The 57,671-nt window shown below is 74.4% G+C and carries 48 protein-coding genes and 1 tRNA gene (2 of these 49 only partly in view); 18 read left to right on the plus strand and 31 right to left on the minus strand.

Features of this window, described 5'->3' with window-relative positions; translation table 11 throughout:
- Both AB0637_RS02285 and AB0637_RS02290 read left to right on the plus strand, forming a co-directional pair.
- Positions 1–376: the 3' end of an endonuclease/exonuclease/phosphatase family protein gene (locus tag AB0637_RS02285; protein WP_366169546.1), read on the plus strand. Its footprint begins 647 nt before the window's first position; the window shows 376 of its 1,023 coding nt (coding positions 648–1,023); its start codon lies off the left edge, out of view; its stop codon occupies positions 374–376.
- A gap of 103 nt (positions 377–479) precedes the next feature.
- Positions 480–1,160, plus strand: coding sequence for a class I SAM-dependent methyltransferase (locus AB0637_RS02290; RefSeq protein WP_366169745.1), 681 nt, complete (start codon positions 480–482; stop codon positions 1,158–1,160).
- Here AB0637_RS02290 and AB0637_RS02295 read toward each other — a convergent pair.
- From AB0637_RS02295 to AB0637_RS02330, 8 genes are all read right to left on the minus strand, one after another.
- On the minus strand, positions 1,111–2,421 hold the full coding sequence (locus tag AB0637_RS02295) for an aminotransferase class I/II-fold pyridoxal phosphate-dependent enzyme (RefSeq protein WP_366169548.1): 1,311 nt from the start codon (positions 2,419–2,421) through the stop codon (positions 1,111–1,113). The genes AB0637_RS02290 and AB0637_RS02295 overlap by 50 nt on opposite strands.
- On the minus strand, positions 2,418–2,903 hold the full coding sequence (locus tag AB0637_RS02300; protein WP_366169549.1) for a DUF3180 domain-containing protein: 486 nt from the start codon (positions 2,901–2,903) through the stop codon (positions 2,418–2,420). The genes AB0637_RS02295 and AB0637_RS02300 overlap by 4 nt, the downstream gene beginning before the upstream one ends.
- Positions 2,900–3,391, minus strand: coding sequence for a 2-amino-4-hydroxy-6-hydroxymethyldihydropteridine diphosphokinase (gene folK, locus AB0637_RS02305; RefSeq protein ID WP_366169550.1), 492 nt, complete (start codon positions 3,389–3,391; stop codon positions 2,900–2,902). The genes AB0637_RS02300 and folK overlap by 4 nt, the downstream gene beginning before the upstream one ends.
- On the minus strand, positions 3,388–3,801 hold the full coding sequence (gene folB / locus AB0637_RS02310; RefSeq protein WP_366169551.1) for a dihydroneopterin aldolase: 414 nt from the start codon (positions 3,799–3,801) through the stop codon (positions 3,388–3,390). Before folB ends, folK begins: the two co-directional genes overlap by 4 nt.
- Complete coding sequence (gene folP, locus AB0637_RS02315) at positions 3,798–4,640, minus strand: dihydropteroate synthase (RefSeq protein ID WP_366169552.1); 843 nt, start codon at positions 4,638–4,640, stop codon at positions 3,798–3,800. Before folP ends, folB begins: the two co-directional genes overlap by 4 nt.
- On the minus strand, positions 4,637–5,242 hold the full coding sequence (folE, locus tag AB0637_RS02320) for a GTP cyclohydrolase I FolE (protein WP_366169553.1): 606 nt from the start codon (positions 5,240–5,242) through the stop codon (positions 4,637–4,639). The genes folP and folE overlap by 4 nt, the downstream gene beginning before the upstream one ends.
- Positions 5,239–7,218 (minus strand): ATP-dependent zinc metalloprotease FtsH, encoded by a 1,980-nt coding sequence (ftsH, locus tag AB0637_RS02325; protein WP_366169554.1) that lies wholly within the window; start codon positions 7,216–7,218, stop codon positions 5,239–5,241. Before ftsH ends, folE begins: the two co-directional genes overlap by 4 nt.
- Before the next feature lie 388 nt (positions 7,219–7,606).
- Complete coding sequence (locus tag AB0637_RS02330) at positions 7,607–8,329, minus strand: GntR family transcriptional regulator (RefSeq protein ID WP_366169555.1); 723 nt, start codon at positions 8,327–8,329, stop codon at positions 7,607–7,609.
- A 292-nt stretch (positions 8,330–8,621) separates the two neighbouring features.
- On the opposite strand from AB0637_RS02330, the gene AB0637_RS02335 reads away from it, so the two are divergent.
- From AB0637_RS02335 to AB0637_RS02355, 5 genes are all read left to right on the plus strand, one after another.
- A complete protein-coding gene (locus AB0637_RS02335) occupies positions 8,622–9,791 on the plus strand; it encodes an NRAMP family divalent metal transporter (RefSeq protein ID WP_366169746.1) in 1,170 nt (389 codons plus the stop codon).
- A gap of 48 nt (positions 9,792–9,839) precedes the next feature.
- Entirely contained in the window at positions 9,840–10,610 is a 771-nt protein-coding gene (locus tag AB0637_RS02340; protein ID WP_366169556.1) for a 5-oxoprolinase subunit PxpA, read from the plus strand.
- Positions 10,610–11,416: a putative hydro-lyase gene (locus AB0637_RS02345; RefSeq protein WP_366169557.1), complete on the plus strand. Its 807-nt coding sequence runs from the start codon at positions 10,610–10,612 to the stop codon at positions 11,414–11,416. The genes AB0637_RS02340 and AB0637_RS02345 overlap by 1 nt, the downstream gene beginning before the upstream one ends.
- Positions 11,413–12,972, plus strand: coding sequence for an urea amidolyase family protein (locus AB0637_RS02350; RefSeq protein ID WP_366169558.1), 1,560 nt, complete (start codon positions 11,413–11,415; stop codon positions 12,970–12,972). Before AB0637_RS02345 ends, AB0637_RS02350 begins: the two co-directional genes overlap by 4 nt.
- Positions 12,973–13,110: 138 nt before the next feature.
- Positions 13,111–14,826 carry a biotin carboxylase N-terminal domain-containing protein gene (locus tag AB0637_RS02355; protein WP_366169559.1) on the plus strand — a complete coding sequence of 572 codons (1,716 nt, stop codon included), beginning with the start codon at positions 13,111–13,113 and terminating at the stop codon, positions 14,824–14,826.
- A gap of 578 nt (positions 14,827–15,404) precedes the next feature.
- Here AB0637_RS02355 and hpt read toward each other — a convergent pair.
- The 4 genes from hpt to dacB form a co-directional block, all read right to left on the minus strand.
- Positions 15,405–15,956 carry a hypoxanthine phosphoribosyltransferase gene (hpt, locus tag AB0637_RS02360; protein ID WP_366169560.1) on the minus strand — a complete coding sequence of 184 codons (552 nt, stop codon included), beginning with the start codon at positions 15,954–15,956 and terminating at the stop codon, positions 15,405–15,407.
- Between the two features lie 18 nt (positions 15,957–15,974).
- Positions 15,975–16,943: a tRNA lysidine(34) synthetase TilS gene (gene tilS, locus AB0637_RS02365; RefSeq protein ID WP_366169561.1), complete on the minus strand. Its 969-nt coding sequence runs from the start codon at positions 16,941–16,943 to the stop codon at positions 15,975–15,977.
- 15 nt (positions 16,944–16,958) lie between these two features.
- The gene (locus AB0637_RS02370) at positions 16,959–18,137 is read right to left on the minus strand and encodes a zinc-dependent metalloprotease (RefSeq protein ID WP_366169562.1); all 1,179 of its coding nucleotides are present in this window, start codon (positions 18,135–18,137) and stop codon (positions 16,959–16,961) included.
- Positions 18,138–18,234: 97 nt separating this feature from the next.
- Positions 18,235–19,668, minus strand: a complete 1,434-nt coding sequence (dacB, locus tag AB0637_RS02375; protein WP_366169563.1) for a D-alanyl-D-alanine carboxypeptidase/D-alanyl-D-alanine-endopeptidase — start codon at positions 19,666–19,668, stop codon at positions 18,235–18,237.
- Positions 19,669–19,860: 192 nt separating this feature from the next.
- Here dacB and AB0637_RS02380 point away from each other — a divergent pair, with 192 nt between their 5' ends.
- A complete protein-coding gene (locus AB0637_RS02380) occupies positions 19,861–20,382 on the plus strand; it encodes an inorganic diphosphatase (protein ID WP_366169564.1) in 522 nt (173 codons plus the stop codon).
- A gap of 246 nt (positions 20,383–20,628) precedes the next feature.
- Here AB0637_RS02380 and AB0637_RS02385 read toward each other — a convergent pair whose 3' ends face one another.
- Complete coding sequence (locus AB0637_RS02385) at positions 20,629–21,858, minus strand: C40 family peptidase (RefSeq protein WP_366169565.1); 1,230 nt, start codon at positions 21,856–21,858, stop codon at positions 20,629–20,631.
- Between the two features lie 196 nt (positions 21,859–22,054).
- Here AB0637_RS02385 and AB0637_RS02390 point away from each other — a divergent pair, with 196 nt between their 5' ends.
- Together AB0637_RS02390 and AB0637_RS02395 are read left to right on the plus strand one after the other, a co-directional pair.
- Positions 22,055–22,501, plus strand: coding sequence for a MerR family transcriptional regulator (locus AB0637_RS02390; protein WP_366169747.1), 447 nt, complete (start codon positions 22,055–22,057; stop codon positions 22,499–22,501).
- A 49-nt stretch (positions 22,502–22,550) separates the two neighbouring features.
- The gene (locus AB0637_RS02395) at positions 22,551–22,820 is read left to right on the plus strand and encodes a hypothetical protein (RefSeq protein ID WP_366169566.1); all 270 of its coding nucleotides are present in this window, start codon (positions 22,551–22,553) and stop codon (positions 22,818–22,820) included.
- A 40-nt stretch (positions 22,821–22,860) separates the two neighbouring features.
- Here the strand turns inward: AB0637_RS02395 and AB0637_RS02400 are convergent, their stop codons facing one another.
- The 3 genes from AB0637_RS02400 to AB0637_RS02410 form a co-directional block, all read right to left on the minus strand.
- Positions 22,861–23,733 carry an SMP-30/gluconolactonase/LRE family protein gene (locus tag AB0637_RS02400; protein WP_366169567.1) on the minus strand — a complete coding sequence of 291 codons (873 nt, stop codon included), beginning with the start codon at positions 23,731–23,733 and terminating at the stop codon, positions 22,861–22,863.
- 141 nt (positions 23,734–23,874) lie between these two features.
- The gene (locus AB0637_RS02405) at positions 23,875–24,573 is read right to left on the minus strand and encodes a response regulator (RefSeq protein ID WP_366169568.1); all 699 of its coding nucleotides are present in this window, start codon (positions 24,571–24,573) and stop codon (positions 23,875–23,877) included.
- Positions 24,570–26,249: an ATP-binding protein gene (locus AB0637_RS02410; RefSeq protein ID WP_366169569.1), complete on the minus strand. Its 1,680-nt coding sequence runs from the start codon at positions 26,247–26,249 to the stop codon at positions 24,570–24,572. The genes AB0637_RS02405 and AB0637_RS02410 overlap by 4 nt, the downstream gene beginning before the upstream one ends.
- 55 nt (positions 26,250–26,304) lie before the next feature.
- On the opposite strand from AB0637_RS02410, the gene AB0637_RS02415 reads away from it, so the two are divergent.
- Positions 26,305–27,690: a cation:dicarboxylase symporter family transporter gene (locus AB0637_RS02415; RefSeq protein WP_366169570.1), complete on the plus strand. Its 1,386-nt coding sequence runs from the start codon at positions 26,305–26,307 to the stop codon at positions 27,688–27,690.
- An 87-nt stretch (positions 27,691–27,777) separates the two neighbouring features.
- Here the strand turns inward: AB0637_RS02415 and AB0637_RS02420 are convergent, their stop codons facing one another.
- Positions 27,778–29,349: a methyl-accepting chemotaxis protein gene (locus AB0637_RS02420; protein ID WP_366169571.1), complete on the minus strand. Its 1,572-nt coding sequence runs from the start codon at positions 29,347–29,349 to the stop codon at positions 27,778–27,780.
- A gap of 58 nt (positions 29,350–29,407) precedes the next feature.
- On the opposite strand from AB0637_RS02420, the gene AB0637_RS02425 reads away from it, so the two are divergent.
- Entirely contained in the window at positions 29,408–29,707 is a 300-nt protein-coding gene (locus AB0637_RS02425; protein WP_366169572.1) for a hypothetical protein, read from the plus strand.
- On the opposite strand, the gene AB0637_RS02430 is transcribed toward AB0637_RS02425, so the two are convergent.
- Both AB0637_RS02430 and AB0637_RS02435 read right to left on the minus strand, forming a co-directional pair.
- Entirely contained in the window at positions 29,655–30,866 is a 1,212-nt protein-coding gene (locus tag AB0637_RS02430) for a homoserine O-acetyltransferase (RefSeq protein WP_366169748.1), read from the minus strand. The two genes, AB0637_RS02425 and AB0637_RS02430, sit on opposite strands and share 53 nt — an antisense overlap.
- Before the next feature lie 89 nt (positions 30,867–30,955).
- Positions 30,956–32,302: a bifunctional o-acetylhomoserine/o-acetylserine sulfhydrylase gene (locus AB0637_RS02435; protein WP_366169573.1), complete on the minus strand. Its 1,347-nt coding sequence runs from the start codon at positions 32,300–32,302 to the stop codon at positions 30,956–30,958.
- Positions 32,303–32,622: 320 nt separating this feature from the next.
- On the opposite strand from AB0637_RS02435, the gene AB0637_RS02440 reads away from it, so the two are divergent.
- The 4 genes from AB0637_RS02440 to AB0637_RS02455 all read left to right on the plus strand — a co-directional run bounded on the left by AB0637_RS02440 (position 32,623) and on the right by AB0637_RS02455 (position 39,770).
- Complete coding sequence (locus AB0637_RS02440) at positions 32,623–32,982, plus strand: hypothetical protein (RefSeq protein ID WP_366169574.1); 360 nt, start codon at positions 32,623–32,625, stop codon at positions 32,980–32,982.
- A gap of 270 nt (positions 32,983–33,252) precedes the next feature.
- Entirely contained in the window at positions 33,253–34,263 is a 1,011-nt protein-coding gene (locus AB0637_RS02445) for a zinc-binding dehydrogenase (protein WP_366169575.1), read from the plus strand.
- Between the two features lie 103 nt (positions 34,264–34,366).
- Positions 34,367–37,024 carry an EAL domain-containing protein gene (locus AB0637_RS02450; protein ID WP_366169576.1) on the plus strand — a complete coding sequence of 886 codons (2,658 nt, stop codon included), beginning with the start codon at positions 34,367–34,369 and terminating at the stop codon, positions 37,022–37,024.
- 64 nt (positions 37,025–37,088) lie between these two features.
- Positions 37,089–39,770, plus strand: a complete 2,682-nt coding sequence (locus AB0637_RS02455; protein WP_366169749.1) for an EAL domain-containing protein — start codon at positions 37,089–37,091, stop codon at positions 39,768–39,770.
- Here the strand turns inward: AB0637_RS02455 and AB0637_RS02460 are convergent.
- The 3 genes from AB0637_RS02460 to AB0637_RS02470 all read right to left on the minus strand — a co-directional run bounded on the left by AB0637_RS02460 (position 39,739) and on the right by AB0637_RS02470 (position 41,737).
- Positions 39,739–40,392 (minus strand): VTT domain-containing protein, encoded by a 654-nt coding sequence (locus AB0637_RS02460; RefSeq protein WP_366169577.1) that lies wholly within the window; start codon positions 40,390–40,392, stop codon positions 39,739–39,741. The genes AB0637_RS02455 and AB0637_RS02460 overlap by 32 nt on opposite strands.
- A 398-nt stretch (positions 40,393–40,790) precedes the next feature.
- A tRNA-Thr gene (locus AB0637_RS02465) sits at positions 40,791–40,867 on the minus strand.
- A 105-nt stretch (positions 40,868–40,972) separates the two neighbouring features.
- Positions 40,973–41,737, minus strand: a complete 765-nt coding sequence (locus AB0637_RS02470; RefSeq protein WP_366169578.1) for a methyltransferase — start codon at positions 41,735–41,737, stop codon at positions 40,973–40,975.
- A gap of 49 nt (positions 41,738–41,786) precedes the next feature.
- Here AB0637_RS02470 and AB0637_RS02475 point away from each other — a divergent pair, with 49 nt between their 5' ends.
- Complete coding sequence (locus AB0637_RS02475) at positions 41,787–42,353, plus strand: XRE family transcriptional regulator (protein WP_366169579.1); 567 nt, start codon at positions 41,787–41,789, stop codon at positions 42,351–42,353.
- Positions 42,354–42,355: 2 nt separating this feature from the next.
- Here AB0637_RS02475 and AB0637_RS02480 read toward each other — a convergent pair whose 3' ends face one another.
- From AB0637_RS02480 to AB0637_RS02520, 9 genes are all read right to left on the minus strand, one after another.
- Positions 42,356–43,552 (minus strand): histidine kinase, encoded by a 1,197-nt coding sequence (locus AB0637_RS02480; RefSeq protein ID WP_366169580.1) that lies wholly within the window; start codon positions 43,550–43,552, stop codon positions 42,356–42,358.
- Positions 43,553–43,600: 48 nt separating this feature from the next.
- Complete coding sequence (locus AB0637_RS02485) at positions 43,601–45,160, minus strand: alpha/beta hydrolase (RefSeq protein ID WP_366169581.1); 1,560 nt, start codon at positions 45,158–45,160, stop codon at positions 43,601–43,603.
- A gap of 44 nt (positions 45,161–45,204) precedes the next feature.
- On the minus strand, positions 45,205–46,371 hold the full coding sequence (locus AB0637_RS02490) for a DNA polymerase III subunit delta' (protein ID WP_366169582.1): 1,167 nt from the start codon (positions 46,369–46,371) through the stop codon (positions 45,205–45,207).
- Complete coding sequence (gene tmk, locus AB0637_RS02495; RefSeq protein WP_366169583.1) at positions 46,368–48,446, minus strand: dTMP kinase; 2,079 nt, start codon at positions 48,444–48,446, stop codon at positions 46,368–46,370. The genes AB0637_RS02490 and tmk overlap by 4 nt, the downstream gene beginning before the upstream one ends.
- A gap of 64 nt (positions 48,447–48,510) precedes the next feature.
- A complete protein-coding gene (gene topA, locus AB0637_RS02500) occupies positions 48,511–51,360 on the minus strand; it encodes a type I DNA topoisomerase (protein ID WP_366169584.1) in 2,850 nt (949 codons plus the stop codon).
- A gap of 326 nt (positions 51,361–51,686) precedes the next feature.
- Complete coding sequence (locus tag AB0637_RS02505) at positions 51,687–53,246, minus strand: methyltransferase (RefSeq protein WP_366169585.1); 1,560 nt, start codon at positions 53,244–53,246, stop codon at positions 51,687–51,689.
- A gap of 21 nt (positions 53,247–53,267) precedes the next feature.
- On the minus strand, positions 53,268–55,610 hold the full coding sequence (locus AB0637_RS02510) for a sodium-translocating pyrophosphatase (RefSeq protein WP_366169586.1): 2,343 nt from the start codon (positions 55,608–55,610) through the stop codon (positions 53,268–53,270).
- Positions 55,611–55,718: 108 nt separating this feature from the next.
- Positions 55,719–56,147: an ATP-binding protein gene (locus AB0637_RS02515; RefSeq protein WP_366169587.1), complete on the minus strand. Its 429-nt coding sequence runs from the start codon at positions 56,145–56,147 to the stop codon at positions 55,719–55,721.
- Between the two features lie 54 nt (positions 56,148–56,201).
- Positions 56,202–56,570 carry an STAS domain-containing protein gene (locus AB0637_RS02520; protein WP_366169588.1) on the minus strand — a complete coding sequence of 123 codons (369 nt, stop codon included), beginning with the start codon at positions 56,568–56,570 and terminating at the stop codon, positions 56,202–56,204.
- Between the two features lie 270 nt (positions 56,571–56,840).
- Between AB0637_RS02520 and AB0637_RS02525 the strand changes: the two genes are divergently transcribed.
- Positions 56,841–57,671, plus strand: partial view of a DEAD/DEAH box helicase gene (locus tag AB0637_RS02525; protein ID WP_366169750.1) — the beginning only. It continues 1,515 nt past the right edge of the window; only the first 831 of its 2,346 coding nucleotides appear in the window; the start codon lies at positions 56,841–56,843; the stop codon falls past the right edge of the window.

Below are 57,671 nucleotides of genomic sequence, written 5' to 3' on the forward strand. Positions count from 1 at the left end.
GTTCTGCACCGACCGCGCCGTCGCCCGCAGCCCCGCGGGCACGACGGGCAACGCCGCCCGGGTGCGCGTCGGGGAGGCCCGCCGGTTCGCCGACGTGGCCACGCAGCTGCGCTCGCGCGGGGACGCCGTCGTCGTCGCCGGTGACCTGAACTCCGCCGAGCTGAACGAACCGTTGCGCGAACTGCGCTCGCACGGTCTCGTCGACGCCCACCGGGCCGTCGGCACGCAGCCCGGGCTGACGCGCGGCGCGTCGCCGGGCTTCGCGCGGGTCGACGTCGTGCTCGTGGCGGGTCTCGACCCCGTCGACACGTTCGAGGGGGCGCCGGGCGGGAGCACCCACTCCCCCGTCGTCGCCGACCTCGCGTGGCCCCGCTGAAACTCCCTGGAACTCTCCGTCCCCCAGTCCTACCGTCGCTCGCGTGAGCGGTGACCTGTGGGGCCCGGACGTGGCCCGGACCTACGACGAGGACTCGGCCGGGATGTTCGCTCGGGAGGTCCTCGGGCCGACGGTCGACGTCCTGGCCGACCTCGCGGGAACGGGCCGGGCCCTGGAGTTCGCCATCGGCACGGGCCGGGTGGGTCTCGCGCTGGCCGCCCGCGGGGTCCCCGTCACGGGGATCGAACTCTCACCGCACATGATCGCGGAACTGCGCGCGAAGACGGCGGTCGGTGGCCCCGCCGTCGAGGTGGTCCAGGGGGACATGGCGACGACCCAGGTCGACGGCGAGTTCTCCCTCGTCTACCTCGTGTTCAACACCATCACGAACCTGCTGGAGCAGGACGAGCAGGTGGAGTGCTTCGTCAACGCGGCCCGGCACCTCGCCCCGGGCGGCGCGTTCCTCGTCGAGACCTTCGTCCCGGACCTGCAGCGACTGCCGCCCGGGGACTGCGCCCGCCCCTTCGACGTCTCGCCCGAGCACCTCGGGTTCGACACCTACGACCTCGTCGCGTGCCGGCTGACGTCGCACCACGTCCGGTTCCTGCCCGGCGGGACGGCCTCGCGGTTCCTCTCGCACCACCGCTACGCGTGGCCGGCGGAGCTCGACCTCATGGCGCGGATCGCGGGGTTGCGGCTGGAGAGCCGCTGGAGCGGGTGGGACCGCTCGGAGTTCACGGCTGGGGCGCGCTCGCACGTGTCGACCTGGCGCGGGACGCGCTGATCGACGTGGCGCGGGACGCGCTGATCGACGTGGCGCGGGACGCGCTGATCGACGTGGCGCGGGACGCGCTGATCGACGTGGCGGGGAGAGCCGTGAGGAACGCACCGATCCGGCGCAGGCCTTCGGTGAGGTCGGCGCGGGAGGCTGCGTAGGACAACCGGACGTGCGTCCCGGCGGTGCCGTGCTCGCTCGCGAAGTCGCGTCCCGGGGTCAGCGCCACGTGGTGCTCGGCGAGGGCCCGCGCGCAGAAGTCCCACGCGTCCAGACCGGTGGAGCTGACGTCGAAGTAGACGTAGAACGCCCCGTCCGGGACGACCGGGACGGGCAGGCCCAGCCTCTCCAGACCCGCCAGGACGAGAGCACGGCGGGCCGCGAACTCCAGGCGCCGCTCCTCGCAGACGGCGAGGGAACCCGGGGTGAAGCAGGCCAGCGCGGCCTGCTGCAACGGCGTGGAGGCGGCGATGAAGTAGTTCTGCGCCAGCCGTTCCACGGGTTCGACGAGCGCGGGCGGCAGGACGGCCCAGCCGAGCCGCCACCCCGTCATGCCGAAGAACTTCGAGAAGCTGCTGACGACGACGGCGCCCGGGTCGGCGGCCAGGACGGTCCGCGCGGGCGTCCCGTCGGGGGCCGGGTCGGACAGGTCGAGGTAGATCTCGTCGACGACACGCCAGGCGTCCCGCGCGGCCACCTCCGCGCACAGCGCCGCGAGTTCGCCCGGCGGCACGGACGTCCCCGTCGGGTTCGAGGGCGAGGCGACCATGACGACCGAGGTCGCGGGGGTCCACGCGCGGCGGACCGCGTCGGCGGACAACTGGTAGCGCTGCTCCGGCGTCGTCGGCAGCGTCACCGCACGCCCGCCGAAGGTGGAGACCAGCTGCCGGTTGCACGGGTAGGACGGGTCGGCGAGCAGGACGTCGTCGCCGGGGTCGACCGTCGCGGCGAGCACGAGCAGCAGCGCGGCCGACGCCCCCGACGTGACGCAGATCCGCGCGGGGTCGACGTCGACACCGTGCCGGTCGAGGTAGGACCGCGCGATGGCGGCGCGCAGCTCCGGCAGACCGAGCGCCGGGGTGTAGGGCAGCGGCCGGCCGTCGGCGACGTCGCGCAGGGCGGCGAGCACCTCCGGCGGCGCCCCGAAGTCGGGTTCACCGATGGACAACCGGACGACGTGGTTCCCCTGCGCGGCCAGCTCGGCCGCGCGCTGACCGATGGCGAGCGCGTGGAACGGCTCGGTCGTCTCCGCGCGCTGCGACAGCTTCACGACCGGCCCGCCCCACCGGCGCGCACACCGGTCTGGTCGTCGTCCTCGGGGGGCACCCGGCACCAGCGTTCGACGACGAGCCCCGCGACGACCAGCAACGCCGAGACGACGACGTCGCCGACGGCGACCCACGCCTCGGAGCGTCGGGCCGCGATGTGCAGGGTCGGCAGGTAGTGCACGCCCCAGCCGAGGAACACCCCGACGAGCAGGGCCCCGGCGACGGAGGCCGCCTTGGCCAGCGCGGCCGTCCGGGCGGCGCGCAACGCGTCGATGCGGCGCGACTTGTCCCCCTCGACCCACTGCTTGACGGGCCAGCCCACACCCAGGACGGCCAGCACGAGCAGGCCGATGGTGACGGTGGTGCGCCACATGAGGTCCGGTTCGGAGTTCCCGCTGGACACCCAGACCTGCAGCGCGGACCACGCGCCGACCGCGGCGAGGAACCCGAGGGCGAGGAGCAGCCCGGGGCGGGTGGGTTTCACGCCGTCCCCTCCCGCAGGGCCCGCAGCAGGTCGGCGACGCGGCCGCCGTGCGGTCCGGGCAGGACGGCCTCGGGGTCGAGCTCGAGCCACGGTCCGAGGACGAAGTCGCGCTCGTGGGCCCGCGGGTGGGGCAGGACCAGCCCGTCCTCGTCCACGACCGTCTCCCCGCTCGTGACGACGTCGACGTCGACGGGACGCGGACCGTCGGGCACCTTGGTGCTGCGGTCCAGGCCGAGGCCGGCCTCGACGGCGTGCGCCGCGGCGAGCAGCGCGTGCGGGTCGAGGTCGGTGCGGGCGAGGACGACGGCGTTGAGGAAGTCGGGCTGGTCCGGGACCGCGCCGACGGGTGCCGTCTCGACGAACGTCGACACGGCCTCGACCGTGATGCCGTCGGTCCCGGCGAGGGCCTCGACGGCTGCGTGCAGCGTCGCCGCGCGGTGCCCGACGTTGGCCCCCAGCGCCAGCACGGCCCGCACCGAGGGGCTCACGCGCGGGTCCTGCGGACGCACAGCTCGACGTCGCCGAACGGGACGGGCACGGGCGCCTGCGGTTTGTGGACGACGACGTCGACGGCCTGCACGCGCGGCGAGGCGGCCAGGGCGACGTCGGCCAGGCGCTGGGCGAGCGTCTCCAGCAGGGCGACGGGTTCGCCCACGAGGACGGCCTCGAGGTCCTGGGCGAGCAGCCCGTAGTGGACGGTGGCCTCCAGGTCGTCGCCGGCCGCGGCCTCGCGGGTGTCGAGGTGGAGGGCGAGGTCGAGCCCGAAGACCTGACCGAGCTCGCGTTCGGCGGGGAGCACGCCGTGCCGGCCGCGCCCGGACAGACCGCGCAGGACGATGCGGTCCAGCGGACGGCCGTGGGCGTCGAGGACGGGGCCGGCGGCGTCGAGGGAGCTCACGGGACGCTCACCCGCGCCGCGTCCTGCCAGGTGCGCACGACGCGGACCGCGGCGACCGAGGACGGCACGTCGTGCACGCGCACGCCCCACACGCCGCGTTCGGCGGCGAGCCCGGTGATCACGGCCGTGGCCACGTCGCGCTCCTGCGGCGGTGGCACGGTGCCGTCGGGCCCGGCGAGCAGCGCCCCGAGGAAGCGCTTGCGGGACGCTCCCACGAGCAGCGGCAGTCCGAAGCGGTCGAGCTCGGCGAGGCGGGCGAGCAGGGCCCAGTCGTGGTCGGCGCGCTTGGCGAAGCCCAGACCGGGGTCGAGGACGATGCGGTCCCGGTCGACCCCGGCGGCGACGACCGCGTCGAGGCGCTCCGCGAGCTCGGCGCCGACCTCGGCCACCGTGTCCTCGTACCGCGCCAGGGAGTTCATGACGTCCGAGAACCCCCGCCAGTGCGACAACACGTAGACGCAGTCCAGGCCCGCGACGGTGGCGGCCATGTCCGGGTCCGCGAGCCCGCCGGAGACGTCGTTGACGACGGCGGCCCCGGCTTCCACGACGGCGCGGGCCGTCGCGGCGCGCATGGTGTCGACGCTGACGGGCACCCCCGCGGCGACGAGCCCTTCGACGACGGGCAGGACGCGCCGCAGTTCCTCGGCGACGTCGACGCGCGTCGCCCCGGGGCGGGTGGACTCCCCGCCGACGTCGACGAGGTCGGCGCCCGCGGTGTACAGGGCGGTCCCGCGGGCGACGGGGTCGTCGGTGTGCCGACCGCCGTCGGAGAAGGAGTCGGGCGTGACGTTGAGGACGCCGAGGACGCGCGTGGGTCCCGGGACCAGGAGCGGGTTCACCGGTGGCCCGCGACGATGAGGCTCATCGCCTCGGCGCGGGTGGCCGCGTTGCGCAACGACCCGCGAACGGCTGAGGTGACGGTCTTGGCACCGGGTTTGCGGACACCGCGGTACGTCATGCAGGAGTGCTCGGCCTCGACGACGACGATGACGCCGCGCGGGTGCAGGTGCTCGGTGAGCGCGTCGGCGACCTGCGTCGTCAGCCGCTCCTGCAGCTGCGGGCGCCGGGCGTAGACGTCGACGAGCCGCGCGAGCTTCGACAGACCCGTCACCCGGCCGTGCTCGCCGGGGATGTACCCGACGTGCGCGACGCCGTGGAAGGGCAGGAGGTGGTGCTCGCAGGTGGACTGGACCTCGATGTCCTTCACCAGCACGAGTTCGTCGTGCTCGAGCCCGAAGTCGGTGACGAGGACGTCAGCCGGTTCCAGCCACAACCCCGCGTAGAGCTCGGTCGCCGCCTTCGCCACCCGCTGCGGGGTGTCCCGCAGGCCCTCGCGGTCCGGGTCCTCGCCGATGGCGAGGAGGAACTCCCGGACCGCGTTCTCGGCCCGCACCCGGTCGAACGACCGGCCGCCCACGGCCGGCGTCCCCGTGCTGCTCACGACGGCTCGTTCGACCCGTTCTCGTTGTTCACCGGCGTCTGGAACCCGCCGGCGTGCCCGTTGAGCTGCGCCGGTCCGCCGACCGGCGGGATGTCCGAGACGTGCCGGCGTTCGGAGGACAGCCACACCGGACGCTGCGGACGCTTCACCACGGGGGCGAAGATCTCCGCGAGCTCGGCCTGGTTCAGCGTCTCCTTGTCCAGCAGCGCGACGACGAGCGCGTCGAGGACGGGACGGTGCTCGACGAGCACCTCCCACGCCTCGTCGTGCGCGGCCTCGATGAGTCGGCGCACCTCCTCGTCGACGATGCCGGCCAGACCCTCGGAGTAGTCGCGCTCGTGGCCCATGTCGCGGCCGAGGAAGACCTCGCCGCCACCGGAACCGAGCTTGATCGCGCCGACGCGTTCGCTCATCCCGTACTGGGTGACCATCTTGCGGGCCATGCCGGTGGCCTTCTCGATGTCGTTGCTCGCCCCGGTCGTCGGGTCGTGGAACACGAGTTCCTCGGCGACGCGGCCGCCGAGGGCGTAGGCGAGCTGGTCGAGGATCTCGTTGCGCGAGGTCGAGTACTTGTCCTCGGTCGGCAGGACCATCGTGTACCCCAGCGCCCGACCGCGCGGAAGGATCGTCACCTTCGTCACCGGGTCGGTGTTGGCCATGGCGGCGGCCACCAGGGCGTGCCCGCCCTCGTGGTACGCGGTGACCTTGAGCTCCTGAGCGCTCATGCGCCGGGTGCGCTTCTGCGGACCGGCCATGACGCGGTCGATGGCCTCGTCCACGGCGGCGTCGTCGATGACCTTGGCGTTCGCGCGGGCCGTGAGCAGCGCGGCCTCGTTGAGCACGTTGGCCAGGTCGGCGCCGGAGAAACCGGGCGTGCGACGGGCGACGGCCTGCAGGTCGATGTTCGGCGCGAGCGGCTTGCCCTTGCCGTGGACCTGGAGGATCTTGTGCCGGCCCTCCATGTCGGGGGCCTCCACCGCGATCTGCCGGTCGAAGCGGCCCGGGCGCAGCAGCGCCGGGTCGAGGATGTCGGGGCGGTTCGTCGCCGCGATGAGGATGACGTTCGTCTTGACGTCGAAACCGTCCATCTCGACGAGGAGCTGGTTCAGCGTCTGCTCGCGCTCGTCGTGCCCGCCGCCCATGCCGGCGCCGCGGTGACGGCCGACGGCGTCGATCTCGTCGACGAAGATGATCGCGGGGGCGTTGGTCTTGGCCTGCTCGAAGAGGTCGCGGACGCGGCTCGCGCCGACACCGACGAACATCTCGACGAAGTCCGAACCGGAGATCGAGTAGAACGGCACGCCGGCCTCACCGGCGACGGCGCGGGCGAGCAGCGTCTTGCCGGTACCGGGCGGGCCGTAGAGGAGGACGCCCTTGGGGATCTTGGCCCCGACGGCCAGGAACTTCGCGGAGTCCTGGAGGAACTCCTTGATCTCGTGCAGCTCCTCGACGGCCTCGTCGGCGCCCGCGACGTCGGCGAACGTCGTCTTGGGGGTGTCCTTGGTCATCATCTTGGCCTTGGACTTGCCGAACTGCATGACCCGGCTGCCGCCACCCTGCATCTGGCTCATGAGGAACCAGAACAGGAGGATGAGGAGCAGGATCGGCCCGACGGTGAACAGCAGCGACTGCAGGATGCCCGTCGTGGGGACCTCGTCGGTCACCCCGTCCGGCGGCGGGTTGTCGTTGAGGGCGGAGATGACCTCGGTGCCGCGCTGGGAGATGTAGTACGAGCGGACCGAGGTGGCCCCGTCGACCGTCTGGCCGGACTTCAGCGTGAGGTCGATCCGCTGGCTGCCGTCGGTGAGGGTGGCCTTCTGGACCTTGTCCTGGTCGATCAGCTGGAGCGCGCGGGTCGTGGAGACCTCAGCGGTGCCGCTGGACGCGAAGAAGGAGGCGCCGATCGCGACCGCCGCGATCGCCACGACGATCCACAGCCACGGGCCCCTGACGATGCGCTTGAGAGTGTTGGGCATCCGGTGGGGGGTCCTCCCCCCGTCCCTCCTGCTCGTTCCTGCCTGACGTCCGACGGTACACCGCGCCACCGACACGCCGAGGACGCTCCTGGGGAGCGCTGACGTGACGGGGGCCCGGGCGCTGTCGCCGCAGGACCTACTCCTCTCGAACGGGCGGGCGCCGGGTGCTGTTCCGCGCGTCCCCTGCCGGTTCGCTGTGAGCTGAGCGACAGCCGCCCGACCGCCGGGCGGGTGGGGGCCCAGAGGCTCGCGCCAGAGCTGCCGTCTGCGAGGCCGCCACCGGCCCGGGCGGGGTGTGCGGGATGTCTGCACGCGGACCACGGGAACGACCGTTCCCGACCTCTTCCTGCGCAAGCGTGCAGACATCCCGCACGCCTCATTGGTCAGGTCAGGAGAGCCCCAGCCGGGCGTACGTCCCGAGCACCGTGCGCTCGGACTCCGTCAGGTAGTCCTCCAGCTCGCGGGCGGCCGCGGCCCCGCCCTCGGCGGCGAGGGTGTCGAGCACGGAGCGGTTGCGGGCGACGAAGCGGCCGTGGAGCGTCTGCGGGTCCCCGATGAGGAGGAAGGCCAGGCGCAGCTCGGCGGAGAGCTGCCGGTGCAGGCGCAGCAGCCGCGGGCTGTCGGAGAGCGCGACGAGGGCCTCGTGGAACGCCATGTTCGCGGTGCCCACGGCGACCCAGTCGCGGGCCTCGACGGCCCGGTCGGCGTCGTCCACCGCAGCCCGCATCCGCGCGGCCGCGGGGTGCGAGACGTCCGCGCGGGCCAGGACACCGGTCTCGACGTGGCGACGGACGCGGTAGATGTCGAGCACGTCGGCGACCCGCGGCGAGCGGACCGACACCCCGCGGTGCGGCACGTGCTCGAGCAGACCCTGCTCGGCCAGGACCCGGAACGCCTCTCGCAGGGTGTTGCGGGAGACCGAGAAGCGCTGGGCCAGCGCCGCCTCGGACAAGCGCTGGCCGGGGCGGAACTCCCCCGCGACGATGCGACCGCTCAGCAGCCGGGCCAGCACGCCCCCGGTCTCGCCGCCGGAGGGTCCCTCGGGCTCGACGGCGGGTCCCCCGGTGGACGCGCCGTCGGGGGTCGCGGTCAGGGCGGCGGCCTCGGTCACGTCGCCATCGTAGGTGGGGCCGGCGGACAGGAAGTTCACACGAACGCAACACGGCGCAACACGTTGTTCAACAATCTGCGCCATTGTGTTCTGCAACCAGCGGTGCCAGAGTGCTGCCGACCGGCAGCCCGCCCGCAGCACCGACGCCACGCCACCGGGAGCCCCCATGTCCGAGCGCCCCGCCCACGAGAGCGCGAGCACCACCGCCGACCCGACCGCCGAGACCGCCCCGTCCCTGGGCACCGCCCGCCGACGCCCCGGCCGCGGACCCGTCATCGGCGCGATCTTCCTCATGGCCACGTCCGCCATCGGCCCGGGTTTCATCACCCAGACCGCCACGTTCACCGCCACGCTCGGCGCGGCGTTCGCCTTCGCGATCCTGCTGTCCATCCTCATCGACTTCGCCGTCCAGATGAACGTCTGGCGGCTCATCACCGTCACCGGCAAGCGCGCCGGGGACCTGGCCAACAGCGCCGTGCCCTTCAGCGGCCACGTCCTGACCGTCCTGGTCGTCATCGGCGGTCTGGCCTTCAACATCGGCAACATCGCCGGCGGCGGACTCGGGCTGAACGCCCTGCTCGGCCTCGACCCCAAGGTCGGCGGCCTCGTCACCGGCGCGCTGGCCATCGCGATCTTCCTGTTCAAGCGTGCCGGGACGGTCGTCGACCGCGTCGTGCTCGTCCTGGGCATCGGGATGATCGTCATGACGGTGGCCGTCGCCATCGCCTCCGGCCCCCCGGTCGGCGACGCCTTCCGGCAGACGTTCGTCCCGGACACCGTGAACTTCGCGACCGTGACGACGATCGTCGGCGGCACCGTCGGCGGGTACATCACCTACGCCGGCGCCCACCGCTACCTCGACTCCGGGCAGACCGGACCCGAGCACGTGCGCGCCGTCCACCGCGCCTCGTTCACGGGGATCCTCGTCACCGGCGTCATGCGGTACGTGCTGTTCCTCGCGATCCTCGGCGTCGTGGCCTCCGGCGTCGCGCTGGACGTCTCCGGTCGGGCGGCCAACCCCGCCGGTCAGGCGTTCGGCGCCGTCCTGGGCGACGCAGGGATCCGGGTGTTCGGGGCGATCTTCTGGGCCGCGGCCCTCACCTCGGTCATCGGCGCGGCGTACACGTCCTCGACGTTCCTGTCGACGTTCTCGCGCCGGCTGGCGAGCGGGTGGCCGCTGCAGCTGACGACCGTCGCCTTCATCGTCGTCTCGCTCGTCGTCTACCTGGCCATCGGCACCGCGCCGGCCGCGCTGCTCGTCTTCGTCGGCGGGTTCAACGGGCTGATCCTGCCCATCGGTCTGACGGTGTTCCTCTACATCGGCTGGTTCCGGCAGCGGGACGTGCTCGGCGGCTACCGCTACCCCCGGTGGCTGCTCGTGGTGGGGACGATCGCGCTGGTCATCAGCTTCTCGATGGCCTCGCAGTCCGTCGGGCCCGTCTTCGACTTCCTGACCGCCTGACCTGCCCGTCCGCCTGACCCGCCTGTCCGCGCCCCCTGGAGGGAACCCGTGACGACCGTCGACCTGAACTCCGACCTCGGGGAGAACACCCCCGACCGCCCGGTCTCCGACGACGCGGCCATGCTCGCCGTCGTCAGCAGCGCCAACGTCTCCTGCGGGTTCCACGCCGGCAGCCCCGAGGGGATCCGGGAGACGGTGCTCGCCGCCTCGCGGGCCGGCGTCGCGATCGGCGCCCACCCCGGCTACCGCGACTACGAGAACTTCGGCCGCGAACGCCTCGACCTGCCCGCGGCCACGTTGCAGGCGCACGTCGAGTACCAGCTCGGTGCGGTGTGGGCGCTCGCCCGCTCCGTCGGCGACGACGTCGTCTACGTCAAACCCCACGGCGCGCTCTACAACACGATGGCCGTCGACGAGGGCGTCGCCGCCGTGGTCGTCGCGGCGGTCAAGGCCGTCGACCCCTCGCTCGTGCTGCTGGGGTTGGCGGGCGGGGTCGCGCTCGACGTCGCCGACCGGGCCGGGCTCGCGACGGCGGCCGAGGCGTTCGCCGACCGCGCCTACACGCCTGGGGGACAGCTCGTCTCCCGCAAGGAACCCGGCGCTGTCCTGCACGACGCCGACCTCGTGGCGCGCCGCATGGTGCGGCTCGTGGAGGACGGCGTCGTCGAGGCCGTCGAAGGCACCGACGTCCCGGTGCGGGCCCAGTCGCTGTGCGTCCACGGCGACAGCCCCGGCGCGGTGCGGATGGCCTCCGCCGTCCGCGCCGCCCTGACCGGCGCCGGTGTCCAGATCGCGCCCTTCGTCGTGCGGGCCCCCTGATGGTGGCCCTCGCCCCCGCGACCCTGCGCTCCCCCGCCCGCGACGCCCGGGCGGCCTACCGGGCGGGCACGGTCGAACCCACGAGCGGGGTCGCACCGGGGTTCACCCAGGCGAACCTCGTCGCCGTCCCGGCCGACTGGGCGTTCGAGGTGCTCCTGTACGCCCAGCGCAACCCGCAGCCCTGCCCCGTGCTCGACGTCCTGGAGGTCGGGCAGGTCGAGTCCGCCCTCGCACCGGGGTCGGACGTGCGGACCGACCTCCCGGCGTACCGGGTCTTCCGCGACGGGGAGGTGGTCGAGGAGGTCACCGACGCCACGCCGTTCTGGGACGACCTGGTGACCCTGCTCATCGGCTGCAGCTTCACGTTCGAGACGCCGCTGCTCGCCGCGGGCATCCCGGTCCGCCACCAGGAACTCGGACGGAACGTCCCGATGTACCGGACCGGCCGGGCGTGCGTCCCGGCCGGGCGGCTGCACGGGGAACTCGTCGTCTCGATGCGTCCCGTCCCGGCCGACCGGGTCGCCGAGGCCGTGGCGATCACGGGGAGGTTCCCGGCCGTGCACGGGGCGCCCGTGCACGTGGGGGACCCGGCCGCGCTGGGGATCCGCGACCTCGACGCACCCGACTTCGGCGACCCGCCCGTCGTCCGCGACGGCGAGGTTCCCGTGTTCTGGGCGTGCGGGGTCACGCCGCAGGCGGCACTGCTGGCGTCCCGGCCGCCCTTCGCCGTCACGCACGCGCCGGGGCACATGTTCGTCACCGACGTCCTCGACCGCGAGTACGACACCGGGGTGGCGGCCGCGTGAGGTTCCTGCCCGTCAGCGACACGGCCGTCGTGGTCGAACTGGCCGACCTCGGCGAGACCACGCGGTTCTTCACCGCGCTCCTGGTCGCCGACCTTCCCGGTGTGCGGGAGGTCGTGCCCGCGGCCCGCACGGTCCTCGTGGTCTTCGACCCCCGCACGACCACGCCCGCGGAGCTGGTGGCGCGGCTGCGGGCCGTCGAACCGGTGTCCGAGGTCGCCGCCGGCACGCGCTCGGTGACCGTCGACGTCCGCTACGACGGCCAGGACCTCGACGAGGTGGCCGCCCTGCTGGGGTGTTCCGCCGGGGAACTCGTCCGGCGGCACCAGGCGGCGACGTGGACGGTCGCGTTCACGGGCTACGCCCCGGGTTTCGGGTACCTCGTCGGGGACGACGCGCTCTTCGACGTCCCGCGCCGGCCGTCCCCGCGCACCCGGATCCCCGCCGGGTCCGTCGGGCTGGCCGGGACGTTCTCCGGGGTCTACCCCCGGGAGAGCCCCGGCGGCTGGCAGCTCATCGGGCGCACCGACGCCGTGCTGTGGGACATCGACCGCGACCCGCCCGCGCTCTTCGCGCCCGGGACCACCGTCCGGTTCCAGCAGGTCGACCGCGAGGTCGTGGTGGCGCGGGCGCCGGAACCGGAACCCGTCGCGTCGGAGTTCTCGGTCGAGGTCGTCGCCCCCGGGGTCCAGCTGCTCCTGCAGGACCTCGGCCGGCCGGGACACCTCGCCGAGGGTGTCGCCGCGTCGGGGGTGGCCGACCGCGGCGCGCTGGCGACGGCGAACCGGGCCGTCGGGAACTCCCCGGGCACGGCCGTCCTGGAACTCGCCGGCGGCGGGGCCGCGCTGCGGTTCACCGGCGCCGGGGTGGTCTCCCTGGCCGGCGCCGACGTCGACGCCGTCCTGCGGTCGGCGGACGGGGTGCGGTTCCCCGTCCCCCGGGCGCAGCCCGCGGCCGTCGAGGACGGTGACGAACTCCGGCTCGGCGCGCAGAGCGCGGGCCTGCGCTCGGTCGTCGCGGTCCGCGGGGGGTTCCACGTCCCCGCCGCGCTGGGGTCGTCGGCCACGGACACGCTGTCCGGGGTCGGCCCGCGACCGCTCGCCGCCGGCGACCGCGTCGCGCTGCACGGTCCCGCGGCGGCCCCGCACGCCGTCGACCCCGGTCCGCACCCCCTGCCCGCCCTCCCCCGGCGCGGGGAGGTCGTCGAGCTCGACGTCGTCCTCGGACCGCGGACGGACTGGTTCACCGACGACGCCGTGGCCTCGCTCCTGGCCCAGGAGTGGGAGGTCACGGTGCGGTCGGACCGCGTCGGACTGCGCCTGGCCGGAACCCCGCTGGAACGCCGCCGCGATGGGGAACTGCCGAGCGAGGGCGCGGTCACCGGCGCCATCCAGGTGCCGCCGGACGGGCAGCCCGTGCTGTTCGGCCCCGACCACCCGCTGACCGGTGGCTACCCCGTCGTCGGGGCGGTCGTCGACGCCCACCTCGACCTCGTCGGCCAACTGCCCCCCGGTGCCCGCGTGCGCTTCCGCCCGCGCGCCCCCTTCGCCCCGCTCTGACCCCCACCCCACCCCGCTCCCCCACCCCGCACCCCACCCCGCGCGGAAAGCACTCTTTCCGCCCTCGAAACGCCTTTCTGAGGGCGGAAAGAGTGTTTTCCGCGCGGGCCTGTGACCCACCGAACACCGGAGGTAGTAGTGAAGACCGTCCTGATCGCCAACCGCGGCGAGATCGCCGTGCGCGTCGCCCGCGCCGCCGCCGAGGCGGGGTTGCGGTCCGTCGCCGTCTACGCCGACCAGGACGCCGGTGCGCTCCACGTCCGCCTCGCCGACGCGGCCGTCGCCCTGCCCGGCACGACCGCGGCGGACACCTACCTGGACCAGGACGCACTGCTGGCCGCGGCACGGACCTCCGGCGCGGACGCCGTGCACCCCGGGTACGGGTTCCTCTCCGAGAACGCGGAGTTCGCCCGGGCCGTCGAGGCCGCGGGACTGACGTGGATCGGCCCGGCGCCCGAGACCATCGAGGCCCTGGGCGACAAGGTGACCGCCCGCGCCATCGCCCGCGAGGCCGGCGCTCCCCTCGCCCCCGGGTCGACGAAACCCCTGTCGGACGCCGCCGAGGCGGAGGCGTTCGCCGACGAGTTCGGCCTGCCGATCGTGGTCAAGGCCGCGCACGGTGGCGGCGGGCGCGGGATGCGGGTCGCCCGCACCCGCGCCGAGATCGCCGACGCGTTCGCGTCCGCCACGCGGGAGGCCGTCGCCGCCTTCGGTCGTGGCGAGTGCTTCGTCGAGAGGTTCCTCGAACGACCCCGCCACCTCGAGGTCCAGGTGCTCGGCGACGGGCGGGGTTCCGTCACCGTCGTCGGTGACCGCGACTGCTCACTGCAGCGCCGGAACCAGAAGCTCGTCGAGGAGGCCCCCGCCCCCCGCCTCACCGACGACCAGCGCGCGACGATCCACCGCGCCGCCCGCGACATCTGCGCCGCCGTCGACTACCGCGGGGCGGGCACCGTGGAGTTCCTGCTCGGCGCCGACGGGACCCTGTCGTTCTGCGAGGTGAACACCCGGCTGCAGGTCGAGCACCCCGTCACCGAACTCGTCACCGGGACCGACCTCGTGCGCGAGCAGTTCCGCATCGCCGAGGGGTCCGGCCCCTCCTTCACGGACACCCCCGCTCCGCGCGGGCACGCGTTCGAGTTCCGGATCAACGCCGAGGACCCGGGCCGGGGGTTCCTGCCGAGCCCGGGACGGGTCGAGGAACTGCGGGTGCCGTCGGGCCCGGGTGTCCGCTGGGACGGCGGGGTCGAGGCCGGCGACACCGTGCAGGCCGCGTTCGACTCCCTCGCCGGGAAGCTGCTCGTCCACGCCGCCGACCGTGACACCGCGCTGGCCCGCGCCCGGCGCGCCCTGGCCGAGTTCCAGGTCACCGGGATCGCGACGGTGCTGCCGTTCGCACGGGCCGTCGTGGACGAACCCGCCTTCTCGACCGAGGACTTCGCCGTCGGCACCCAGTGGATCGAAGCGGAGCTCATGCCGCGGCTCGAACCCCAGTTGCGCCCCGCTCCGGTCGAGGGGCCGGCCCTGCGCCGCTTCCCCGTCGAGATCGACGGGCGCATCGCGACCGTCGGGCTGCCTGCGGAGTTCCTCGCCGCGCTCGGCTCCGTCGCCCCCGGGTCCGTGGCGGAGGACGTGGGACCGGACGAGGACGCGCTCACGACCGCGGCCCCCGGGACGCTGACGAGCTGGCTCGTCGAGGACGGGGCCGACGTCACCGAGGGCCAGGACGTCGCCGTCGTGGAGGCGATGAAGATGGAGGCGCGCGTCGCCGCGCACCGACCGGGGACCCTGCGCCGGGTCGTCGAGCAGGGCGCGTCGATCGGTGCGGGTGAGGTGCTCGCCCGGATCGGGTGACGGTGGGAGACGTCCGGGGACGGCGGCAAAGTGCAACAGCCAGACCTCATCCTCTCAACGCTTGCACTTCAAGGGTTGCCTAGAGTGCAAGGAGCTCGTGTGATCGGGGCGTGAGCTACACCAACGATCCCGCCTCTGAATCGAGCGCCCCCTTCACGAAAGACGTGCTCACCAGCGACGAGTACAGGGAAGTCCCCCTCGCCAAGGTTCCGAGAAGATTTCCCTGGAAGCTGTTCGTTCCACTCGCAACGGACAAGAAGGGGCCGCTCAGCGAGTGCATGCTCTTCTTCTCCCTCATGCACTGCGGACCACTGTCCAGGGCTTGCGCCGGCTCGGCGTCAAGGTCGCCCCGTGCAAGATCAGCGCATGAACCCTGCCTGTGCTCACGAAGGCTCGGTGGCCGCTAAGGCCGCTCCAGCGCCCCCACGAGAGAATCGGTCGTAGCAGACGCGGGCCGCCTCCACGGCGACCGAGTCAGGGTCGTCGGCGTCCGCCGTCGGTGCGGTCGTGCGCGGCGCATTCGACGGATCCAGGCACCAGCCCATCGCCAGAGCGATGAGCTGGTAGCGAGATCCGACTCAGCTGTAGACGTGCGGCGCCAGCGTCGCGACGCAGTCGAGGTTGCGGTACTTGTCCGCGAAGTCGAGGCCGTAGCCGACGACGAACTCGTTGGGGATGTCGTAGCCGATGTAGGACACGTCGACCTCGACCTTGGCGGCCTCGGGCTTGCGCAGCAGCGCGCACACCTTGACCGACGCGGGGCCGCGGGAGGAGAGGTTCGCCAGCAGCCAGGACAGCGTGAGGCCGGAGTCGATGATGTCCTCGACGACGAGCACGTGGCGGCCGGAGATGTCGGTGTCGAGGTCCTTGAGGATCCGCACGACGCCGGAGCTCTTGGTGCCCGAGCCGTAGGAGCTGACGGCCATGAAGTCCATGGACAGGGGGATGCTCATGGCCCGCGAGAGGTCGGCCATGACCATGACCGCACCCTTGAGGACGCCGACGAGCAGCACGTCCTTGTCGGCGTAGTCGCGGTCGAGGTCGGCGGCGAGCTCGGCGATGCGGGTCGCCACCTGCTCCCGGCTCAGCAGGACGTGCTCGAGGTCGGTCCCGGCGGTCGCGGCGTCCACGCAGATCTCCCGTGCTGGTCAGTCGAGGGGTGGGGTGAGCACGAGCCTGCCACACGCCCGGGCGCCCGCCGCACCGCCCGGCAGGTGCACCGGCCCCTGACCCCGCCAGTCCAGGAGCAGCGCCTCGAGCGCGTCGACGTGCCCGGCCGTGAGCGCTCCCGCCGAGCAGCCCACGTCGAGGGCGGCGGTCCGCAGCCAGCGGCGGCGCAGGGCCGCCGGGGCGGCGAGGAGGTCGTCCACGGCGGCCGCACCGTCGACGAAGGGGGTCGCACCCGCGGCGAGGGCGTCGAGGGCGTCGGCGTCGTCGCGGGCGGCGCGGGCCGTCCGGGCCAGGGCCGCGGCGACCCCCGGACCGAGGGCGGACTCCAGCAACGGCAGCACGTCGCGGCGCACCCGCACGCGCAGGAACCGGTCGTCGGCGTTGGCGGGGTCCTCCCAGACGGGCAGGTCCTCGTCCGCGCACGCCTGCCGGACGGTCGTGCGCGCGACCCCCAGCAGGGGGCGGCGGAACAGCCCGCGGACGGCGGGCATCCCCGCCAGCGACCGGGTCCCGGACCCGCGGGCCAGCCCGAGCAGCACGGTCTCAGCCTGGTCGTCGAGGGTGTGCGCGAGCAGCACCGCGACGGCTCCGGCGTGGGCCGCGGCGGCCTCCAGCGCGGCGTACCGGGCGGTGCGGGCGGCCGCCTCGAGACCACCCGTCCGGCCCACCACGACCCGGACGGCGCGGACCGGGTCGAACCCCAGCGTGCGCCCGAGGGCGACGACGCGGTCGGCGACGTCCGCGGCGGCGGCGTGCAGACCGTGGTCGACCGTGACGAGCCCGGCGGGACGGTCCGCGGCGCGCGCCTCGAACGCCGTCGCGGCGGCGAGGGCGACCGAGTCGGCCCCACCCGAGCAGGCGACGAGCACCGGACCGGGCGGCAGGTCGCGCAGGCAGCGCCGGACGGCGACCCGGACCGCCGCGACGGCCGGAGGGGGCCCGCTCACGCCAGGACCCCGCGGTCAGCCGTGGACGCGGGTGACCCAGGCGGCCGGGTCGGCGATCTCGGCCGGCTGCGGCAACTGCTCCGGACCCGTCCAGACGGCGTTGAGCCCGTCCCAGCCGACCCGGCCGACGACCCCGCGGACGAACTTCGCCCCGTCGGCGTACTGCCGCGTCTTGGCGTCCAGGCCCAGCAGCCGGCGCAGCACCTGGTCGAGGCTGCCACCGCCCTTGCGGCGCTGGGTGAAACGGGAGCGGATGGTCGCCACGCTGGGTACGACCTGCGGGCCGACGTCGTCCATGACGACGTCGGCGTGGCCCTCCAGCAGGGACATGACGGCCACGAGCTTGCCGACGCGTTCGCGCTGGGCCGGAGTCTGCAGGAGGTCGGCGAGGCCGATGCCCGACCCCTCCGACGTCCCGCGCAGGACGTCCGGCAGCGACTGCAGGATGCCGGTGAGGCGTTCGGGCAGGTCCCGCGGCTGGGCCAGCAGGTCCCCGGACAGCCCGCGCGCCTCGGCCGTGACGTGCGCGCGCAGCCAGGGGTGCGCGCCGAACTGCAACCGGTGGGCCTCCTCGTGCAGGCAGACCCAGCGGCGGAAGTCGTGGGGGTCGACGTCGAGGTCCCGTTCGACCTGCACGACGTTGGGCGCCACGAGCAGCAGACGCCCCGGCTCCACCCGGCCGTCGGGTGCGTCGAGCCCGGCGAAGACGTCGAACTGGCCGAGCACGCGGCTGGAGAGGAAGGCGATGAGGCTGCCGAGCTCGGCCCCCGTCGTGCGGCGGCCGACGGCCGTCGTGGCCCGGTCGACGGCCAGACCGGCACGGCCGGGAGGCGACCCCGGGCGGTGCGGGACGACGACGGGGGCGAGCAGCGCACGGAACGCGTCCACGTTGGCCTGCGCCCAGGACGCCCGGTCGACGACGAGCGCGGGCGGCATGGGCTCGGGTGAGGGCAGGTGGGCCGTGGCGGCGACGGGACCGGCGGCCTCGGCGGCCGCCAGGCGCAGCTCGGCGACGACGTCGTCGATCTCGGCGCGGCTCAGCTTCGGACCGGGGCCGACGAGGCGGCCGGCGACCTGCGTGGCGAGGTCGAAGTCGACGAGGTCGACGACGGACCGGCCCTCCGGCGGCGCCTCGGCCCGGTCGTCCTCGACGGCGGTCCTGCCCTCGGCCGCATCGTCACTGCGTGCTCGCATGACGGCACCGTACGCGGCGGTGCTCCGGGTCCGGGACGGGGCACGGTCCCGCCGCGTCCCCGGACTCCCGGGCGCCGCCGCCGGGCCGGGACGGGCCTCAGCGGCAGCCGCAGCCCGCGAGCGCCGTGGCGAACCGGTCCTGCGCGCGCCGGGCGGAGACCGAACCGCCGGGCACGACGCTGTCGGACATCACGGCGAAGGCGAGCAGCCGCCCGTCGGCGTCGCGCAGGAAACCCGCGAGGCTGCTGACCCCGGTGAGCGTGCCCGTCTTGGCCCGCACGATCCCGGCCGCGGCAGCGGAGTCGGGCTGGTCGTACCGGTCCTCCAGCGTCCCGCTGACCCCCGCGACGGGCAGCCCCGCGGCCACCGGGCCGAGGTCGGGGTGCTTCCCGGAGGCGACGAGGGCGAGCACGGACGTCAGCGCGCGGGCGGTGATGCGCGTGCCGCGGCCCAGGCCGCTGGCGCCCTGCAACTGCACCCCCGTGACGTCGACCCCGAGGGCCGCGACCTCCCCGACGACCGCGGCGGAGGCGTCGTCGAAGGTGCCGGGGCGGTCGGTCGCGAGGGCGACGCGGCGGGCCAGGACCTCGGCGAGGGTGTTGTCGCTGGCCGTCAGCATGAACTCGACCTGCTCGGCGGTGGTGGCCGAGGCGACGGCGCCGAGCACCTGGGCGCCCGCGGGGGCCGCGGCGCGGACGACGGGGCCGGTCCCGGCGTCCAGGACGGTGACGCCGTCGGCGGCCAGGGCCCGGGCGAAGGTGGTCGCGGCCGCCAGCGCGGGGTCGGCGACGCGGGGGGCGTACTCGCCCGCGACCACGCGGCCCTCGTCGACGGCGAGCGGGGCGATCGGCATGACGAACCCCGATCCGACGTCCCCGGCACCCCACCCGGGCGACGTCGTGGGGCCGGTGAAGAGACCGTCGTCGAGGCGGACGGCGACGGTCGTGCGGCCCGCGGCGCGCAGCGAGTCCGCCGTCTGGGCGGCGAGGTCGGCCAGGCCCGCGTGCCCGTCGACGGCGTCGGGGTTCCCGGCGCCCGCGCCCAGCAGGACGTCGCCGCCGGCGACGAGGACGACCTCGTCCGGGGTGCTGCCGGCCACGACGCGCGTCTGCACGCGCGTGGTGTCGCCGAGGGCGCGCAGGGCGGCGACGGCGGTGAGGATCTTCGTCGTCGAGGCGGGCGTGCGCGGGACCGTGTCGGCGACGGCCAGCAGCGACCGGCCCGTGCGGGCGTCGACGACGCTGGAGGAGACCGAGGCCCCCAGCGTGGGGTCGGTGAGCAGCGGTCCCACGGTCCGGGCGAGGGCCGCCGGGTCCGGGACGGGCGCGTCGGCGGCCAGCGTCGGCAGCACGGGGGTGGCCGTCCCCGCGGGCGGCTGGGCCCCGGGCGCCGTGGGCAGGGGGCTCGCGGTGGGGGCGGGGGTCGTCGTCAGCGGGCCGGGGACGGCGCCCGCGACGTCCAGGCCGGCGTACCCCCCGACGAGGACGACGGTGGTGGCCCCGGCGGCGAGGGCGGCCTTGACCCGTCGCACGTCGCTCCCCCGTCGTCTGCCCCTGCTCGTCCGCCCGCGCCGTCACGGGCGGCGCACGGTGCGTCGCACCCGGTTCGTTCCGCGGGCCTGTTCTGCGCGACACTAGCGCGGTCCGTCGGCCAGGAGTCCTCCGGCCGACTGCGAACCACACCGTGACGGACGGGGTCGGCGACCCCGGTCGAGAGGAGCCCCGTGAGCACCCCAGTCGAGTTCGACGCGACCATCGAGATCCCCAAGGGTCAGCGCAACAAGTACGAGGTCGACCACGAGTCGGGCCGGATCCGCCTGGACCGCATGCTCTTCACGTCGACGCGGTACCCGCACGACTACGGGTTCATCGAGGGCACGCTGGGCGAGGACGGGGACCCGCTGGACGTCCTCGTCATCCTCGAGGAGCCCACCTTCCCCGGCTGCCTCATCACCTGCCGCGCGATCGGCCTGTTCCACATGCGCGACGAGGCCGGCGGTGACGACAAGATCCTCGCCGTGCCCGCGGGCGACCCGCGCTGGGCGAAGATCCAGGACCTCGACGACATCAGCGAGTTCGACCGCCTCGAGATCCAGCACTTCTTCGAGACGTACAAGGACCTCGAGCCCGGCAAGAGCGTCGAGGGCGCGAACTGGGCCGGCCGCGAGGAGGCGGTGAAGGAGATCCAGGCGAGCTTCGACCGCGCCAAGGGCACGTCCTACGAGCTGGGCGCGTCCGGCCACTGACGCCCGCCCGCCTGGGGGCTCGTTGACGCATCCGGCTCACCCTAGGAGCGCGATGCGTCGACGAGCCCGACCCCCGGGCCGCGCCTCTCGCGAGCTCGTTGACGCATCCGGCTCGACCTAAGAGCGCGATGCTGGAGCCGGCGCGCTAGCGCCGGACAACGAGCCCACCCCCCGGGCCGCGCGCACGAACGCCCCGGCGCCGACGACGAGGTCGGCGCCCGGGGCGTCGGTGTCAGGAGGGCGAGGTCAGGAGGGGCGGGTCCCCAGGGACATGAGCCCCGAGCGGTAGATCGAGCTCGTCCGCACGTTCGCGCCGGTGTGCGGCGCCTCCACCATCGTCCCCGGCGCGATGACCATGCCCACGTGGTGGATGGTCGACGGGTCCGACGTGTCGGTGGCGTAGAACACGAGGTCGCCGGGTTCGAGGTCGGCGAGGTCCACCTTGGCCTCGCCGGAGTACTGCATCCGCGAGGAGTGCGGCAGCGAGACGCCCGCGGCGCCCCAAGCCTGCATGGTCAGCCCGGAGCAGTCGAAGGAGTCGGGGCCGTCCGCGGCCCACAGGTAGGGCTTGCCGAGCTGCGCGAGGGCCCAGTCGACGGCGGTGTTCGCGCCCGCCGTCGGGCCGGCCGCACGGCGCACGCTGGCAGCCGACCCGCCCCCCGCGGAGGAGCGGGCCGCGGCCTGCGCGGCGGCCTGGGCGGCGGCGGCCGCGGCGGCCTGGCGCTCGGCCTCGATCCCGGCCTGGCGCTGCTGCTCGAGCTGGACGGTCGTCTGCTGCAGGGTCGCGAGCTGGGCCAGGAGCGCGTTCGTCTGCTGCTGGGTCGCGGCGACGACCGCGTCGGCGGCGTCGGCGGCCTGCTGGGCGGCGGCGCGCGCGGTGGCGGCCTGCGCGGTGGCGGCCTCCTGGGCGGACTTGGCGGCGGCGGCCTGCGCGGCCGTCGACTGCGCGAGGGCCTTGGCGTCCGCGGCCTGCTGCTGGACGTCGGCGCGGTTGCCGGCGAGGTGGTCCAGGGTGGCCTGGCCGTTGACGTAGTCCTCGATGTCACCGGTCGTGACGACGGTGGCCAGCGGGGAGTAGTCGTCGGAGCCGCCGCGGTACTGCTCGGAGGCGACGCGGCCGAGGGCCGTGCGCGCCTGCTCGTAGGCGGCGGCCGCCCGGTCGGCGGCGGCCTCGGCGGCCGTGGCCTCGGTGGTGCGCTGCTGCAGCAGCGCCTGCGCCTCGTCGTAGTCCTCGGCGGCGACCGACAGCTTCGTCTGGGCGGCGTCGAGCTGGTCCTGCTGGGCGGCCAGCTGGGCCTGCAGCGAGGCCACCTGACCGGCCTTCGCGGCGGCGGCGGCCTGGGCCGCGTCGACGTCGCCCTGGCTCGGGTAGACGGGGTCCGCGGCGGCCGAGCCCTGCAGGCCGGCGATCGCGGCGACGGGGACGGCGGTGGCGAACGCCAGCAGCAACGCCCGTCGGGTGGTGCGCTCAGCCACAGAGTTCACCCAGAGTAGTCAGTCCCGTCACAGCGTGAAGACTAGCCACACCTCGTCCCGCTGTGAACACCTGTCGCTCACAGGTTGCGCGAACGAACGGGTGAGACGTGCCCCCGAGTGTTCCGGTCCCCCGTGCCCAGCCCGTTACGATCGACTGTCGCCCGGCCGGCGGCGGGTCGTCGAGCAGGGGGTAGTGGTGTCCGAACTCATGCAGATCGGCGAGGTCGTCGAACGAGTCGGGTACAGCTTCCGCACCATCCGGTACTACGACGAGATGGGCCTGGTCACCCCGAACCAGCGCACACCCGGCGGCTTCCGGCTCTACAGCGAGATGGACGTCTACCGCCTCCTCGTCCTCAAGCGCATGAAGCCGCTCGACTTCTCCCTCGACGAGATGCGCGAGCTCCTGTCCGTCCTCGACGCCCTCGACGGCCGGCTGCCCTCGGAGACGCCGCGCGAGGAGCTGTTCGCCAAGCTCGACGAGTTCCGCCAGGCCGCCGACGCGCGGGTGGAGAAGCTGCGGGACCGGCTCATGATGGCCGAGGAGTTCGCCCAGCGGCTGCGCGACGAGGCCGAGGGCCGCACCGACGGCGGCTCCCCGGCCCCCGAACCGCCCGTGCGCGAGAGCCACCCGAGCGTCTGACCCTCAAGCGCGCCCGCACGGGGGTCGATGCCCCCGTGTGCTCAAGCGCGTGCTCCCGGTCGTGGTCATGGTGGCGCTCGTCGCGTTCGCCGGGACCGTCCTGCTGCGCCAGCCCGCCACCACGACCGCGGCGGGACGGGTCACCAGCGCCCGCACGGACGAGGTCTGCCTGGACGCGCAGGGGCACGACGTCTGCCTGGACCGCGAGCACGTCGAGCACCTGCGGGTCGGCGCGATGCGCACCGGCGACTGCGTCGACGTGACGTGGGCCGGCGACCTCGTCGTCGCCGCGTCCCTCGTCAGCGTCGTCCGGTGCTGAGTCGTCGGGTGCTGACAGCCCGGAAGGTCGGCGTGGTAGCTCAGCCCGCGTAGGGCAGCGCCGGCATCCCCTTCACGCCCGGCACGAAGCGGAAGATGCTCCCCGCCGCCGGGTCGTCGTCGTCCTCGAGCCCCTCGCGCGAGGTGGTGATGAACAGCTCGGAGTAGTCCTCACCGCCGAAGGTGCAGGCCGTGACCTGGCGGGCGCCGACCTCGACGACGGCGTCGAGCGTGCCGTCGGGGGCGTAGCGGCGGACGGCGGACCCGCCGAACAGGCCCATCCACACCCCGCCCTCGGCGTCGACGCACAGGCCGTCGGGGCGGTTGGTGCCGCTCTCGTCGTTGACCTGGGCGAAGGGACGGCGGTTCGTCAGGCCCGCGTCGCGGGAGTAGTCGAAGACGTCGGTGCGGCCCGTCGCGGTGTCGTTGTAGTAGGCCAGCATCCCGTCCGGGCTCCAGCCGAGGCCGTTGGAGATCGTCACGTGCTCGACGACGACCTCGACGTTCCGGTCGGCGTCGAGACGGAAGACGGCCCCGCGACCTTCGCCCTTGCCGTCGGCCTGGTCGTAGGCCATGTTCCCGGCGTAGAAGCGGCCGTCGGGGTCGCAGCCACCCTCGTTCATGCGGATCCGCACGCGCGGGCCCCACAGCTCGGGCAGGCGGGTCAGCTCGCCGTCGGCGTCCTCGAGGACGATGCCGCGCTCGACGGCGACGACCGCTCCCCCACCGACGCGGGGTCGGGTGATCGCCACGATGTCCCCGTAGTGCTTGCGCGACGTCGACCCATCGGCACCGAGGGTCACGATGTCGCCCTCGTTGAGGTCGACGAACCGCAGCCCTCCCCACGTCGGGGACCAGCAGGGCCCCTCGCCGTGTCCCACGAGCCGGTCCGTGATGCGCTCCGCTGCTGCCACGCTCCGCACCCTAGGCCACCGGTCCCGGAACCTTCGGGGTCCCCGGGACTCGATAGGGTCATCGCCGGGGCGAATGGCCGTTCGCGTCGGGGTCGACCGGAGGGGAGTCGACCTCGACGGGGCCGCCCGGCCAGTGGTCCCTCAGAGGGCGGGCGTGGGGTGGTAGGCCAGCTCCGGCCGCCCCGACCCGCCGTACCGCGGCTCGCGCCGGGCCCGGCCCGCGGACGTGAGGTGCTCGAGGTAGCGGCGCGCCGAGACGCGCGACAACCCCGTCCCCGCCGCCACCTCGGCCGCCGAGAGCCCCTGTCCCGCAGGCGCTTCCCGCAACGCCGCGACGACGGCCTGCAACGTCGGCCCGGCCACGCCGCGGGCCGGGACGGCAGAGGTGCGCAGCTGGGACAGCGCCTCGTCGATGGCCTGCTGGTCGATGCCGTGGTCCCCCGAGGCGGCCGCGACGTCGGCGCGGAACCGCGCGTAGGCCCGCAGCCGCTCCTCCAGCGCCGCGGCCGTGAAGGGCTTCAGCAGGTACTGCACGACCCCCATCGACAGCGACTGCCGCACGACGGCCGGGTCGCGGGCCGCCGTGACCGCGATGACGTCGGCGGGCACCGCCGCCGCGCGCAGGGCCCGCAGCACCTGCAGGCCGTCGACGTCGGGCAGCGTCATGTCGAGCAGGACGAGGTCGATGGGCGTCCGCTCCCCGGCCGCCCCCACCGCGGCGAGCGCCTGGCGCCCGGAGTTCGCGACGGCCACGACGGTGAAGCCGGGCACGGCGGAGACCTTGTCGGCGTGCCCGGCCGCGAGCAGCGGGTCGTCCTCGACCACGAGGACGCGGATCACGAGTGCACTGCGGCGGCCGTGCGGACCGGCAGCTCCACGACGACCGTCCCACCGCCGTCGTCGAGGGTCACGGGCTCCTCCACGCGCACCGTCCCACCGTGCCGCCGGACGACCTGACCCACCAGCGCGAGCCCGAGCCCGTGGGCCCCCTCGGGCGACAACCGGTGCTCCTTGCGCGACCAGCCGCGTTGCATCGCCCGCTCCAGCTGTCCGGCGGGCAACCCCTCGCCGGAGTCGGTGACGCGCACCTCGACCCGGCCGGCCGGTGCCGTGATGCGGACGCGGACCCAGCGGGGTCCCGGGGCCTCCAGCGCGGCCTCGACCGCGTTGTCGACGAGGTTGCCGACGACGGTGACGAGGTCGCGCGCCGGCAACAGCCCCTCGGCCAGGGCGGTGTCCGGTTCCACCTCGAGCTCGACCCCGCGCTCGGCCGCCTGGGCGGACTTGCCGATGAGCAGGGCGGCGACCGCCGGGTCCGCCACGTCGGCGACCACGAGGTCGGTGAGCTGTTGCGCCGCCACCAGTTCCGCGGTCGCGAACTCGACGGCCCGCTCGGCCTGCCCCTGCTCGACGAGGGTCACGACGACGTGCAGCCGGTTCGCCGACTCGTGGGCCTGGGACCGCAGCGCCTCGGCCAGCGCGCGGACGGCGTCGAGGTCGCGCGTCAGGGCCCGCAGCTCGGTGTGGTCGCGCAGCGTCACGACCGTCCCGACGCGGCGACCCTCCCAGTGCGCGTCGAGGCGGCTCACGACGAGGACGCGGTCGTCGGTGACCTGCACGTCGTCGACGACGTCCTCGCCGGACTCCAGCAGCCGGCTGAGCGCGGGACCGAGCTCCAGCTCCCCGTCCTCACCCGTCAGCAGCAGGCGCCGCGCCTCGTCGTTGGCCACCTGTACGCGCCCAGCGGGGTCGACGACGACGAGGCCCTCCCGCAGCGAGTGCAGGACGGCGTCGTTGACCTCCCACATCCGCGTGAGGTCGGCCGGTTCGAGGCCGTGGGTGCGGCGCCGGACCCACCGCGACAGCGCCCAGCTGCCGACGAGGGACAGCGCCAGGGCCAGCGTCAGCGCGAGCACGAGGACCGGCAGGCGCGCCAGCAGGTCCTGGGTGACCGAACGCGTCGCGACACCGGCCGCGACCGCCCCGACGACCTGCCCGTCCGGGCCGCGGACGGGCAGGACGGCGCGCACGGACGGCCCCAGCGTCCCCGTGTACGTCTCGACGACCCTGCCGCCGGCCAGCGCCGCGTCCGCGTTGCCGACGAACGTCTGCCCGATGCGGCGCGGGTCGGGGTGGGTCCAGCGGACCTTGTCGCGGTCCATGACGGTGATGAAGTAGACGCCCGTCGCCTTCCGGACGGCCTCGACGTGCTCCTGGACCTCGGCCCGGTCGGCCGTCGCGGGGTCGGCCAGGCCGTCGCGGACGTCGGGGGCCTGCGCCACGGCCGCGGCGACGTCGGTCACCTCGACGGTGGCGTCCCGCCGGGTGTCGGTGTTCAGCTGCCAGCCCAGCGCGGCCGTCGCCCCGAGCAGGACGATGCCGACGACGAGCAGCTGCAGCAGCAGGACGCGGGAGGCCAGCGTCCAGTGCCGGCGGCGCCGTCCGGTCGCCAGCGCGGCCGGGACGTGAACGAAACGACCGGAAGCACGACCGGTCCGCCCTCCTATGAGCACCATCACCCCAGTCCTTCAGCCAGCAGTTCCCGGACGTCGACGTCACCGAGAGGGTCCCATGAGCACAGGCGCTCAGAACTCCGCTTCCGCGTTCCCCGCCCCGCAGGTCACCAAGAAGCGCGACCGCACGCACTTCCTGTACATCGCCGTCATCGTGGCGGTCGCCGCCGGCATCGCCGTGGGCCTCCTGGCGCCGGACCTCGGCAAGGAGCTCAAGCCGCTCGGGACGGGCTTCGTCGCGCTGGTCAAGATGATGATCGCGCCCATCATCTTCTGCACCATCGTCCTCGGCATCGGCTCGGTCCGGCAGGCGGCGCAGGTCGGCCGCGTCGGTGGCACGGCTCTCCTGTACTTCCTCGTGATGAGCGGGTTCGCCCTCGTCATCGGCCTCGTCGTCGGGAACCTGCTGCCGACCACGAACCTCCAGCTGACCGACTCCCTGCGCGGTCAGGGCGCCCAGCTCGCCGAGAAGGCGGGCGAGAGCGGCGGCACCACCGAGTTCCTGCTCGGCATCATCCCGACCTCGCTGCCCTCGGCCCTGACCGACGGATCCGTCCTGGAGGCCCTCTTCGTCGCCCTCCTGGTCGGGTTCGCCATCCAGGGCCTCGGCGAGACGGGCCAGAAGGCCCTCAAGGCCGTCGAGGTCATCAAGAAGATCATCTTCAAGGTCCTCGCGATGGTCATGTGGGTCGCGCCGATCGGGGCGTTCGGCGCCATCGCGGCCGTCGTCGGCGAGACCGGGGTCGAGGCGCTGAAGGCGCTCGCCATCGTCATGGTCGGGTTCTACGTCACCTGCGCGCTGTTCATCTTCATCGTCCTCGGCCTGCTGCTGCGGGTCGTCGCGAAGATCTCGCTGTTCAAGGTCCTGAAGTACGTGGCCCGCGAACTCCTGCTCATCGTCTCCACCTCCAGCTCCGAGACCGCGCTGCCCCGCCTCATCGCCAAGATGGAGCACGCCGGCGTCTCGAAGTCCACGGTCGGGATCGTCGTCCCGACGGGGTACTCCTTCAACCTCGACGGCACCGCGATCTACCTGACGATGTCCTCGCTGTTCATCGCCAGCTCCCTCGGCGACCCGCTGTCGATCGGTGAGCAGGTCTCCCTGCTGCTCTTCATGGTCGTCGCCTCCAAGGGTGCGGCCGGGGTCTCCGGCGCCGGCCTGGCCACGCTCGCCGGCGGTCTCGCCGCCCACAAGCCGGCCCTGCTGGACGGCGTCGGGCTCATCGTCGGCATCGACCGGTTCATGTCCGAGGCCCGCGCGGTGACGAACTTCATCGGCAACACCGTCGGCACCCTGGTCATCGCGACGTGGAGCCGCACGCTGGACCGCGAGCAGCTCACCGAGGTCCTCGCCGGCAACCGCCCGTTCGACGAGACGTCGATGGACCCGGCGAACTCCGCTCCCGTGCAGCAGGAGCAGAAGACGCCGGTCACCGTCCGCTGACGCCGGGAGGGAACTCCCCCGAGGACACGGACGCCCCGACCCTGGACGAGGGTCGGGGCGTTCGGCCGTTCCGGGGCGGGTGGGTCCTCAGACCCGGAAGCGGGCGACCTGCTCGCGCAGCTGCACGGCCATGCTCGACAGTTCCGCGACGGCCACCCGGGTCTGGGCGACCCCCTCGCTGGTCACGGACGCGGCGTCGGCGACGGAGCCGACGTTCTCGGCGATCTGCCCCGAACCGACGGCCGCGTCGGCCACGTTGCGGTTCATCTCCGCGGTCGTGGCGGTCTGCTCCTCGACGGCCGAGGCGATGGTGCCCTGGTGGTCGGAGATCTGGGTGATGACCGCGGCGATCTCCCCGATCGCGGCCGCCGCCGACACCGCGTCCTCCTGGATGCGCTGGACGCGGCGGGCGATGTCCTCGGTGGCCTGGGCGGTCTGGACGGACAGTTCCTTGACCTCACCGGCGACGACGGCGAACCCCTTGCCCGCGTCCCCGGCACGGGCGGCCTCGATCGTCGCGTTGAGCGCGAGGAGGTTCGTCTGCTCCGCGATCGCGGTGATGACCTTGATGACGTTGCCGATCTCGCGCGAACTCTCCCCCAGCGCCGAGACGGTGCTGTTGGTGGAGTCCGCGATGGCCACCGCGCTCCCGGCGACGCGGGCGACCTCGGTGGTGCCGCCGGAGATCTCCGAGATCGAGGCGCCCATCTCCTCGGCGCTCGCCGCGACGGTCTGCAGGTTCGCCGAGACCTCCTGGGCGGCGGAGGCGACGAGCTGGGCCTGGGCCGAGGTGCGGTGCGCGGAGTCGGCGATGCCGGCCGCGGTCGCGGTCATCTCCTCGGCGGCCGCGGACACCGCGGTCGAGGACTGGCCGACGCTGCTCAGCAGCGAGCGGAGGTTGCCGAGCGCGGTGTTCAGCGCGCCGGCGGTCTCGCCGAGCTCGTCGCGGGAGTCCACCGTCACGTCGTGGGTGAGGTCGCCGTCGGCGAGCGAGAGAGCGGACTCGCGCAGGCGGTGGATGCGGCGCACGATCGTCGACCCGACGACCGTGGCGAGGACGCCGCTCAGCAGCAGGCCGACGATCCCGACGACGACGATGACCGTGACGGCCGTCCCCGCCGCGCGGTCGGCGCGGGCGACGGCCGCGTTGCCGAGTTCGGTCTGCTTGTCGAGCTCCGCGGCCACGTCGTTGAGGAACTTCGTGGTGATGCCGCGGACCTGCGCGATGTAGGCGGCCTCGTAGGCCAGCGGCCCCTGGTCGGCGACGGGCTTGATGGCGTCGGAGGCGGCCCAGTAGGCCGTGAGCTGCTGCTGGGCGTCGGCCATCGCGGCGTCGTCGACGACGAACGGCTCGTACGCGGCGAGGGAGGCCTCGAGCTTGGCGCGGTAGTCGGCCTGCTCCTGCAGGATCTTCGCCCGGTCGCCCTCGGCGACGGGGCCGTACTCGATGACGCGGGTCTTCGTCGCCTGGAACCAGCGCTGCGCGTCGGTCAGGTGGGTGCGGGGTGCGACGTGCAGGCGCTGGGTGGTCGCCATGTCCGAGCGGAGCTCCAGGACGCGGGACACCCCCACGGCGCCGATGACGACGGAGACCACCGCCATGAGAGCGATGAGGGCGAAGATCTTGGTCTTGACGGGGAGGTCCAGCACTGTGCGCACGAACGTTCCATCGGCATGATCGCGACGGGACTGACCCCCGTCGTGGGACCGTGCCCGGGTGCGCACCCGGAGAACCCCACTGGTCCTGCTGACGGTGGCCGGGGCGGTGCTGCTGGCCGCCGGCCTCGCCGTCCTGCTGCGGCCGAGGACGTTCGACATCGGCTGGATCGGGGTGCCGGGCTGCCCCACCCCGTTCCAGGGGGGCGCGGTGCTGCTGACCTCCGGTCAGGGGTGGGGACTGCTCGCCGCCGTCACCGGGCTGGTGCTCCTGGCGGCCGCGGCCGGCTGGGTCGTCGGGGCCCGCCTCAGCCGCGGAGGTCCGCCAGGCGGCGCCGGCCCACGTCCAGCGTCTCGGTGACGACCGGCGCGATCTGGTCGGCTTCGAGGAGGAACCCGTCGTGGCCCGAGGTCGACGTCACGACGCGCAGGCCCCCGACGACCGACGAGGCCGCCTCGACGATGCGCCGGGAGTCGGCGACCGGGTAGAGCCGGTCGGAGTCGACGGCCACGACGACCAGGGGCGTCCGCACGGCGGCGAGCGCCGCCTGCGTCCCGCCGCGGCCCAGACCGACGTCCCACGTGTTCATGGCATCGGTGAGCGCGACGTAGGACCCCGCGTCGAAGCGGCGCACCAGCTTGTCGGCGTGGTGGTCGAGGTAGCTCTGCACCGCGTACCGGCCCGGAGCCCGCGGATCGAGGGGGTCCTCGCCGAACTGGGCCTCGCGCCCGAAGCGGACGTCGAGCTCGGCGGCCGTCCGGTAGGACAGGTGGGCCAGCCGCCGGGCCAGGCCGAGCCCGGTGTGCGGGCCCTGTCCGTCCGGGGCGTCGTGGTAGTCCCCACCGCGCCAGCCCGGGTCGGAGACGATGGCGGTGATCTGGGCGCTCTGGCCGCCGATCTGGTCGGCGGTGGCGGCCGCAGCCGAGGCCAGGACGAGCGCGGCTCCGACGCGGTCCGGTTGCGCCGCAGCCCACTCCAGGGACCGCATGCCCCCCATCGACCCGCCGAGCACGGCGGCGAAGCGCGCGATGCCGAGGTGGTCGGCCAGGCGCACCTCGGCTGCGACCTGGTCGGCGACGGTGAGCCGCGGGAACGCCGACCCCCACGGCCGGGACGTGCCCGGCCGCGGCGAGGACGGTCCCGTGCTGCCCTGGCAGCCGCCGACGACGTTCGCCGCGACGACGAACCAGCGGTCGGTGTCCAGCGCCCTGCCCGGCCCGACGAGGGCGGACCACCAGCCGGCCGTGGGGTGGCCCGGCCCCGCCTCGCCCGTGACGTGGGAGTCCCCCGTCAGGGCGTGCTCGACGAGGACGGCGTTGGACCCGTCCGCCGCGAGCGTCCCCCACGTCTCGTAGGCCACGCGGACCTCGGGCAGGAGACCGCCCAGCTGCAGCGGCAGGTCGCCGACGTCTGCGAAGCGCCGGTGCCCGACCGGGTCCCCCTCGCGCCAGGCCCCGCTCGCCGGGGGCGGGGGCGGGACCAGGGCGCGCGCGACCTGCTCAGGAACGTCCGCAGCCAGCTCCCGCGCACCCACGTCATGACCCACTTCGGCGACGACCACTCTCGTTCGGACCCCCTCGACGTCCCAGTGTCCCCGACCGCGGGCGGTCAGGCGGACACGGACGGGGACGAGGAACGGGTGGCGGCGGCGGCCGCGAAGCCGACGCGCAGGTCGGCCAGGACGTCGGCGATGTTCTCGACCCCGACGGCGAGGCGCACGAGGCCCGGCGTCACACCGGAGGCCCGCTGCTCCTCCTCCGACAGCTGGCTGTGCGTCGTGGAGGCCGGGTGGACGACGAGCGAGCGCACGTCCCCGATGTTCGCGACGTGGCTGTGCAGCACGAGCGCGTCGACGAACGCCTTGCCGGCGGCCAGACCGCCGGCGATCTCGAAGGCCAGGACCGCACCGGACCCCTTGGGCGCGTACTTCTGCGCCTGCGCGTGCCACGGCGAGGACGGCAGCGAGGCCCAGTTCACCGAGAGGACGTCGTCGCGCTCGGAGAGGAAGGTGGCGACCTTCCCGGCGTTCTCGACGTGCCGTTCCATGCGCAGGGACAGCGTCTCCAGGCCCTGGGCGATGAGGAACGCGTTGAAGGGCGCGACGGCCGGACCGAGGTCGCGCAGGAGCTGCACGCGCAGCTTGACGAGGTACGCCAGCGGGCCGACGGCGTCGGTGAAGACGACGCCGTGGTAGCTCGGGTCGGGCGTCGTCAGGCCGGGGAAGCGGCCGGAGCCGGCCCAGTCGAAGCGTCCGGAGTCGACGACGGCGCCGGCGACGGTCGTGCCGTGGCCGCCGAGGTACTTCGTCGCCGAGTGCACGACGACGTCCGCGCCGTGCTCCAGCGGCCGGACCAGGTACGGCGTCGCGATGGTGTTGTCGACGACGAGCGGCACGCCATGCTCGTGCGCGACGCCCGCCACGACCTCGATGTCGAGGACGTCGCCCGCGGGGTTGGAGATCGTCTCGCCGTAGAAGAGCTTGGTCTCCGGCCGGACGGCGGCGGCCCAGGACGCGGGGTCGTCGGGGTCCTCGACGAAGCTCACGGTGATGCCCATCTTGGGCAGCGTGTAGTGGAAGAGGTTGTAGGTGCCGCCGTACAACCGGGGGCTGGAGACGACGTGGTCACCGGCCTGCGCGATGTTGAGGACCGCCAGCGTCTCGGCGGCCTGGCCGGAGGCGACGAGCAGGGCCCCCACGCCGCCCTCGAGCGCGGCGATGCGCTGCTCGACGACGTCCTGCGTGGGGTTCATGATCCGCGTGTAGATGTTGCCCGTCTCGGCGAGGCCGAAGAGGGCGGCCGCGTGGTCGGTGTCGCGGAACGCGTAGCTCGTCGTCTGGTAGATCGGCAGCGCGCGGGCGCCGGTCGTCGGGTCGGGAGTCTGGCCGGCGTGGACCTGGAGGGTCTCGAAGCTCCAGGTGGAGGGGTCGACGGCAGGGGTGTTCTCGGTGCTCACGGGGTGTCCTTCGGCTGGGCGGGGTGGGGTCGGGGCGCGTCAGGGGCGCCGACACAGCCCGTCGAAGAGGTACGCGCGACGGCTCGGCCAGAACGGGTCGAGCACGACCAGCAGCGGGAGCACGCTCCGATGGTGCCGGTGGGGGGAACCTCGCGGCAACCTGCAGGACTCCGGTTGTGCGCTCAAGATCAACAGAGAGTGTTCTAACGAACACTCCTCGAAATCGCCCGACGTCTGGCAGGCTGGCCCAGCAACTCTGTGCGACACCCCAGACACGTTCAGCAGCACCCCTTGACGTCTACCCCAGTTGTGGAGCCTCGATGGACGACCAGCGCACCCCCGCGGCCAGCCCCGCGCAGGTGGCCGACGACTCGGTCCAGGTGATCCGCTGGGACGCCCCCAAGTGGGCGTCCCGTGGACTCGAGGTCGAGGGCGGGTGGCTCCACAGCTACGAGGCCCGCGTCGTGCCCCTCGAGGGCGACGAGGGCGCCGAGCGTCCCTGCCCCGTGCGGTTGGAGTCCACCGACCTCGCCTACGCCGAGAACGGCCAGACCGTCCTGCGCCGCTTCGGACCGCGCGTGTTCATCGGCGAGATCGGGCAGCTGTCGCTGCCCGAGGCCCAGCGCCTCGTCGCCGCCCTCACCGAGGTCATCGAGCGGGCCGAGGGCCCCACCGCCTGACGTCCCGCCCCGGGCCGCCGCCGGCCCGGGGGTCGGCCTCGTTGCCTCCCCGCGGTCGATCACCGACCGCGGTGGGCCACCGCGAACCCACCCGCCGCCGCCACCGCGCCCCCGCGGGGGCCCGGCCGCCGGATCGTGGGGCCCTCGCTCTCGGTGAACGACAGCGAGGTGCCAACGATCCGCCCCCCGCGCACCCCGCCCGCGCCCCCGACCGCGCACCCCGACACCCGGCGGACGGGAGGGGTGCCCGGGACCGGATACGTTGCCGCCATGACCCAGCGCACCGGCCGCGCCGTCCGGATCACCGAACCCGGCTCCCTCGAACTCCTCGACACCACGCACGCCGAACCCGGTCCGGGCGAGGCCCTCGTCGAGGTCGCCTACTGCGGCATCTGCGGCTCCGACCGCGAGGTCTTCGCGGGCACGCGACCGGCCGAGTTCGTCCGCTACCCGGTCGTCCCGGGACACGAGTGGTCCGGGACGGTCCGCGCCGTCGGGGCGGGAGTGCCCGAGCAGCTCGTCGGCCGCGGGGTCGTGGGCCAAGGCATCCGGACCGCGGAGGGGACGCCGGCCTCGGTCGAGGGCGACACCGAGGGCTGGCCGCAGGAGTACGAGGAGACGGGGTTCACCCTGTCCGGCGGCTGGTCGACGTGGCTGACGCTGCCCGCGCGCTACCTGCACCTGCTGCCCGAGGGCGCCGACCTGCGCGCCGCGGCCGGCATCGAACCCGCCGCCTGCGTCGCCGAGGCCGTCCTGCTGGCCGACGTGAGCGCCGGCTCCAAGGTCGCCGTCATCGGCGCGGGCACGCTCGGTCTGCTCTGCGTGCAGCTGCTCAAGGGCGCCGGGTGCGAGGTGACGGTCGTCCACCACAACGACGAGCGCCGCGAACTGGCAGAACGCTGCGGCGCGGCTCACTACACGGGCGACGCCTCGACGCTGGGCGCGACCTTCGACGCGGTCGTCGAGGCCGCCGGGGTCCCGGGGATCGCCCGGACGGCCGTCCGGCTGGCCCGCCGCGGGGGCCGCGTCGTCCTCACCGGCATCCCCGCGCAGGACGCCGACGACCTGTCCTCGCTCGAGCTGGTCTCGCGCAACGTCCACGTCCTCACCGTCTTCGGCGCCCCGACGCGGGCCTGGGCGTACGCCGTGCGGGCCTTCTCCGCGGGGGTCCTGGACCCGACGCCGCTCATCACCCACGAGTTCGACCTGGCCGACGCGCAGGCCGCCCTCGACGAGCTCGCGGCCCGCCGCGGGGCCCTCAAGGTCCTGCTGAAGCCCTGAACGTCTAGAAGCGGGACCCCGGACTTCCAGGGGTCCCGCGGCAGACGGGTGGTTGCGTCCGGGACGGCTCAGGTCCGTCGGAGGCCGCGACGAGACGCCATGTGTGACCGCAGCGCGCCTTCGCCTCCCCCGCCGACCGCGCCGCAGCCGACCCCTGCAGACCACCCTCCTGGGCCTCGTGCTCGTGCCCGTCCTGGGGCTCTCGGTGGTGGCGGGCGTCAGCGTGGACGACCGGGTCACCCGCGCCCAGGACGCCGAGTCGGGGCTGGACGAGGTCCGCACGGCCGTCGCCCTCGACGACGTCCGCACGGCCGTCGGGCAGGAGATCGTCCCCGTCCTCGGGGTGGCGGCGCTGCGGCAGTCGCAGGTGCTGGCGAGCTTCGGCCTGTCCTCCGGCGACGCCGTGCGGCGCCTGCAGGAGCGCAGCGCCTCCGGTCTGGTCGGCAGCACGAGCGCCACGGACGTGGCGGTGAACGGGGCCCGCGCCGGCCAGGGTCTCGGGTCCGACCCCGTGCTCGCCGAACTGCCCGGTCGGCTCCGGGAGGCCCGCTCGGTGACGGCGGACGACGTCGACCAGGGCTTGAAGCTCTACGACCAGCTGCTGAACGACCTCACCGCCGCCGTCAACGAGCACCTGGGCGCGGCCCGCCAGCTCGGCCTGGAGGGCGACGTGGCCGCGGCCCTCGCCGACCTGCAGCGCGTCTCGCGCGCCTCGGCCCTGGCCAGCCGGCAGACCACCACCTACATGGCCATGGTGACGGACGGCACCACCGTGCACCGCAACGACTTCCTGCGCGTGTGGGGGGCGTACCGGCAGGCCTCCGACGACGTCGTCACCTTCTCCAGCCTGCCCGTCGCCTCGGACTGGTCGATGGCCGAGGGGTCGCCGCCCGCCCAGCGCCTCAACCAGGTGCTGGACCGGGTGGCCGAGCAGGACCAGACCTTCGTGTCCGACGGCCTGACCGCGGTCGGCCTGAACCTCGCCGAACGGGACGGGGCCCTGCGCGCCGTTCTCGCGCGCACGGCCGCCGTCGTCGTCGCCGACGCGCAGCAGCAGGCCGAGGGGGCCCGCCGCGAGCTGCAGCAGCTCCTCGTCCTGTGCGCCCTCGTCGTCGCCGCGACGTTCGCGGGGACGCTCGTGGTGCGGCGCGCCATCGCCGCCCCCCTGCGCCGGCTCGCCGAGCAGGCGCGCACGGTCGCCGACGGAGAGCTCATCGACATCGAGGAGAGCGGCCCGACCGAGGTGCGGACCGTGGCGCAGGGCCTGACCGCGGCCACCGAGACGCTGCGCCGGGTCAAGGTGCAGGTCGAGGCCATCGCCGCGGGCGAGCTCGACAGCGAGGTCGTCCGCACCCCCGTCCCGGGGCCCCTCGGGGAGGTCGTCCACACCTCGCTCGTGCAGGTGCTCGCGTTCTTCCACGAGCGCGAGCAGCTGCAGGCCGACCTGGCCCACCAGGCGGCGCACGACGCCCTCACCGAACTGCCCAACCGCGCCCAGTCCCTCGTCCTCACCGAGCGCGCCCTGCACCGCGCGGCGCGCCACGGTCACCGCGTCGGACTGCTCTTCGTCGACCTCGACCACTTCAAGTCCGTCAACGACAGCTTCGGGCACGCCGCGGGCGACGAGCTGCTGCGCACCGTCGCCGCGCGCATGCACGACACGGTCCGCGGCGGCGACGTGGTGTGCCGGCTCGGCGGCGACGAGTTCGTCGTGCTCGTCGAGGGCGTGGAGGACGAGAAGGGGCTCGTCGACCTCGGCGTCCGCCTCATCACCGCGCTCAGCGCCCCCGTCGCCCTCGAGGGGCTGTCGAAGGCCCAGCACGTCCGGGTCGGAGCGAGCGTGGGCGTGGCCGTGAGCGTGCCCGGCGCGCTGGACGCCGAGCGCCTCATCCAGGACGCGGACGCGGCCGCCTACCGGGCCAAGGCCGCCGGCCGCGGCGTCGTGGAGGTCTTCGACGACGAGCTGCGCGCCGAGCTCAGCGCCCGCACCGAGCTGGAGTCGGCCCTGCGCGTGGGCCTGGAGACGGGCGAGCTGGTCCTGTACTACCAGCCGGTCCTGGACCTGGAGACGGGCCGGACGAAGAGCGTCGAGGCGCTCGTCCGCTGGCAGCGTCCCGGCCACGGGCTCGTGCCGCCGGACGCCTTCATCCCCGTCGCCGAGGCCTCCTCCCTCGTGTGCGACCTCGGTCGCTGGGCCCTGGCCGAGGCGACCGCCCAGCTGGTCCGCTGGGACACCGAGGGCGGTCACCGCGCCGGTCTGGACGTCGCCGTCAACATCTCCGGCCGGCACCTGGCCCAGGCGCACCTGCTCGACGACGTCACCGACGCCCTCACGGCGAGCGGAATCCACCCGAACCGGCTGACGATCGAGATCACCGAGACCGTCCTCGTCGACGAACCCCTCGCCCTGGAGCACCTGCGTTCGCTGCGCGAGATCGGGGTGCGCGTCGCGATCGACGACTTCGGGACGGGGTACACCTCGATCGGCCAGCTGTCCCGGCTGCCCGTCGACGTGCTGAAGATCGACCGCAGCTTCGTCTCCTCCCCCGAGGCCGGCAACGCCGACCTGGTGCGGCTGCTCATCAGCGCCGCGCACAGCTTCTCCCTCGGGGTGGTGGCCGAGGGGGTCGAGGAGGACGGGCAGCTCTCGGCCCTGCTGGCGGCCTCGTGCGACGCCGCGCAGGGGTACCTCTTCGCCCGTCCGGTGCCCGCGGCCGAGCTCCCGGCAGCGGCCATCCTCGTCAGCCACGCGCGGACGTGACACCCTCTAGGTGACCCCCTGTGACCAACAGGTGACCCCCTGCCCGTGAGGAGTCCCCGTGCCGATGCCCCGCGCCCGCACGCGCAGGCCCGCTCGGCGACTCCCGAGAGCACCGTGGCGCACGCCGGGGACGTTGCGGCGCAGCCTCATCGCGCTCGTGCTCGTCCCCGTGCTCGGACTCGTCGGTCTCATGGCGTACGCGGTGGACGAGCAGGCCCGCCGGGCCGCGGTGGCCACGGCGGCCGCCGACGACGTCGAGGCCGCCGTCACGCTCGACTCCCCGCGGGCGGCCGTGGCCCGGGAGGTCGTGCCCGTCCTCGGGCAGGCCGTGCTCGACGACCCGCGGACCGCGACCGCCGTCGGGGTCGACGAGCGGTCCGTGACGACCTTGTCGTCCCTCGCCCGGCCCACGCTCTCGGGGCAGGCGACCGCGGTGCAGGCCGACACCGACGACGCCGTCGAGGAGGCGCTGGGGAACCGCGCCGCCGAACCGGTCGCCGCCCGCACGGCCGCGACGGTCGCCCGGCTGCGGGCCGACGCCCGCGGGGGCGACCTGAACGCCGTCTTCGCCGGCTACCAGGACGTCACCGACGAGCTCGCCACCCGCGTCAGCTCGCTCCTGCAGGCCGCCCGCGCCCAGGGGCTGGACGAGCAGGGCACCCGGGCCATCGCCGACCTGCAGCTCGTCTCCCGCGCCTCCGCCCTCGCCGGCGTGGAGGTTCCGCTCTACTTCGCCGCCACCGCGGGCGACGGCCCCGACCGCGTCGCCAACCGCGACGCGTTCCTGCAGGCGTGGGGCGGCTTCCGCGCCGCGTCGAGCGACGTGCTGACCCAGGGGTCCCCCGTCCTCGCCGCCGGGTGGCGCGTCGCGGTGAACAGCACAGCGGCCCGCGCCGTCGAGGAACCCCTGCAGGCCGGTGCACGGCGCGACAGCACGGCGTCCCTGGAGAGCTTCGTCGGACTGGCGGCCGCCAACACCGGGCGCGACACCGTGCTGCGCCAGGTCGTCGAGCAGACGGGCGAGCACGCGCTGCGGCTCGCGCGGGCGCCCGTCGACGGGGCCTGGACCACGCTGTGGGTGCTCGTCGCCGCCTGCACCGTCATCGTCCTGGGGACCCTCGGCGCCGCGCTGCTGCTGCGCCGGTGGATCGCCCTGCCGCTCAGCCGGCTGGCCGACCAGGCGCGCGCCGTCAGCGACGGCGAGCTCGTGGACGTGGACGAGGGCGGCCCCGTGGAGGTCCGGACCGTGGCGCGCGGGCTGGCCGCCGCCGTCGACAACCTGCGCCGGGTCCGGGACCAGGCCCAGGCCGTCGCCGACGGCGCGCTCGACGCCGACGTCGTGACCCGGCCCGTGCACGGCCCGCTCGGGGAGGTCGTGCACGCCTCGGTGCGGCAGATGGTCACCGCCCTGCAGGAACGCGAACGGCTGCAGGCGGTCCTGGCCCACCAGGCCTCCCACGACGCCCTCACCGAACTGCCCAACCGGGCCCAGGCCTCCGAGCTCATCGACGCCGCGATGCACCGGATGGCCCGCCACGACGGCCGCGTCGGGCTGCTCTTCGTCGACCTCGACCACTTCAAGGCCGTCAACGACACCCACGGGCACGCGGCCGGCGACGAGCTGCTGCGCGTCGTGAGCGCGCGGATGGCCGGCTGCCTGCGCGGCGGGGACGTCGTCGCCCGTCTCGGCGGCGACGAGTTCGTCGTCGTCGTGGAGCAGGTCGAGGACGAGAGCGGTCTCGTCGACCTCGGGACGCGGCTCATCGACGCCGTCTGCGCCACCGTGGAGCTGTCCGGGCGGCACGCGGGCGTGCGGGTGCGCGTCGGCGCGAGCGTCGGGGTCGCCGTCAGCCCCGTCGGCGGCTGCTCCGCCGAGCGCCTGCTGCGCGAGGCCGACGCGGCCGCCTACCGGGCCAAGGCCGCGGGCCGCGGGACCGTCGAGGTCTTCGACGACGCGCTGCGCCGGGACATCGCCCACCGCACCGACCTCGAGCACGCCCTGCGCGCCGGGCTCGAGGACGGCGAGCTCGTCCTGCACTACCAGCCCGTCCTGGACCTGCGGACGGACTCCGTCCGCAGCGTCGAGGCCCTCGTCCGCTGGGACCGGCCGGACACCGGGCTGCTCCACCCCGACGCCTTCATCCCCGTCGCCGAGGCCTCCGACCTCGTGTGCGACCTCGGCCGGTGGGCCCTGTCGACGGCCGCGGCGCAGCTCGCCGCCTGGGACACCGAGGGCGGTGACCTCGCCGGGATCACCGCGGCCGTCAACGTCTCGGGCCGGCACCTGGCCCAGCCGAGGCTGCTCGGCGACGTCGCCGTGGCCTGCGCGGGGGCGGGCATCGCCCCCGACCGGCTGACGATCGAGATCACCGAGACCGTCCTCGTCGACGAACCGACCGCGCGCGAGCACCTGCGCGCCCTGCGGGCCCTGGGCGTCCGCGTCGCGCTCGACGACTTCGGCACGGGCTACACGTCCATCGGCCAGCTGTCCCGGCTGCCCGTCGACACCCTGAAGATCGACCGCAGCTTCGTCGCCTCCCGCGACCAGGCCCACGCCGACCTCGTGCGCCTCGTCATCGGTGCGGCGCACAGCTTCTCGCTCGGCGTCGTCGCCGAGGGCGTGGAGGAGGACGGGCAGCTGCTCGCGCTGCGCGACGCCCACTGCGACGCCGCGCAGGGCTACCTGCTGGGCCGGCCGCGGTCGGCGGCCGAGCTCAGCGCGCTCGCCACCGCCGCACGAGGCTGACCGCGCCGGAGGCCACGACGCCGAACGCGACGGCCACGACGACCGAGACCCACGGGCTGTCGCTGACCCCTCGCCCCGCGAGCCCGAGCGCCCCGTAGGCCAGCGCCCAGCACAGCGCCGGGACGACGTTCGCGACCGCGAACCGGACGACCGGGTACGACGTCGCCGCGGCCGCCGCCATGACCGGGATGCGGGCCCCCGGGAGCAGCCGGGACGTGACGAGGGTGCCGACGTCGTGCCGGGCCAGCCGCTCCCCCAGCTCGTCGAGGTGCCCGTGCGCCTCGGCCTGGCGCTGCAGCCGCCGTCCCGCGCGCGTGTGCGCCCCGCGCAGGAGCAGCGTGTAGAGCGCGAGGTCGGCCACGTACGCCGCCACGGCCCCCACGGCGACGACCTCCCCGAAGGACCACCACGACCGGTGGTGCCCCAGCGCCGCCATCGCCGAGACGGCCGCCCCCGTCGGCAGGACGGGCAGCAGCGCCCCGACGACAACCGCCGCGAGCAGGACCACGAGCGCCCACAGCCAGTTGTCGGCGTGGGACGTGGGGTCCAGGAGGTCCGGGAGGTCGGAGAGCGACCCACCGAGCGAGGCGGGGACGGTGGAGGTGAGGGCGGTGGTGAGCACGGTGGGACCAGGATGGCAGCCGCGCGGCGTGCTCCCCGCTCGGGCCGGACACCCGTCGGGACACCCCCGTGGAGTGAGGGATGGGTGTCCCGAACCGGTCGTCCCGACGACGTCCGGGGGACACCCGTGCCCGGTCCCGTGCCCGGTCCTTGCCCGGTCCCGTGCCCGGCCTCACGTCGGACCGGGTGTGGGACCGGCGCGGACGTCGCCCCCGCGACCGGGGCGCCGTCCCCACGCCCGGTCCCACGCCTGGTCCCACCGACGTCACCGGGCCCGGGCCGCCGTCCGGGTCGTCGTCACGGAGCACCGGACCTACCGGCCCGCCGCTCCGACGACCCCCTAGGGGGAAGGGCCCGGGAACGACGAAGGGCCCGTCCGACAGGACGGGCCCTTCGCGGTGGAGCCGCCTCGGGGAATCGAACCCCGGACCTACGCATTACGAGTGCGTCGCTCTGGCCGACTGAGCTAAGGCGGCAGTACCAGCGCCCTCTCGGGCACGGACAGTGAGCTTACAGGACGGCGGGACCTGCTCTCACCACGACGACGCGCACCGACGGGGCGACCGGCACCCCGGCGTCGTTCACCGCGCCACCCACACCGCCCGCAGCGCGCGGGGTTCGAGCACCAGGTCGCCGTCCAGCAGGGTCTGCACCGCCGGCCCCTCGTCGAACCCCGGCACGGTGAGGTAGCGCGGCAGCCAGGCCCGGGCGAACTCCTCCGCGGCCGCGGACGGGGCGACGTCCAGGACGAGGTCGTGCCGTTCGACCGTGAAACCCGCCTGCACCAGGTGCGGGGTCCAGTCCGGGTGGTGGTTCCAGCCCGCGGCGCGGGCCGCAGCCCGGGCCCGGTCCTCGACGGGCTCGGCCGTGAACCGCGGCAGGTCCTCCAGCTCCACGACGGCGAGGACCCCATCGGGCGTGAGGGCCGCGCGCACCCCGGCCAGCAACCGCGGGACCTCCCGGACGTGGTGCAGCGACGACGCGGCCCACACGAGGTCGGCCCCGTGCAGCGCGGCGGGGAACCCCTCGTCGAGGTCGGCCGCGAGGACGACGAACCCCTGGCCGGCGAGCGCCCGCAGCATCCGGGGGTCGCTGTCGACGGCGGTGACGGTCGCGGCCGGGAACCGGTCGCGCAGGAGCCGGCTGCCGGTTCCCGTCCCGGCGCCGAGGTCGACGACGTGGCGCGGCGGGGCGCTCGGGCCGAGCAGGTCGAGGACGGCGCCGAGCTGGGCGCCGAACACCTCGGCGTCGAGGTCGAGCACGCGGCGGTGGGCGGCGTCCTCGTCCGCGCCGTCGTCCCTGCCCTCGTGCGGGTGCCCGTGCTGGTGGGAGTGGCCGTGGCTCATGCCGTCCACGCTACGACCAGGGGTGCGCCGTTGGCATAGCCTCTTGCGCATGCCGCAAGACACGGACCTCGACGCCGTCATCCGTCAGCGCATCCGTGGGCTGCGCCTGGCCCGCGGCTGGTCCCTGGACAACCTCGCGGCCCGCTGCTTCCTCAGCCCCTCCACCCTCAGCAGGATCGAGACGGGTCACCGCCGCATCGCCCTCGACCAGCTGGTGCCCATCGCCCGGGCCCTGGACACCACGCTCGACGACCTCGTGGCCTCGAGGGAGGAGGACGACGTCCTCATCCGCCCCGAACCGCAGCACCGGCCGGGTGTGACGTCCTGGCTGCTGTCCCGGGACCGTGCGGCGGCGGGGGTGACCGTCGCCAAGATGCGGTTCTCCGGGGCCCTGTCGGACGAACCCCAGGTGCACCCGGGCCGTGAGTGGTTCACCGTCCTGGCCGGCCGCGCACGGCTGGAACTCGGCGGCCGGGTCGTCGACGTCGGACCCGGGCAGGCCGCGGAGTTCTCCACGATGGTCCCGCACCGGATCAGCGCCGCCCCGGGGTCGGGGGAACTGGAGGTGCTGTCGATCTTCGACCGCGACGGGGAACGCGCCCACCTGCACGACTGAGGTCAGCGTCGCGGCCAGGGCAGTTTCGCCGACACCTCGAACCCGTCCCCGACCCGGTGCGCCCGCACGGCGCCGCCGACGAGTTCCACGCGTTCGCGCAGCCCGACGAGGCCGAACCCGGACTCCGGGGCGCTCCCCCGCCGGCGCGCCGCTGAACCGTCGGGGGCGTCCCGGACGACGACCCGCAGCGACCGCCCGCGCCGGCCGTCGAGCACCACGTGCGCGCGGTGCCCGGGAGCGTGCTTGCGGACGTTCGTGAGCCCTTCCTGCACCACGCGGAACGCCGTGCGCCCCAACGCCTCCGGCACGCCGTCGGGGTCGGCGACGTCGACCTGCAGGTCGACGGGAGTTCCGGCCGCGACCACCTCGGCGACGAGGGCGGGCAGGTCCGACAGCGTCGGCTGCGGCGTCGTGGCCGACTGCGTCGACTGCTCGCGCAGCACGCCGAGGATGTCGCGCAAGTCTTCCAGGGCCGCGTGCGCGCTGCGCCGGATCGTCTCCGCGGACCGCACGACCTCCTCGTCCCCGGAGGACTCCAACCGCAGTTCCAGCGCCCCCGCGTGCATGCTGACGAGGGAGATCCGGTGCGCGAGGACGTCGTGCATCTCGCGGGCGATGCGGGCCCGTTCGACCGACCGCGCCTGCTCGGCGCGCAGCTCCTGCTCGGCCCGGGCGCGTTCGGCGGCCTCCCGCCAGGACGCCGTCAGGAGCCGCCGGGCCCGCACGTACATGCCCCAGGCGAGGACCCCGACGGCGACGACGACGAACACCAGCCCGGCCGCCCACCACGGCAGCCCGGGTTCGGGCCACACGACCGCCTGCACGACGCCGGAGGCGACGGACCCCACACCCAGCCAGACCGCGACCCCGAACCGTCGCCGCACCGCGACGGTGAACAACGTGACGAGGGAGGCGACGGCGAGCGCCGTCGAGACCGTCGACGTCACCGTGACGACGACCGCCACCGCGACCGGCCAGCGACGACGCGCGAACAGCAGCGGGGTGAACAGGACGCCGAGCAGGACGTCGAGGAAGACCACCGCCTCCGAGCGCTGCCCCGGCGTCTCCTCCAGCGTGGCCCCGACGACGACCGCCCCGGCGGCCCAGCAGGACAGCACGAGGGCGACGTCGCCCGCGACGCGCAACGCCCGCCGACCCCGGACCCCCAGCGGACCGTCCGGGACGCTCACCTCGTGCACGCGCCCCACCGTACGGTGATCACGACGCCCGGGGCGTCCGCCCAGCGGTCAGCGGCAGGTGGTCCCCTCGGCGGGTTCGGTCCCGCTGAGCAGGTAGGTGTCGACGGCGTCGTCGATGCACGACGAGCCCGTCGCGTAGGCCGTGTGGCCGTCGCCGTCGTAGGTGAGCAACCGTCCCGAGGACAGCTCCCCGGCCAGGCTCTTCGCCCACGCGTACGGGGTGGCGGGGTCGCGCGTCGTCCCGACGACGACGATCGGCCCGGCGCCCTCGGCGTGCACGGCGCGGGCCCGCCCGACGGGGGCGATGGGCCAGTCGGTGCAGGCCAGCGCACCCCAGGCCAGGTACGGCCCGAACGTCGGGGACTGCGCGGCGAACTCCCGGACCGTGTCCGCGACCTGCGGTTCGGTCTGGGCGTCGTCGCGGTCGAGGCAGTTCACGGCGTAGATGACCGTGCTGGAGTTGTCCGTGTAGCGGCCGTCGTCGCCCCGGTGGGCGTACGCGTCGGCCAGGGCGAGCAGCGGTGCGCCGTTCCCGCGCAGGGCCGCCGTCAGCGCCTTCGACAGGTCCGGCCACAGCGAGGAGGAGTACAGCGGGTAGGCGACGCCGAGGTACCCCAGCCCCTGCACGAGGGGACGGTCCGTCCCCGTGGGCAGCGGGTCGGCGTCGAGGCGGGCCAGCAGTGCCCGGACCTGGGCGACACCGTCGTCGACGGTGCCGGTGAGCGGGCAGTCGTCGCCCCCCTGGCAGCCCTTCACGTAGGACCGCAGGGCCACCTCGAACCCCGCGGCCTGCCCCGCGTTGACCTGCTCGCTCGTCAGGGCCGGGTCGATCGCGCCGTCGAGGACGAACCGGCCGACGCGCTGCGGGAACTGCTCGGCGTACCAGGCCCCGAGGTACGTGCCGTAGCTCTTGCCGAGGTAGCTCAGCTTGTCGTCGCCGAGGGCCGCACGCAGGACGTCCATGTCCTTGGCCGCCGCGAGCGTGTCGACGTGCGCGGCGAGCGGACCGGCCGACGCGCAGCCCCGGCCGAGCTCGTCGGTCTGCTGCTGCAGGGCCCGCACCTCGGCGGCGTCGTCCGGGGTCGGGTCGGTCGCGAGGAACGTGTCGACCTGGGCGTCGGTGAGGCACTGCAGCGGGTCGGACTCCCCCACCCCGCGCGGGTCGAAGCCGACGACGTCGAAGTGGTCGCGGACGTCCTGGGACACGACGTTCTCCGCGGCGCGCGCGTACTCGACGCCGGAGGCACCCGGTCCGCCGGGGTTGAGGACGAGGGAGCCGAGCCGGTCCTTCCCCGTGGCCTGCGTCCGCAACCGGACGACGGCCAGGGAGGTGGTGGGCCCGGTGGGCTCGGCGTAGTCGACGGGCACGGTCAGACGCGTGCACTGGAACCCGCCCGAGCAGTCGGCCCACTGCAGCCGCTGGTCGTAGAACGGGGCCAGCGCGGGATCGGTCGCGTTCTCGCTCGCCACGGCCCGCGCCGTGCCGACCGGCGCCGGGTCCGGGCTGGACCCTCCGCCGAAGGCCGAGCACCCGGAGACCAGCAGCGACGCCGCGAGCGCCAGGCCCACGACGGCACGCGGGCGGGAGGGTCGACGGAGGGAGCGCATGGTGCTGCCCACGCTACGTGACGTCACGACCGGTCCGAGCTCGCTCAGTCGTCACGGCGCGACGGCCGCAGGCTGAGCGCGAGCGCCTCGATCGCGAGCAGGGGGGCGACGTTCTGCGCCAGCCGCTCGCGGGCGAGCTGCACGGCGTCGGCCCTCCGCAGCGTCTCCTCCGGCGGACCGGCTGACGCCATCGCCCGGACCTCGGTGGTCATGTCGGCGTTGACGAGCTCCACAGGCGCCCCGAGCTGCACGACCATGACGTCGCGCAGCAGGCCGAGCAGGTCGACGAGGGCCCGGTCGAGGACGTCGGTCTGGTGGCGGCGGGCGCGGCGCTTCTGGTCCTCCTCGAGCTGGCGGACCTGGGCGCGGACGGCCGGCGGGACGGTCGCGGACCCGTCGGCCCCCAGCGCCCGCAGCAGCTCCGCCTTCTCGGCGGCGTCCCGTTCGACCGTCGAGGCCCCGGCCTCCTCGGCGGCGATGTCGACGAGCTCGCCGGCCGCGGTGACGGCGTCCCCGACCCCCCGCACGCGCTGCGGCAGCCGCAGCACCTCGCGGCGGCGGATGCGCGCCCCCTCGTCCCGGGCCAGGCGGCGGGCCAGTCCGACGTGGGACTGCGCGGCCCGGGCCGCGAAGGCCGCCATGACGGGGTCGACGCCGTCGCGGCGCACGAGCAGCTCGGCCACGGCCGCGGCCGGGGGAACGCGCAGCGGGACGTGCCGGGACCGGGAGCGGATCGTCGGCAGGACGTCGTCGACGGCGGGCGCGCAGAGCAGCCACACCGTCTGCGGCGGGGGCTCCTCAATGGTCTTCAGCAGCACGTTGCCCGACGTCTCGTTGAGCCGGTCGGCGTCCTCGACGACGATCACCCGCCAGCGCGCGACGGACGGCCGGCGCTGGGCCGTGGCGATGAGCGGTTCGACGTCCACGCGCCGGATCCAGGTGTGCTCGGTCGTGAAGAGCGTGACGTCGGCGTGCGAGCCGGCGAGCGCCGTCCGGCAGCCGCTGCAGCGACCGCAGCCGATCTCGGCCGGGTCCTCGCAGGCCAGCGCCGCGGCGAACGCGCGGGCGGCCGTCGAGCGCCCCGACCCGGGCGGTCCCGTCAGAAGCCAGGCGTGGGTCATGCCCGGGGTGCCGCGGCGGGCGGCCGTCGCGGCCCGCGTCAGGACCCGGACGGCCGGTTCCTGCCCGACGACGTCGTCCCAGACGCTCACGAGCCGACCGGTCCGGCGGTGGCGGGTTCGCCCTCGGGGGCGGGGGCGGCCGCGGGCAGCCGGGTCGCGAGGTGCTCGCGCAGCTTGGCCTGCACGGTCTCCGGGCTCGTCGTGGCGTCCAGGACGAGGTAGCGGCCCGGGTCCCGCCCGGCGAGCAGGAGGAACTGCTCGCGCACCCGGGCGTGGAAGGCGCGGGACTCGGCCTCCATGCGGTCGTCGGCGGCCCGCCCGGCCCGGCGCCGGGCCGCGGTGGCCGGGTCGACGTCCAGGACGACGGTGAGGTCGGGCAGCAGCTCCTCGGTCGCCCAGCGCGACAGCGTTTCGACCTCGGAGGCGGGCAGGTCCCGGCCGGCGCCCTGGTAGGCCAGGGAGGAGTCGACGTAGCGGTCGGTGAGCACGACGGCGCCGCGGCGCAGCCCGGGCCGGACGACCTCGGCCACGTGCTGGGCCCGGTCGGCGGCGAACAGCAGTGCCTCCGCGCGCGGGCTCAGCGGGGAGCCGTCGCCACGGTGGGCCAGGAGGACCTCGCGCAGGTCCCGCCCCGTCGCCGTGCCGCCCGGTTCGCGCGTGACGACGACCTCGTGGCCGCGGTCGGTGAGCCAGTCGGCCAGGAGCCGGGCCTGCGTCGTCTTCCCGGACCCGTCCCCGCCCTCGAAGGCCAGGAAGAACCCGCCGGTCGAGGGCCGTACGGGGACGGTCTCCTCGACGTCCCCCCTCCGGGTGACGGCCCGGACGAGGTCGGCGCGCAGGCTCGTGCCGCGCCGGTCGTCCATCTGGCGGAAGGCCAGGATCCCGGCCACCCCCGTGACGATCCCCGCCAGCACCATCGCGAGGGCGGACCCCGCGTACGTGACCGACCAGTGCCGGCTCGGGGCGACCGTGCGGTCGCCGAGGGCGTTGGCCACCCAGGGGGCGACGAGCATGACGGCGATGATGACGACGCGGGTGCTCGAGCCGACGAAGGAGAACGTCCGGCCGCGGACGTCGTCGTCGACCTCGAGGCCCAGCAGCGTGTAGGCCGAGACGTAGGCCAGACCCGTGAACAGGCCCAGGGCGACGACGAACAGGCTGGCGACGACGATGTTGCCCACGAGGGCCACGAGGACGAGGGACACCCCCGACAGGGACAGGGCGAGCCCGAACGTGCGGCGGCGACTGAGCCCGGACAGCCAGCGCGGCCCCTGCCAGACCCCGAGTGCCACCCCGGCGAACACGGCCATGACGACGACGCCGTACCCCGGGTCGCCCGCGCCCAGGCTCGTCACGAAGGCCCGGCCCAGGCCGAGGACGACCCCGCCGGCGGCGAACGCGACGAGCATGCCGAAGACGAGCCCGCGCAGCAGCGGCGAGCCGCCGACGAACCGCCAGCCCTCGACGATGTCGCGGCCCAGCGTCGGGGCGAGCCCGCCCTCGCGCGGACGGACCTCGCGCGGCGGGATGTCCAGGCGCCAGATGACGGCGGCGGCGACGAGGAACGTCAGCGCGTTGACGTACATCGCGAGGTCGGACTGCCCGCCCCGCAGGAAGGGCAGGACGTTGTCGAGCACACCCGTCAGCAACGTCAGCAGGATGAAGGCCAGGCCCGCCACGGGCGCCGACCCGTAGGTGGCGACGAGGCTGATCTGGTTGGCGACCTCGAGCTTGCGGGCCGGCACGAGGTTGGGGACGGTCGCGTCCTTGGCCGGACCCCAGAACAGCGTCACGAGCTCGATGAGCAGCGTCGCGACGAACAGCCACGTGAGGCTGCCGACGAGCGGGATCGAGACGAAGAGCGCGAACCGCAGCACGTCGCCCACGACCATCGTCAGCCGGCGGTCGAGGCGGTCGGCCAGGGCCCCGGCGAGCGGCCCGAGGAGGGCGGCCGGGGCGAGCTGCAGGATGAAGACCGTCGAGACGGCGACGCTCGTCTGGGTGGCGTTGCCCGTCGTCAGCCCCGCGGCCGTCCCGAGCTTGGCGAGCATGCCCAGCCAGTCCCCGAAGCTGGACAGCATGAGCGAGAGCCACATGCGGCGGAAGTCGGGGTGGTCGCGCAGCAGGGCCCGCACGTCGTGGTCGGGAGCTGCTGCTGCGGTCACGACGTCAGGGTAAGGGGCGCCTCCGACAGGCCCGCCGCACGCGCGGCGGGCCTGTGCACGGAGGTCAGGAATGCGCCGGAGCCGCCGTCTTCTTCGCGGCGGTCTTCTTCGCGGTCGTCTTCTTCGCCGTCGTCTTCTTGGCGGCGGCCTTCTTCGCGGTCTTCTTGACCGGCCCCTTCGCCCGCTTCTCGGCGAGCAGCTCGGCCGCGCGCTCGAGGGTGACGGTCTCGGGGTCGTCGTCCTTGCGCAACGTGGCGTTCGTCGTGCCGTCCGTCGCGTACGGCCCGAAGCGGCCGTCCTTGATGACGATCGGCTGACCGGACTCGGGGTCGGCCCCGAGCTCCTTCAGCGGCGGCTTGGCGACCTGACCGCGCCGCGTCTTGGGCTGGGCGTAGATCGCCAGCACCTCCGGCAGCGTGATCGAGAAGATCTGGTCCTCGGACTCCAGCGAGCGGGAGTCCGTGCCCTTCTTCAGGTACGGGCCGTAGCGGCCGTTCTGCGCCGTGATCTCGTCGCCGCTCTCGGGGTCGGCGCCGACGACGCGCGGCAGCGACAGCAGCTGCAGCGCCTGCTCGAGGGTCACGGTGTCGACCGACATGTCCTTGAAGAGCGACCCCGTGCGCGGCTTCACCTTCGCGGCCTTCTTTGTCGTGCGCTTCTTCGGGGCGGCCTGCTCGGCGCGCTCCTCGACGGCGGTCTTCGGCGCGTCCTCGTCCTCGATGACCTCGGTGACGTACGGGCCGTAGCGGCCGACGCGGGCCACGATCGTGCGGCCCGTCTCCGGGTCCTGGCCCAGGACGTTGTCGCCCTCGGACTGCGTCGTCAGCAGCTCGTAGGCCTTCTCGACCGTCATCTCGTCGGGCGCGATGTCCTCGGGGACGGAGGCCTTGAGCAGCTCCCCCGTCTCGCGGTCGGGGCCCTCGAGGTACGGGCCGTAGCGGCCGACGCGCAGCACGATGCCGTCGCCGATCGGGACGGTCGAGATCTCGCGGGCGTCGATCGCGCCGAGGTCGTCGGCCAGACCCTTGATGCCGTCGAGCTCGGCGGTCGCGCCCTCCCCCGAACCGTCGGGGCGCGGCGTGTCCGCGACGACGGCACCGTTGGCCGGGCCGTCGGCACCGAAGTAGAACCTCGTGAGCCAGTCCACGCGCTCGGCCTCACCGCGGGAGATCGCGTCGAGGTCGTTCTCCATCTCGGCGGTGAAGTCGTAGTCGACGAGCTTGGGGAAGTGCTCCTCGAGCAGCCGCGTCACGGCGAACGCGAGCCAGCTCGGGACGAGGGCCGAGCCCTTGTACCAGACGTACCCGCGGTCGACGATCGTCGAGATGATCGACTGGAACGTCGAGGGGCGCCCGATCCCCTTCTCCTCCAGCGTCTTGATGAGGCTGGCCTCGGTGTAGCGGGCGGGCGGCGTCGTCTCGTGGCCGTCGGCGGCGAGGTCGCGGGCCGTCAGCGGGTCGCCCGCGGTGACCTGCGGGAGGCGGCGGTCGTCGTCGCCGCCGTTCTCGTCGTCGCGGGTGGCGTCGCGACCCTCCTCGTAGGCGGCGAGGAACCCGCGGAACGTGATGATCGTGCCCGAGGCCGAGAACTCGACGTCGCGGCCGTCGGCCGTGGTCGCGCCGAGGCGGACGGTCGCGGTCGTCCCGCGGGCGTCGTGCATCTGCGAGGCGACGGTGCGCTTCCAGATGAGGTCGTAGAGGCGGTAGTCGTCCCCGCGCAGCTCGCCGGAGACCTGTGCGGGCGTGCGGAACGTCTCCCCCGCCGGGCGGATGGCCTCGTGGCCCTCCTGCGCGTTCTTCGTCTTCGACGTGTAGTTGCGCGGGGAGTCCGGCACGTACTCCGCGCCGTACAGCTCGCGGGCCTGGGCCCGGGCCGCCGCCAGCGCCTGGGAGGACAGCTGGATCGAGTCGGTCCGCATGTAGGTGATGTAGCCGCGCTCGTACAGGCCCTGCGCCGTGCGCATGGTCTGGCGTGCGTTGAGGCGCAGCTTGCGCGAGGCCTCCTGCTGCAGCGTGGAGGTGATGAACGGCGCGGCCGGTCGCCGCGTGTACGGCTTCTCCTCCACCCCGCGGACGGCGAACGGCGACTGCGCGAGCCCGGCGACGATCGCCTCGGCCGCGGCCACGTCGAGGTGCGCGACGTTCTTCGACTTCAGGGTGCCGTCGTCGGCGAAGTCGCGGCCGCTGGCCACGCGCCGGCCCTCGACGCTGGACAGCTTGGCGCTGAAGGCGGAGTCGCCCTCGGGCTGGAAGGTGCCGGTGATGTCGGCGTAGCCGGCGGCGACGAACGCCATCCGCTCACGTTCGCGCTCGACGCACAGCCGGGTCGCGACGGACTGCACGCGACCGGCGGACAGTCCCGCGCGGACCTTGCGCCACAGCACCGGGGACAGCTCGTAGCCGTAGAGGCGGTCGAGGATGCGCCGCGTCTCCTGCGCGTCGACCATCCGGTTGTCGATGTCGCGCAGCTCGCGGGCGGCCTGCTGGATCGCCTCGCGGGTGATCTCGCCGAAGACCATCCGGCGGTACGGCACCCGCGGTTCGAGCGCCTGCACGAGGTGCCAGGCGATGGCCTCGCCCTCGCGGTCGCGGTCGGTGGCGAGGATGAGCTCGTCGACGTCCTTGAGCGCGCGCTTGAGCTCGGAGACCTTCTTCTTCTTGTCCCCGTCGACGACGTAGTACGGCTCGAAGCCGTGGTCGACGTCGACCGCGAACTTGCCGAAGGGGCCCTTCTTGACGTCGTCGGGCAGCTGCGAGGGCTGGGGCAGGTCGCGGATGTGGCCGTAGCTCGCCTCGACCTGGTATCCGGGGCCGAGGTACGTCGAGATCTTGTCGATCTTGCTGGGCGACTCGACGATCACCAGCCGGCGCAGTCCGTCACCGGACGCCGTCGTTCCCTGGGCCTTGCCCGCCACTGGTCCTGCCTCTCACCTTCGACTCGCTGTCCGCCCCGCAGGACGCCGGCGCTGGTCCCCCGCCGGGCACGTCCCGCTGTGCACTCTCGCACGTCGCGGCGACACGGTGTGCACCTCCGCACACCCGGGGCTGCTCGGTCCGTGCGCTGCCAATGTGCCACGGCGGGCCCCGCGGCGTGCAACCGGCGGGTGGCCGGACCCCCCGCCACCTCACCCACCGTCACCTCCGCGCGGGGCCGGGGTCGGATCGTTGGGCCCTCACTGCCGATGAACGAAAGCGAGGGGCCAACGATCCGTCCCCCGGGCGCCCCGGCGGTGACGCTGGGTCAGGGCAGGAGGAGGAAGCCGTCCTCGAGGAGGGAGCGGACGCGCGGGTAGAGGCGCGTGCGCACCTCCCCCACCGGCTCGTCCCCGAGCACCGCGAGCCCGGCGGTGACCTGCCCGACCGTCAGCTCCCCGTCGCAGGCGCCGACGAGGCCGGCGAGGTCGCCGTCCACCTGCGCGACGCGCCGCAGCCCGCCGCCCTGGCGCAGCAGGACGATGCGGGGGTCGGGGTCGCCGGGGGTGTGGAAGCGCTCGTCGGTGACGTCGGGGGCGACGGTGAGCGTGAGGTCGCCCAGGTCCTCGACCCCGGCGAGGCGGTCGTGCGCCGCGAGGCCGCGGGCGAAGACCTCCCCGAGGGGGTCGCTGAGCGCGGCGAGGTTCTCCTCGAAGCGGCGCAGCGGCGCACCCGGTCGCTCGGGCCGGCGCAGCGTGACGACGCCGAAGCCGACCCCCGTCACCCCGCGCGCGGCGAAGTCGTCCAGCCACGCCGCGTAGAGCTCGTCGAAGCGCGGACCGGAGCGCTGCCCGCCGTCGCGGATCCACGTCTCGGCGTACAGGGCCGGGTCGGCCACCTCGCGCTGGACGACCCACGCGTCCAGACCCGTGCCCTCCAGCCAGCCCTCGACGCGCTGCGACCAGCTCTGCCCGTCGTGCAGCTCCCAGTTGCCGAGCAGCTGCGCGACGCCGCCGGGCGCCAGCACCGAGCCGACCTCGCCGAGGAGGCGGGCGACGAGGGAGTCCCCCGGCATCCCGCCGTCGCGGTACTCGTACGTGGGGACGGCCGACGTGCGCGGGGTGATGACGAACGGCGGGTTCGACACGACGAGGTCGAAGAGCTCACCGTCGCGAACGGGCTCGAACAGGGACCCGTGCCGCAGGTCGAGGGCCACCTCGTTGAGGGCGGCGTTGACGGCCGTGAGGTCGAGGGCCCGTTCGGAGGTGTCGGTGGCCGTGACGCGCCGCGCGTGCCGGGAGGCGTGCAGCGCCTGGATCCCGCAGCCCGTGCCGACGTCCAGGACGCGGTCGACGCGCGTGCGGACGGTCGCCGAGGCGAGGGTCAGGGAGGCGCCACCGACGCCGAGGACGTGGTCGGCGGACAGGCTCTCGCCGGTGGCCACCTCCCCCAGGTCGCTCACGAGCCACCAGTGCGCCGCCTCGCCCTCGCGCCCCAGGGCGTCGTCGACGGAGTACGGCCGCAGGTCGACGAGGGGGCGGACCTCGTCGTCCGGGCCCTGACCCGCCGCCGCGACGAGGCCGAGCGCCGCGGCCCCCGCGGTGCGCGTCCGGGGCAGCGCGGCGTCGAGCGCGGACCGCGTGACGGGCCGCCCCAGCGTCGCGCACCGCAGCAGCACGGCCGCGGGTTCACGCGAACCAGCCGTCACCCGCAGTGCGGGCAACGGCTGGTCGCGGTCCATCGCGGCCCAGGCGACGTCGCCGAGCAGCGCGCCGATCCCCTCGACGGTGTAGTCGGCGTCCCGCAGGTCCGCCCGCAGCCCCGCGAGGAGCTCGAGGGGACCGGCGGGGTTCTCGGCAGGGTTCTCGGGAGGCAGGTCGGACGTCACGTGCGCCGAGTCTGCCGCACGTCAGGGCAGCCGCTCGACCCCCTCCTCGGCCCGCAGGTCGACCCCCTCCGCCCCGGACGTGGGTGCCGCCATGTCCACGCGCCGGTTCTTGCTGACCACGACGGCCACGACGATGACGACGGTCGAGACGGCCGCGATCCCGTAGCGCAGCCACTGGTTGGCGTCCGGCCCGATCGACAACGTCACGACGGCGGGCGCCACGAGCAGCGCGACGAGGTTCATCACCTTGATGAGCGGGTTGATGGCCGGGCCGGCCGTGTCCTTGAACGGGTCGCCGACGGTGTCGCCGATGACCGTCGCGGCGTGCGCCTCGGACCCCTTCCCGCCGTGCAACCCGTCCTCGACGAGCTTCTTGGCGTTGTCCCACGCCCCGCCCGCGTTCGCGAGGAACACGGCCATGAGGACACCCGCGCCGATGGCCCCGCCGAGGAAACCCGCGAGCGGCGCGACGCCGAGCCCGAACCCGACGGCGATGGGCGCGAACGCCGCCAGCAGACCGGGGGTCGCGAGTTCCCGCAGCGCGTCGCGCGTGCAGAGGTCGACGACACGGCCGTGGTCGGGCTTCTCGGTGCCGTCCATGATCCCGGGGTGCTCGGCGAACTGCCGGCGCACCTCCAGCACGACGGCCCCGGCCGAGCGGCCCACGGCGTTGATGGCCAGGCCGGAGAACAGGAAGACGACGGCCGCCCCGAGCAGGACCCCGACGAGGGTCGTCGGGGTGGAGATCTGGAAGTCGCCGAGCGTGGCCAGCACGTAGGCCGAGGGGCGTTCGATCCCCACGGCCACCTGCTGGATCCGTTCGGTCACCGCGTTCTGGTACGACCCGAACAACGCGGTCGCGGCGAGGACGGCGGTCGCGATCGCGATGCCCTTCGTCACGGCCTTCGTGGTGTTCCCGACCGCGTCGAGCTCGGTGAGGACGGCGGCACCCTCCCCGTCGACGTCACCGCTCATCTCCGCGATGCCCTGCGCGTTGTCGCTCACCGGACCGAACGTGTCCATCGCGACGATGACGCCGACCGTCGTCAGCAACCCGCAGCCGGCGAGGGCGATGAGGAACATGGCCAGGGCCAGCACCCCGCCCGCGAGGACGAACGCGAGGAACACCGCGCCCGCGATGACGATCGTCGTGTAGACCGCCGACTCCAGGCCCAACCCGATGCCGGACAGCACGACGGTCGCCGGCCCCGTCACCGAGGCGCCCGCGACGTCGCGCGTGGGGCGCGCCTCGGTGCCCGTGTAGTGGCCGGTGATGAAGAGGATGAGGACGGCGAGCAGGATCCCGAGGAACACCGCCGCGAACGCGATGAGCCGCGGGTCCCCGTTGAGCGAGGCGACCGTGCCCGCGGCACCGCTGAACCCCGCGAAGGTGGAGGGCAGGAACGCGAAGCAGGCGATCCCCGTCCCGACGAGGGCGATGGCCGCCGAGAGGTAGAACCCGTTCTGGATGGACGTCAGGCCGCTGACGCCGGGACGGGCGCGGACGAGCACGACGCCGAGGGCGGCGGTGATGGCACCGATCGCCGGGATGAGCAGCGGCAGGACGAGACCGTCCTCGCCGATGGCGGCGCTGCCGAGGATGACCGCCGCGACGATCGTCACCGCGTAGGACTCGAACAGGTCGGCCGCCATGCCGGCGCAGTCGCCGACGTTGTCCCCCACGTTGTCCGCGATGGTCGCGGGGTTGCGCGGGTCGTCCTCGGGGATCCCCTTCTCGATCTTGCCGACGAGGTCGGCCCCGACGTCCGCGGCCTTGGTGAAGATGCCGCCGCCGACGCGCATGAACATGGCCAGCAGGGCGGCACCGAAACCGAAACCCTCCAGGACGGTCGGGGCCTCGCGCCCGAACGCCAGGACGGCGATCGAGGCGCCCAGCAGCCCGAGACCGACGGTCGTCATGCCGACGACGCCCCCGGTGCGGAACGCGATCCGCATGCCCTCCTCGCGACCGCCGGCGGGTTCGCGCGCCGCGGCGGCGACCCGGACGTTCGCCCGCACCGCCAGCGACATCCCGAGGTAGCCGATGGCGGCGGAGAACCCCGCCCCGACGACGAAGGCGACGCTGCGCGCCGCTCGCAGGTCCCAGCCGTCGGCCGGCAGGGCCAGCAGCAGGATGACGACGGCGACGGCGAACCACGCGAGGGTGCGGAACTGGCGGCGCAGGTACGCGGAGGCCCCGCTCTGCACGGCTGCGGCGATGGACTGCATCCGCTCGGTGCCCTCACCCGCCACGAGCACCTGTCGTCGGAAGACGAAGGCGGCGGCCAGTGCCAGCACCGACACGACCGCGACGGCGACCGCGATCCCCTGGGCAGAACTCGAAAGATCCTCGGGCACGGGCATCCGTCCTCCTCGACGTGTGCTGACCTCTGCACGCAGCGTAGGACAGCGGTGCCCGGAGTGCTACGCAGTGGATCACCGCGCCGGACGGGAGGAGCTGGGGGCCCGACCTCAGAAGGTGCGGGTCTCGGACGTCACCGGCTGCAGGTGCCACGACAACGTGACACCGCCGGCGGAACTCGTCCCCTCGCTGGAGTCGGCCATCCCGGCCATGAGGGCCAGGGACAACGGGTCGGCGGTCGCGAGCGCGGACGTCCCGTCGGGGACGGGTCCGCCGTCGGGACCGCACCGGCTGACGGTGACGTCGAGCCGGTCGTGGTCGTCGCACAACTCCATGTCGACGAGGGAGACCGGCGGGCCGGACGGCGCCGCGAGGACACCGCCGGCCACGGCCCGGGCGCACGCCTCGCCGATGGCGATGCGGATCTCGTCGAGCTGGTCCTCACCGAAACCGGCCCGGCGCGCCACCGAGACGGCCACGAGGCGTGCGGTGCGCACGTGCTCGGCCATCGGGGAGAAGCGCAAGGTGACGGTGGGCACGGTTCCGGTGCTTCCTGGTCGATCGGGACGGGACCCGTGGGCCCCGTGAGGGGCTCAGGAGGTGGCGTTGGCCTCGTCCGGGGACGCGGAGGCGGCGATCGCGTCGGCCACCGTGTCGTGGATGGGGAACACCTTCGTCAGACCGGTGATCCGGAAGACCTTGAGGATCTTCTCGCGCTGGCACACGAGGTGCAGCGACCCGTCGTGCGAACGGACCCGCTTGAGCCCGCCGACCAGCACACCCAGACCGGTGGAGTCGAGGAACTCGACACCCTCCATGTCCACGACGAGGTGGTGGTGGCCGGCACCCACGAGTTCGTTGAGCCGCTCGCGCAGCGTGGGCGCGGTGTACACGTCGATCTCGCCGGACACCTCGACGACGGTCCGGCCGCTCTCTTCGCGGCTGGTCACCGACAGGTCCACAGGGACCCCTCCTCGCTGCTGGTCTGCTGCTCGCTGCTGCGCGCAGGTGTGTGCAGTGGTCGACTGCGAGGACACCGCTGTGCCCTCCCGGGCATTCAACCACCACGCAGCGTGAGGGGCCTGCCCAAGGCGTGCCCGTCCCGGTGCCGGGGCGGGCGCGGGGGTCCCGCTCGGGCACTGCGCGGGGTGACACTGGACGACGTGAGCGTCGGTGGGAGCGTCGGTGGGAGCGGAGCCGGCCGCGCCGGTGGCGACCCCCGCTGGCAGCGGCTGCTGGACGCCGGCCTGCGCTCGGACCGCGTCCGCCACGTCGAACAGCTCCCCGCCCGTCCCGGGGTGCGCCTGCCCTGGCCCGCGTGGGCCGACCCCGAGGTCGTGGCCGCCCTGGAACGGGGCACCGGCGGGACGCCGTGGCGGCACCAGGTCCTGGCCGCGGAGGCCGTCCGCGCGGGGCGCTCGACCGTCCTGTCCGCGGGGACGGCGTCGGGCAAGTCCCTCGCCTACCAGCTGCCCGTCCTGACGGCGCTGCGCGAGACCGCGCTGAGCTCCCCCAACGGCAAGGGGGCCACGGCGCTCTACCTGTCCCCGACGAAGGCGCTGGCCGCCGACCAGGACGCCCGCCTGCGCGCCCTCGGCCTCGACCGGCCGCTGACCAGCACGTACGACGGCGACACCCCGCCGGAGGTGCGGCGCTGGATCCGCGAGCACGCGGCCCTCGTCCTGACGAACGTCGACATGCTGCACCGCTCGGTCCTGCCCGGTCACGAGCACTGGGCGAGCTTCCTGCGGCGGTTGCGCTACGTCGTGGTCGACGAGCTGCACACCTACCGGGGTGTCTTCGGCTCCCACGCGGCCGCCGTCCTGCGCCGGTTGCGCCGCCTCGCGGCCCGCTACGGGTCCGAGCCCGTGTTCGTGCTCGCCTCGGCCACCGTCGCCGACCCGGCCACGACGGCGCACCGCCTCACCGGGCTCGACGTGCACGCCGTCACCGAGGACTCCTCGGCCCGTCCGGCCGTCTCGGTCGCGCTCTGGGAACCCCCGCTGCGGCCGGGGAGCACCGACCCCACCGCCGCGCCCGGTGCGCGGACGGAACGGCGCACC

It is taken from the genome of Kineococcus sp. NPDC059986, from assembly GCF_040702905.1.
Classification (GTDB): Bacteria; Actinomycetota; Actinomycetes; order Actinomycetales; family Kineococcaceae; genus Kineococcus.

Bases quoted from the DNA above. Each gene is read 5' to 3' on its own strand.
- AB0637_RS02415 (WP_366169570.1), top strand. From the start codon at position 26,305: ATGAGCACAGGCGCTCAGAACTCCGCTTCCGCGTTCCCCGCCCCGCAG.
- AB0637_RS02290 (WP_366169745.1), top strand. From the start codon at position 480: ATGTTCGCTCGGGAGGTCCTCGGGCCGACGGTCGACGTCCTGGCCGAC.
- AB0637_RS02335 (WP_366169746.1), top strand. From the start codon at position 8,622: ATGGCCACGTCCGCCATCGGCCCGGGTTTCATCACCCAGACCGCCACG.
- AB0637_RS02455 (WP_366169749.1), top strand. From the start codon at position 37,089: ATGCCCCGCGCCCGCACGCGCAGGCCCGCTCGGCGACTCCCGAGAGCA.
- AB0637_RS02370 (WP_366169562.1), bottom strand. From the start codon at position 18,137: ATGCGAGCACGCAGTGACGATGCGGCCGAGGGCAGGACCGCCGTCGAG.
- AB0637_RS02445 (WP_366169575.1), top strand. From the start codon at position 33,253: ATGACCCAGCGCACCGGCCGCGCCGTCCGGATCACCGAACCCGGCTCC.
- AB0637_RS02410 (WP_366169569.1), bottom strand. From the start codon at position 26,249: ATGGTGCTCATAGGAGGGCGGACCGGTCGTGCTTCCGGTCGTTTCGTT.
- AB0637_RS02510 (WP_366169586.1), bottom strand. From the start codon at position 55,610: ATGCCCGTGCCCGAGGATCTTTCGAGTTCTGCCCAGGGGATCGCGGTC.
- AB0637_RS02475 (WP_366169579.1), top strand. From the start codon at position 41,787: ATGCCGCAAGACACGGACCTCGACGCCGTCATCCGTCAGCGCATCCGT.
- AB0637_RS02440 (WP_366169574.1), top strand. From the start codon at position 32,623: ATGGACGACCAGCGCACCCCCGCGGCCAGCCCCGCGCAGGTGGCCGAC.
- AB0637_RS02485 (WP_366169581.1), bottom strand. From the start codon at position 45,160: ATGCGCTCCCTCCGTCGACCCTCCCGCCCGCGTGCCGTCGTGGGCCTG.
- AB0637_RS02345 (WP_366169557.1), top strand. From the start codon at position 10,610: ATGGTGGCCCTCGCCCCCGCGACCCTGCGCTCCCCCGCCCGCGACGCC.
- ftsH (WP_366169554.1), bottom strand. From the start codon at position 7,218: ATGCCCAACACTCTCAAGCGCATCGTCAGGGGCCCGTGGCTGTGGATC.
- AB0637_RS02470 (WP_366169578.1), bottom strand. From the start codon at position 41,737: ATGAGCCACGGCCACTCCCACCAGCACGGGCACCCGCACGAGGGCAGG.